The sequence below is a fragment of the Frisingicoccus caecimuris genome (genome assembly GCF_004340975.1).
In the GTDB taxonomy this organism is placed as follows: Bacteria; Bacillota; Clostridia; order Lachnospirales; family Lachnospiraceae; genus Frisingicoccus; species Frisingicoccus caecimuris.
Map to the genome: position 1 here is coordinate 1 of NZ_SLXA01000008.1, position 57,671 is coordinate 57,671.

The following is a 57,671-nucleotide window of genomic DNA, read 5'->3' on the forward strand; positions in this document are numbered from 1 at the left end:
TTCGTCCGTTCAGACTCATCAAGTGTTCACAGTCAAGAACTTTCGGGATTGTTTTATTGTTTAATTGTCAATGTCCATTTTTTGATGTTGCTCATTTCCGTCGTGCAACTTTTATAGGATAACACAGTTGCAAGTTTTTGTCAACATCTTTTTTTATTTTTTTTAGTTGTTTTTTCAACTTGTTTTGCTCTCTTGCGACAGCTTTGATAGAATACCACTATTTTTTTATCTTGTCAACACTATTTTTTAAAAAAATCAGATTTATTTTTCAGGTAGAATCATCTTTCGACATAATGCTCCGCCCGACTCAGAACAGAGACAATCGGCACGATCAGCATACCGCAAAAGAAGTTGCTTATCCCATGTATACAGTCCCACGGCAGGCCCGCTATGATCCATGCGGCTACCGCCTTCAGATTAAAACCAAACAAAACAATCTGTATGGGAGCGTATAACGTCCCAAATAAAAATCCATGGGCAGAGCATACCAGCATATACACGATTGGTCTTACTTTTTTTGGCATATTCTTTGGTAAAAGCATGACCATACCCCAGAGAATTGTCCATATATACAAGTAAGGTATCCACCATACAGAAAAACCGCTGAAGAATCCATTGAGAAATACATAGATATAGATTGGATACAGTGCTTTCTTCCGATAAACCAACGTAAATGCGACCACGAAGACGCCCAATAAATGTATATTGGGCAGCATCTCCATGATTACTTTTGAAACATACATAAGCGCTCCGAGCAGAGCAAATAACGTCATTTCTCTGGTTGACAGTTTCATTACTTTTCGACCTTAAAAGTATAATGGGCTCCCGCAGTAACTTCTGTCAAATCCACACTGTTCGCTGCGTACACATCATCTACATAAAAAGCCCAATATGTCTGATCGACATCATAATCCGCCGTGATCCCGTTTACACTCTGTACATATAAACCGTAAGGTCCCTCTTCGCCCGCTATCAGATTCAATTCCTCCAAAGCGTCTCCAACCGTTTTTTTGTCTGTATGAATCTCAAACTCTGTTTCATTTCCATCTTTGTCTACGACGCAAAAAGTAAATTCCGTCTGGCCGTCGCCCAAAACACTTCTTTCACCGGCAACGCTCTGTACCGACTCGGCTGTTGTCTGAGATTCTTGATTTTTTGTTCGGTTGCATCCTGTTGTACAAAATACTATAGCCACAATAAGCATCATACAAAGGAGCAAACAAAAACTCTTTTTGTTTCTTAATTTCATTTGCATTTTATTTTCTCCTTTATTTATATTTCCTCAAATACCGGCACTCGCAGTTTTTATAATGAGGCATATGTGTCTGGATATTCCGACTTGATACTTTACTGTTCAGCCTTCTCAGGGAATCCCAATGGCTCTGTCTCAAAATGTGGCCTTTGATAAGAACAGTCATTTATCCATATTTCACGGCGACGGGCTCGTACAGGATTTACACCTGTTTCCCCACACACATAATTTCTCTTAAATTATAACATCAAAATGTGAAATTTTCTCCTATAATTACAAAATTAAAAAGCTTTCACCGCACACATCTCCAGTGCATGAAGAATTTCTGCTTTTGTCCGCTCATCTGTATTTTCCTGCATTAACTGGCGTTTCAACGCTGCTTCCGCTTCTTTACCGCCAATCTTACCCAACGCCCAGGCAGCTGCACCCTGTACCCTTGGCTTACATGTTTCCAGAGCCTGCATAAGCGCCGGAACATGAGCCTGATCGCCGGTATTTCCTAAAGCGATCGCCGCATTTCTCTGAAAAAGCTCCAGCTTATGGATATAATTATAAGCAATTGGATAAATAACTTTTTCGTAATAATCCGGGGTTAAAAGCAATACCTTTTCCAGATCAAAATCTTCTGCCAACAGTTCCAGAAAATGATCGCGACGATTTGCCTGCGCCGCAACTTTTTTATTCCGCGGGCAAACTGCCTGACAAATATCACAGCCATGGATACTCGTTCCCGCCTTGTCCCGCACTTCCATATTGTAAGTTCCCCGCATCTGATTATAAAGCAGGCATTTTTCAGGTTTCAGTTTGCCCGGTGCATAAAGCGCTCCTGTCGGGCAGCTGTCAATGCAGAGATGACAATTCGGAGGGCAGCCGCATTCTACGGTAGGTTTATCATAAACTAATTCCTGATCGACCAGAAATGCTCTCAATATGATGTAGGAACCACATCCTTCCGCATAGGCAAAGTTATTTTTTCCATAATTTGTAATTCCTGCACGGGCGCAGGCGTTTCGCTCAGGCATATGAAGGCCCGGTGCTATATGGAGGCCAAGACTTTCCATATAATCCGTAAAAACCCTGAGGCGGGCTCCGTGTTCAGAATTCTCCTTCGGAAGATAGGTCCGGCTCAAATACGCTCTGCCAAAACTCTGAACCAGTTTCTCCGGATAGATTGTCTTGGAATAATCCCATACCAGCGCCACGATGGACTTTCCCTCCGGCATGACCGTTTTTGGCCTTGATCCTTTCAACGGGTCAATGGCATCGCCAACCAGAAACTGATAATCATCTATCCTGCTTCGAAATTCTTCTTCATATTCGCTGAAATCGTCTGCCGGAGCGATTCCTACCCTGGCAAAACCCAATTCATAGGCTTTATACTTGATTTTTAAAGTCAATTCCTGCTTATTCATGTTTTCCCTCCTTATCGCCCTTTCAGACCGCCGCTTATCTTTGCTTTAGCTCCTGGAGCCGAATTAACGTATCCACAAATTTTTCCGCTTCCTGTTCTCCGCCCAAAAGCTCGATCATCTCCTGCTGCATTTTTCTCCAAATCGGAAAGGCTTCCGCCATCTTCTGCTGCCCTTTTTCCGTCAGACTGAGAAGAACCTCTCTGCGGTTCTGTCCCCGCTCCGAATAAATATATCCCGCCTCAACCAGAGGCGCCAATGTCCGGGTCAATGTACTCTTATCCAGCTTGACTACCCGGGTCAAATCCGTAATATTGGTCGTCCCGGCAGACTTAATATTAATCATCAACGAAAATTGGGTCACTGTAATTTTCAGCGGACCAAACATTTTATCATAATACGCCGTCAATGCATTAGCCGCCCTCCGGGCGCTCATACACACACAGGGCAGAAATTTTTTATCCATTTGCCACACCTTCTATCCCCCCTTAATCCTTCAGCTCATCGCCGTTCCAATTGTTGTATATACAATAATTGTATCTACAACCAAATTACATAATAAAATGCGGCCTGTCAAGCCGCATTTCATTAAAAAAGCATTTTTCCCATATTCGTTAATGCAGACAACAAAAAGTTATGACCATAAAGAAAGCTCAACAGCGGATTTGCATTAATCTGAGCGCTGATCCATTGACCCGGTCCGGTCCATGCAAATACGGTAATAACAATACACAAAATCCATAAAATAATCATACCGTGGATCATCCCGCACACCACACCGCCAAGCACATTGATTCCGTGAAGCACCGGAAGCTTGCTGATCAAGTCCAATCCGGCCTCTATCACTTTCAATAGGATAAATGCCAGAAGAAAAACAATCAAAAAAGAGACGGCATTTAACACAAGACAGGCCATATAAGAAGCCACATATTGATTAAACTGGCTCACACCAAGTGCTTCATAAATCTGATTATTATTATTTTCAATCAATGCATCTTTCAGGTACTGAGGCAGTGGATACTGATTGATCTCTTCAATCTGCTGAGAAACTTTTTCTGCCTGAGTTTCACTGTATGTGTCCAGTTTTTCCTCAATCTGTCCGGAAATCATCGTATACATCGGTGTATGCTGAAGCACTTTTCCGAGATAAGGTCCGGTCTGAACAGCCACAAAAAGTGCGATTGCCACAGAAAATGCTGCAAAAAAAGTTTTAATAAAGCCCCGGATACCTCCGGCAATGATGGCGATTAAAAGAATAGCCGCCGCCACGATCAGAACATAATTTATACTCGTCAATTCCAATACCGCCCTTTCTATTTCAGTCGAATCGTCTGTACGTTTTGAACGTCAATCAAAATATATTCTTCGGATTTAATGCCAGGGAGAATACTTTCGATATTATGCTCAAAAGCATATTGGAATTTTTTATGTCCCCGATATGTATACATCTCACATTCCTGATCGTTATAAAATATAATATCCTTATCCGAAGCAGATACGGACTTATAATCAAAATCAAATGTAAATGATGCAGCTCTTCCTCCGGAAAAACGATAAACATTTACCTCATATTTATCTACTGTTTTCCCTTCTTTTGCTTCTTCCGTATTCTTTGTAATAACGCCTACATTCTTATCCGTAATAAAAATACTCTTTGCTTCTGCTTTAAACGCACAACTGAACTTTTCTGACACTGTATCTTTAAAGTGATATGTATAGAACCCATTTGCACCGCAGGCCAGCACTGTATCCGTCCCGACAAATTCCAGCCTTGGGAAAAGTTCATCATAGTCAAAGCTCCCCGCCGGTTCGCTGCTTGTTTCCTGGTTGGAGAAATTATAAAAAACCAGACTGGAACTGATCTTTCCTCCATTAAAGATAACATAGCTGACCACCAACCGTGTGCCGTCCTCCGATAAAGCCAATGTCAACGGATAACCCTTTGTGTTGATCGATGCCTTCACACTGGCCAGTATTTCGCCTTGTTTGCTGTAGAGATTAATCTGATTTGCATCATTGTCCGCAAGGACGACAGCGATAACCCCCTGCTGGCTTACCCTGATATCCTGCACTGGTTTTTCCAGTGCAATCCGCCCCTCCAGCCCGGTACCGTTAAAGATGTATACACTGTTGGCACCCACATCACCAATAGCCATATAGTCACCACAGGTACTCATCTTTGGCGCTGCCATGCCAAACACCTGATTCCATATCACTTGGCCATTATTATCTGTAAAGGAAATACCATCTTTACTATAACAGACCACACCATCTTCCCGAAAATAATAATTTGCAGACGTATCAGTCTTTCGTTCCATGGAATCCACCACTTCATAATTATGATACGTCCGCAAGAAAAACCAGAACGCGCAGCCAAACAGCAGCACGGCTGCCGCTACACCTATGGCAAAGGATTTTTTATGTTCTTTGATCCAGCATTGCGCCTGACGGAGCCGGTGTCTGATTCCCTTTGGGGTCTCTTGTGATTCATATTCTTCTGACAGATGGGCTTCGTCCGGCTCTGCACGATGAAGTACTCTATTCCATAGATTTTTCCAATAAGTACGTATTTTTTCCATTCTGAATTACTTTTTAACCTCCGTAAGAGACAGTATAACGCATTTTTTAAAAAATAGCACTACTTTTTTTATGGCAGTTCTAAAACCATTCCCTCATAAATTACATCCGGATCTTCAATATCATTGATTTCGCAAATGGTATCCACGTAATCCCGATCATTGTAAAGACTTAAGGAAATATTCGCCAGAGTGTCACCCTTTCGAACCGTATACCGTTTAGAGGTGGTCACATTTGTTGTCTTTGCCGATTCGGATGTCGTGCCGTTTTCACCCGTATCATCCTCCGTCACCACTTCATTCACAGGGTTCTGTTCCGCCCCTCCTGCAAAAGTTTCGGAAGTACTTTCTTCTGTCATTCCTGCACTGTTATTCGCTGTAACTGCACCTTCCACAACCTGAACATTCACTGTCTCATCGGTTACACTGCCGTTCACTGTTTTTGCCCGATTCGGCATATAAAACCGATTTACTAATGTCACTCCGAGAACTACAACGGCCGCGGCCGCTGCCATCGTCGCCGCCACATTCCTTCCCCGATGTTTATTTTCAACCGGCTTTACCTTTTCCGAACGCCGGCGGATATTTGTGGTTTTTTTCAGATTGGCCGCTTCCAGAAGCTCCTCGCTGCCGTGCCCTTTTCTATTTTCCACCATGTAATTCTGCATGTCTTCATTGCGTTCATAATAAATATAATATCCGTGCTGGCGCACCAGCTTTCCGCCTTCATAAAGAAAGAAAGCATCCTCCCGGTCCAGAGGGTCCATTAAAAATAATGTTTTTTCTCTCCCCGGAAATTGGTCGACATGAATTTTCGTTATTTTTTCATTGATACCCAAAGATTTTCCCGGACGCGTCAGAAACCATCCCACAATTTCGCAATCATGGAAATATTTCCGCATCGTTCCGTAAATATCTTCCCAGAGGTCCGTACAAAAAGATACCTGATCCTCTTCCACCTTCGCCGCCGGAATCCCTATGGCGCCATGGATAAAGGTCAGACGTATATCATCCTGCTTTGTGTGGAACCCTAAAAGCACCGCCGCACTCTGACGGTTTGGGTATTCCGATGCCAACTGATTCATATAGGTTACCACATAATCTTCCACGTAAATCTTTTTTTTCTCTTCTGGTAGACCAATCTGTCGGATATTCTTCGGTAATTTGAGTTTTTCCTGACTGTTTGACTGACTCATTACTTCAACCATTACCTCACCTTCCCTGAATCGCTCTTCGGAACATAGACAGAGTATCATATTCCTTCCGATTTATCTGGCGAAAGCTGTCACTTCAAATTTACAAATTGTCTTCCCTTTTCGCCCCAAAACATCAGGAAATTTCCTCCTGTCAAAAAACTGCATTCCATGTTTTACATACAAACGGAATAAAATGGCATATATTTGTACAGACTCAGGGAAAAAAGGAGTTTTCATCATGTATTGGATTCACCCGGATTTTCCGGATGCTTCTCAGTCTTTTTCAAATTGTCTGGCTTCCATGCTCCGGCAATATAATAAAAAAAATCGTCCCCTTGTGTTTGTTTGTATTGGCACCCCGTCCATTCTTGGTGACTGTCTCGGTCCGGTCATCGGTTCAATATTGTCTGTTGTCCCCGCTTCCGGCAACTCCGTTCCGGCGGACATCTACGGCACTCTGGACGCTCCCGTCCATGCCCTGAATTTTCAGGATACATGCCGTGAAATTAAAAAACGGCATCAAAAGCCATTTATTATAGCCATTGATGCCGCTCTGGGCAATTCCACCCAGTCCGGTTATGTTCTTTTGAAAAAAGGGCCCCTTCATCCTGGAAAAGGTGTCGGCAAAAAGCTGCCCCCAATCGGTCATCTGCAGATTACTGGTGTCTTTCAGGATATTTTTGCTCCGGCAGCCGGCCATCAAATGGCCCGTTTCAGCCGCTGCATCAGTCAGGGCATCTTAAAGCTCTACCCTGCCCTCCAATGCCCGAAGCAAAGTGACCTCATCGATGTATTCCAAATCCCCGCCAACGGGAACACCGCTGGCAATCCGGCTGACCTTGATTCCGGTCGGTTTGATTAATTTACTGATGTACATGGCTGTCGTCTCCCCTTCCAGACTGGAATTTGTGGCAATGATCACCTCATCCACATCCCCCTGGAGGCGGAGCATCAGCTCCTTAAGGCGGATATCATTGGGTCCGATGCCGAGCATCGGCGAGATAGCTCCATGCAGCACATGATAAACCCCTTCATATTTCCCGGTTTTCTCATAGGCTGCCAGGTCTCTCGGTGTCTCCACCACCATGATCACCTTTTTATTCCGCTTTTCATTGCGACAGATTGGACACAACTTACTGTCAGTCAGATTAAAACACTGACTGCAGTAACGGATATTTTCTCTGGCATCCACAATCGCCGAAGCCAGACCAGCTGCCTGATCTTTTGGCATGTTGATAATATGGAACGCCAGCCTCTGAGCTGATTTTGAACCAATTCCCGGCAATTTTGATAATTCTTCAATCAGACGTGTAATCTGACTGCTGTAATATGCCATTAAAATCCAAAGCCTCCAAATCCTCCAAGGCCTCCGGTAACTTTCGCCATGGACGCCTGAGATATTTCATCAATTTTGCGCAGTGCTTCGTTGGTAGCAGCAACAATCAAATCCTCCAACATCTCGATGTCATCCGGATCAACAACTTCTTCCTGGATTTTTACGGACAAAATCTCTTTTTTACCCGAAACCTTCACTGTCACCGCGCCGCCGCCGGCTGTAGCTTCTGCTTCTGTTTCTTCAAGAGCTTTGGACGCTTCCTCCATCTGTTTCTGCATCTTCTGTGCCTGTTTCATTAAATTATTCATATTTCCCGGCATCCCGCCCGGAAATCCACCTCTTTTTGCCATTTTATGCTCCTCCTTCAATTATTTTAAAATTGATCTTCATCAATAAATTCTACATGCTCTAAATGAATTTTATTCGGATTTATGAACAAAGCTTCTCCTGCTCTGCCCTTCTCTAAAAGTCTGGACACAATATGAACTTCCTTGCCAATATGCTCGCTGACCGCCTTTTCCACAGCTTCCCGGTGCGTCTCTGCATCAAAATAGCCTTTCTTCATATCATCATGAAAGCCTAAAATAATCTGATTATCCGGCCCCGCACTCACCATGGCAGATTTCAGCATCATCATTGTGCTTGTCTCAAGACCGCTGATAATTTTCCCCCACTGGGCCACCACAGCCTCTACATCCTTCGCCTGGGCCGGCGGCAGACTTTCTTCGACCGGTTCCGTCACCTTTTCATCCATCTCCACCGCGATTGCTCTCACAGGGGCCGCAGCCACGCCCCGCTCCACCATGTCTTCCAGTACAGCCAGCCGATTCAGGATGGATTCATAATTATTTTCCATCTGAGGCCTGCACAATTTCACTATGGCAAGTTCAACCAAAACTCTTTTTTGAGTTGAATAGCGGAGCTGATTCGTCAAATCAGAAAAAATGCGGATATAACGCATCAGTACGGCCTGCTTTATCTGCACCGCCTCTTCTTTTAAAGCTGCCAGATTTTCTGACGACATATCTAAGACATCCTCAAGCTGGTCTGAGCTCTGGACCAGCATGAGATTTCTCAGATACCATGTAAAATCTGTAACAAACTGATTCAGTTCCCGGCCCTGAATAACGACCTCTTCCACCAATTTCAGCGCTCCGGCCACATCCTGACCCATCACGCAGCGCAAAAGCCGGCTGAAAACACTGGTATCCACCGCCCCGAGAATCTCCAGAACATGATCGTAAGTCAGACGCTCATTCAGATAAAAAGCCACACATTGATCTAACAGGCTCAGGGCATCTCGCATGGAGCCATCCGCTGCCCTGGCAATATAACGCAGCGCTTTATCCTCCACATCCATTGCTTCTTTATCGGCCAGTTCTCTCAGACGGTCTGCGATGGTATCGATCGTAATTCTGTGAAAATCATAGCGCTGACAGCGTGAAAGGATGGTTACCGGAATTTTATGCGCTTCCGTCGTTGCCAGAATAAAAATAACATATTCCGGCGGTTCTTCCAGAGTTTTTAACAAAGCGTTAAAAGCACCGATGGAAAGCATGTGCACCTCATCAATGATGTACACTTTGAATCTTCCCTCTGTCGGAGAGTACTCCACCTCGTCCCGAATCTCACGGATATTATCCACACCGTTGTTGGAAGCTGCATCAATCTCGATGACATTCATTGACGCCTGACTCTGAATTGCCCGGCACATGGCACACTCGCCACAGGGGCTCCCGTCCACCGGATGCTCACAGTTCACCGCCCTGGCAAATATCTTAGCCACCGTCGTCTTTCCTGTTCCCCGGGTACCACAGAACAGATAGGCATGTCCGATGCGCCCGAGACGTATTTGATTTTTTAATGTTGTAACGATATGCTCCTGTCCTTTAACATCCTCAAAATTCTGGGGACGCCACTTTCGATAGAGCGCCTGATAGGACATGTTTTCCACTCCCTGTTCTATTTTCTATTCATCACCGAAACAGATGCCCATATCCTTAGCTTCCTGGATAGCGGCTCCCTTCGGGTCCACATATTTTAGTTTTCCGGCTACGCTGTTAAGCGATACATTCACGACCTCAAAGCCATCAAAGGCAACCATACGGCCATATTTACGTTCTACGACCAGACGCCCCGCCGCCGCGCCAAGTCGTGATGAAATAAACCGGTCATAGGGGTCCGGTCCGCCGCCGCGCTGCGTATGTCCCGGGACGGTGATCCGCACTTCCCGTCCGATAGCCTCTTCGATCTTTGCTCCAAGCTCATAAGAAATGGACGGATACGGACTACTGGCAATCTTTTTATTATATTCTTTTTTGCTGAGCTGTGCATCTTCTTTGGAGATTGCCCCTTCGGCAACCGCCAGAATCGAGAAACGTTTTCCTGCCTTATGACGGCGTTCAATAGCCGCCAACACACAGTCCAGATCATAAGGAATCTCCGGAAGAAGGATGATATCCGCACCACCCGCAATACCTGCATGGAGTGTCAGCCAACCGACTTTATGACCCATGACTTCCACAATAAACACCCGTCCATGGGAAGCAGCAGTGGTATGAATACAGTCAATCGCATTCGTCGCAATATCTGCCGCACTCTGGAAACCAAAGGTCATATCCGTACCGTAAATATCATTATCGATGGTCTTTGGCAGTGAAACCACATTCATTCCCTCTTCCATCAGAAGATTGGCTGTTTTCTGTGAGCCATTACCGCCTAAAATAACCAGGCATTCCAATCCCAGTTCCCGGTAGGTTTTCTTCATAGCCGCTACCTTGTCCAAACCATCTGCTTCAATGACACGCATTTTTTTAAAAGGCTGACGCGAAGAACCTAAGATCGTTCCTCCCATCGTCAATATCCCTGAAAAATCTGAGGGCCTCATCACCCGGTAGTCATTATGCATTAATCCACGATATCCATCCATGAAACCCAGAATTTCCACATCATCCAGTTTATTATAAAGAACCTTTGCAACACCGCGCATCGTCGCATTTAACGCCTGACAGTCGCCGCCGCTTGTCAACATACCAATTCTTCTCATAGCTTTTTCGCTTCCTTTCTGTTAAGCCCGGTTCTCCACTCTCCGGCAAAACACACTTCTTATCATAAATGAAAGAAGAAATAAATGCAATATCCTTCCGAAAAAAGAAAAGCTCCCGTCATAAAACGAGAACTTTTTTAATTCATTTAAAATCCGTGCATCCTGCTTCGAATCACTCCCACAGACGTTACCTGTACAGTTAACTCAGCCCAGGCACCCTCGCGGCACACAAAAGATCCCGCTTAGTGCTGCTCCATTCCTGACCTGACACGGTTCACGGGTTTCTGTTGCGCAAGACCCAGGCTTCAACGCCACTTATACAGGGCAGCTCCACAGGATATGACCCTCAGACAGGACATCACCCCTGCTGTAGCGGATTGCAGGTACAAGGCACCGCTATCTCCCCGGCTGCACGGAAAGGTTATAACATTGTCGCATCACCCAGTATATCTTGTTTTTATTTTTCTGTCAAGGACTGGTCTGCCTGCTTTTTTCGAGCTTTTTTGAGTTTCCGCAGTTCCCTGAAAAAACTACTGAGCATCTCTGAACATTCCATACCCAGTACCCCCGTCTCCAGTTCCACCTGATGATTAAAGCCTTCTGTTTGCAAAACATTTAAAACCGAACCCGCACATCCTGCTTTCGGGTTCATTGACCCTATGACAACCCGCGGAATCCGGGCCTGCACAATGGCCCCGGCACACATCGGACAGGGTTCCAATGTCACATACATCGTACAGCCTTCCAGCCGCCAGTCCCCGATAACTTTACTGGCCTTATTCATGGCGATAATCTCCGCATGAGCCAGGGTATTTTTCTTCAAATTCCGTTTGTTATAGCCTCTGGCGATAATCTTATCTTCGCAAACAATCACACAGCCAATAGGGACTTCCTCGATGGCAGCCGCCTTCTTCGCCTGCTTTATGGCTTCTTTCATATATTTCTCGTCCTGTGTCATGAATTATTCCCCATTCTTCTGCGCATTATCTAACAAATACTTTCCTTCATAGATTTTAGAACGCAAACGTCCCGAATGAATCCCCCAGGCAATCCCCAGGCCAACACCGATCAAAACAGCAGACAACACCTGGGACACCCGGACTCCCGGAATCAGATACAAACTGTCTGTCCGCAATCCTTCAATGAAACACCGTATGGCGCCATAGCCAACCAGGTAAAGCACGGTCATCCACCCATCCTTTTTGACTCGCCGTGCCACGATCATCATAATGATAAAAAGGACCAGATTTGCTGCACTTTCATAAAAAAATGTAGCCTGATGCCATTCCTGAAGATCATCAATAAATACACCATACGGGAAAAACTGCAAGTCCGGATTCGTGATCAGATTTCCAAAAGCCTCCTGGTTGGTAAAATTTCCCCATCTGCCGATAATCTGTCCCAGCAGCAGACTTGGCATAGCAAAGTCCATCAGCTTTAAAAACGGAAACTTCTGAATTTTACAAAACACGATTGCCGTGACCACACCGCCAATAACGCCGCCGTAAATGGCCAGACCGCCTTCGCGAATGGCAAAAATCCGGCTTAAATCCTGACTGTAATATTCCCACTCAAAAGTCACATAATATATACGTGCACAAATAATGGCGATCGGCACAGCAAATAATACAAAATCAATGATCAAATCAGATTTATATCCGGCTTTCTGAGCACGCCAGGCTGCGATGCAGGTTGCCAGAACCATGCCGAATCCGATAATAACGCCATACCAGGCAATATTAAATCCTTCAATGCCAAACAGGTTGTGTATGATAAAACGATCCATTGTTTCGACCTCCGTCCTACAAAACTTACTTAGTGAGTATATTACTACACTTTTTTCAATAATTCAAATTTAATTTCATTGTACCCACTTTCGTTTTATGCTAGAATAAAAAGAAAACAAATGATTTAAAATTTGAAGAGGGTATACGCATGGAAATCAAAGGACTTGCAAAAACAACTTTATTAGACTATCCCGGACATGTGGCCGCCACATTATTTGTCGGCAATTGCCAGTTTAAATGTCCTTTCTGTCATAATGGCTCTCTCGTCACCAAGGCGTCTCAGCTTCCGAATATTCCTTTGGAAGAGGTTTACGCCTTTCTTGAGAAACGCCGCGGTGTATTGGACGGCGTATGTGTCACCGGCGGTGAACCGACGTTTCAGCCGGACTTAAGGGAATTACTTTATGATATAAAAAGTATGGGATATCTTGTCAAGCTGGACACCAACGGCTATGACCCGATTCAGCTTGACCATTTATTTAAAGAAGGCCTTGTCGATTATATCGCCATGGATATTAAAAACAGTCAGGAAAAATATGCAAAAACCGTCGGACGGACGGATTTCGACCTGACCCGGATCAAACTGTCTGTAGATTTAATTCGTGACAGCGGCCTGGACTATGAATTCCGTACAACCGTTGTCCGTGAACTTCATTCCATTGACGATATGTACGAAATCGCCCGCTGGCTGGAAGGCTCCATGGCTTACTATATTCAATCTTATGTTGCTTCTGAAGATGTCATTATGCCGATTTTCTCCAGCTATTCGAAGGATGAACTGATGGCTATACAGGCACTCATGAAAGAATATATTCCCCGTGTCTTTCTCCGGGGCGTCGATTAAAAAAGCTGCCAGAAACATACTAAAACGTGTTTCTGGCAGCCTTATTTTACACCCATGCGAAGCATCTGACATACGGTATGCCCGGATGGGTATGTATTCCGGGTCACTGTGAATTACATAGCCTGACGGATTATCTACGGTCTCCCATATAGAACAGTGCAATGGTCCCCGGTCCGGAATGGGCGCCGATCGTCGGGCTTACCGGACTGATCAGAAAGTTTTCAATACCGAATCGTTCTTTAACCAGACCGGCTACATATTCTGCCTCTTCCGGCGCATCCCCATGACTGATAAATACGATGTCATTCTTATCCCGATAGCTGCCGATGGTCCGCTCCATATTATCTACAAGGGCATTCAGTGACTTCTTTCGCCCACGCACTTTTCCGATTGGAATCAATCGGCCTTCATCACTGACATGAAGAATTGGTTTTACATGAATCAATGTTCCGGCCACAGCCGTCAGCTTTGAAACTCTTCCGCCCCGATACAAATGATTGAGGTCATCTACCGTAAACTGATGGCAGAAATGCAGCTTATTTTCTTCAACCCAGGCTGCCGTCTCTTCAATGGTTTTGCCTTCTTTGCGAAGCTGCACAGCTTTATGAACGACCAGTCCCTGACCCAGTGATGCCGACAACGTATCTATGACGATCACTTTATTTTCTGTATACTGTTCATTTAATTCACTGGCAACGACCGCCGCGTTATTATAGCTGCTGCTCAATTCCGAAGAAAAGGCCAAATGCAGGATATCCTTTCCTTCCTTCAAATATTTTTCAAACATTTCATGCAGTTCTTCCGGATTGGCCGCCATAGTCGTCGGCATCTCCCCGCCCCGCATCATGTCATAAAATTCTTTAACTTCCAGTTCTATCTCCTTGCCGTAAGCAACGCCTTTCATATTGTAATATAATGTAACTACATCAAGCCCATGCTCTTGAATGTAACTTTTTGGCAAGTCACAGCATGTATCTGTAGTGATCATAAAACTCAAATCGCTCATTGTCTCTCCCTCCATATCTGATTTCTTATAGTCAGGCCCATTTTAACACAAGCATTCCAGCTCCGCAACACCCTGTTCCGTTCAAAACGCCCATCCCGGTCACTGCTGCAGACTGTAAAATACCATATCAACCGTACAAATCAGCATCTCTTTATCATCCCGGATTTCCACCAAAAAAGTCCGAATTTTTTTCCCCAGCTTTTTCGGCACAGCTTCCGCAATCAGATATTTCGGCCAGAAGGCCGCATTTAAAAACTGGATATTACTGTTGACCGTTGTACAAATGCCTCCCAGAGAAGAAGCCGCGATGCCACAGACTGCATCCGCCAGTGTGAACAGGCAACCGCCATGCACTGTTCCGATCGGATTCATATGCTCCGGGCGAATATCCAACCGGGCTTTACATGTTCCTTCGCCCCGTTCCAGAAAATGCACGCCGACAAATTTTCCAAAATCATGATCGTTCAGCAATACTCCCGTAACACAGGCTATCGGCATGTTGGTTTTTTCCGGAATAAAATTCAGGCTGACAAATTCCTTTTTATCGATCTCAATAACAATCCCACTTCCTGCCTCACAAGAGCATTCCTCACCATTCCATTCCATCCGGAATCCGGTATCAAATCCTAAAAATGCCATCACGCAAGCGCCCATCGCTTCCCCCACACGCATTTTCTTCTCTTTATCAAGTATCATCTTTCGAATAAAACCTCGGACACCACCGGCCATAAACATATTAAAAACCCGGCCAGTTCCGGTTAATTCCAGACTTTCCTGCTCCTCACAGGAAAAAGTCTGTCCAATCTCAAACGTCTGTTTTCCGGATTCGCAATTCACTGCCTCTGCCCGACCGTCGAGCATAATATGGCAACTTGATACACGATCACTTCCGAAATAAAGTTTTTTATTTTCATCCAGCTGACTTACTGAAAGACCGATCCTGAAATCAACATTCTCTAAAACGGTATGTTCCGGATAGGAGAAAAAAAGTCTTTCTCCCACATCTTTTAATAAAACTTTTGTTATTTTCATTTCTATCACATCCCACATCATTATATCGGTTAATTGGCAAAAAAACAATGGTGGGACTGTTCATTTTGTTTTTTTGTGTTATACTAATTAATGACATTTTTCCGAAAGGCAGGTGGTTTTTATGAAACATCATATAGAAAATTTTCTTGACGTTCCCGGGCCCGAGCCCTCTGATTTTGTAAAAACTACATACCGAAAAGGAGAATGGCGATGTTTAATAAGATTAATGAATTATTAGAAAACAAGCTGTACATTGAAGCTCGCCGGGAAATTGCCGAGATGAATCCGGTAGATATTGCCGTACTGATTGAGGAATTTCCAAAAGACGAGCGAAATAAAATTTTTCGACTACTGCCAAAATCTCTGGCAGCCGACGTATTTTCCTATCTCCCCATTGAACTTGAACAGGACATCATCGTTGCCCTGTCTGACAAGGAAGCCGGCCATATTCTGGATAATTTGAACGCCGATGATGCGGCAGCTCTGATTGACGAAATGCCGGCCAATGTGGTGAAAAAACTTTTAGCCAATGCCGACCCGGAAACGCGCCGGGATATCAACCATCTTCTCCAATACCCGGATGACTCTGCCGGAAGTATTATGACTGTGGAGTTCATGGATTTGAAGGAATCCTATACCGTGGAACAGTCTCTCCGCAAAATCCGTATGGAAGGAATTGATAAAGAGACGATCAATACATGTTATATCCTGAATCCGCACCGCCGTTTGCTCGGCGCTATTTCCCTGCGCCGTCTGCTTTTGAGTGACCCGGTAGAAAAGATGAGTAATATCATGGAAGACCATGTCATCTCCGTAAACACTCAGACAGACCAGGAAGAAGTTGCCCAACTTTTTCAGAAATACGACTTTACGTCAATCCCCGTAGTCGACAGCGAAGGTCGCCTTGTCGGTATTATCACGGTCGATGATATCGTAGATATCTTACAGCAGGAAGCCACTGAGGATATTGAAAAGATGGCAGCCATTACACCAACAGATAAGCCTTACATGAAGACCGGCGTGCTGGAAACATGGAAAAAACGTATCCCCTGGCTTTTGATTTTGATGATATCCGCCACATTTACCGGACGGATCATCTCCCACTATGAGGCAGCATTAGCTTCTTATGTGGTTTTGACCGCTTTTATTCCGATGCTTATGGACACAGGCGGCAATGCCGGAAGCCAGGCTTCCGTATCCATTATCCGCGGTCTTTCCCTGAATGAGATCGACTATTCGGATACGCTGAAAATTTTACTTAAAGAATTATTGGTCGGCATTTTGATTGGCGCTACTCTGGCCGTTGCCAACTTTGTAAAACTGCTCGTCATTGACCGGGTGACCGTCACTATTGCTGCTGTTGTCTGCCTGACACTGATCGTTACCGTTGTATTTGCCAAACTGGTCGGCTGTTCTCTGCCGGTCTTAGCCAAACGTCTCGGTTTTGACCCGGCGGTCATGGCCAGTCCTTTTATCACGACCATTGTTGACGCATTATCCCTGATGATGTATTTCAAAATTGCCGGTGCAATTCTTCATATTTAACGAAAGAAGGTCTGTTATGTCCATCATTATCGACACTACCGTTTACGACGGGGCTCCAGCCGATACCGAAGGACGCCAGGAGCGTGAACTCCGCACTTACCGCCTGCTGGAACAATTAAATATCCCTTTCCGGCGGCTTGACCACGGAGCCGCTATGACGATGGAAGATTGTGACGGCATCGACGCCCTCTTAGATATCGACCACTGTAAAAACCTGTTTTTACGCAATACACAGAAAACCAAATTTTATCTGCTTCTTCTTCCCCACCACAAAAAGTTCCGCACAGCCGTCCTTTCCAGACAGATCGGCACGGCGCGGCTCTCCTTCGCAGAGGAAGAATTCATGGTCAGATATCTGGATATCCATCCCGGCTCTGTCAGCATTCTTGGACTGATGAATGACACAGAGCACAACGTCCGTCTGCTCATTGACACCGAAGCTCTGAACCGTGAGTATATGGGATGCCATCCTTGTGTCAACACCTCCAGCCTGCAGATCAGGACTTCGGATATCTATGACAAATTTTTAAAATATACCGGGCACGAACCAACTTTCGTGACATTATAACAAAACAATCCCTTAGTCACCGGAATACCTATCCATGACTGAGGGATTGTTCTATAGCTCATTTAAAACATCTTCGTATTTTTCTTCTATTTTCACCTTTAAATCAATAAATGCCGGAATATATCTGTCCAATATCATTCGTGCAAGTTCTTTTGCCTGATTACCATTATAAATATGACTGGTATCATTTCTATCCCGAAGCATCGAAAGCCAGACATCTTCATCCAAGAAGCCAAAATATGCGTAAGACGCTTTTAAAATCTCCCTCGGAGAACCCGTCTTTGCTCTGCTTTCACCTTCATACACCAAAAGTTCTTTTAACACTTTCCAGCCCAATTCAAATTGAAGAGAAAATTTATCAATAATACCACTGATAATAAATTCATTATCCATGTCTTCATCATAGGCTTTCTTCAAAACATTTAACTGTCTTACATAATTATCAAATTTTTTCATATAAGATAACTCCATCTCTATTGATTTCATCAAGTAATTCCTCTGAAATACTTTCTCTGTTCATATCCACCATATCAAAACGAAGCAGTGTCCATACCTTTTCTTCTACTTCTGCCTGAAAATCGAAAAACTTTTCACATCCATATACAGCCAGATCGATATCGCTTTTTTCCTGATTTGTCCCTCTGGCTCTTGACCCAAAAAGCACAATCTTTTCTACTCCAAACTGCTTTCCAATATGAGCAATCTGACGATATATTTCATTTATTTTGTCCTTCTGATACATTTTTCACATCCTCCGGGTTCATACCTATCACTTTTTTCAGTATATCATATCCTCTGAATAATAAAAAGCAGGAAAATATGTTGACAGACGATATATATCGTGATGCGATATATTTAAAGATGATATATCGTCAATCGACATATATACACTACAGGAGGATGAACATGTCCAGAAAAAATGAACCTCTCACTGAAAGTTATTTTTATATTCTTCTCTGCCTTTACCATACCCCCATGCACGGCTATGGCATTATGCAGAAAACCGCAGAACTTTCACAGGGAAATGTAAAAATCGGTTCCGGTACCATGTACGGTGCGACGGAAAATATGATGAAGAAGGGATGGATTCGTGAAACCTTCAGCGATAATCCCGAAGATAAACGCAAGCGGCTCTATGAATTAACCGATTCAGGCCGGGATATTCTGGAACAGGAAATCCGGCGTCTGAAACACCTGGTAGAAATTTCAGAAAAAGTAATTAAGGAGGGCAACTAACATGAAAGACACTATCACCAGTCATAAATTTTATGCCGTATGGGAATATAAACGTGAAGAGAATGATCTGAATGAAGCTTCAAAAAACGGTCTGCAGCTGGTCAAAGGCGGATGTTTTCATTCTGTTTTTCGTAAAGACAACTCTATTCGCTACATTTACCAATTAGACTATTGTCCTAAGATATCCGACAAAAGCCGTTACATTGAATGTTTTCAGGATGCGGGTTGGGAATATGTAAACTCTACTTTTAACGGCTGGCACTATTTCCGCCGCCCATATGTCCAGGGACTTTCAGAGGAAGATACAAAAATATATACGGACCTCGACTCTCTCTATGCTATGGAAAACCGCTGGTGCCGACTGCTTCGCTTTCTTTCCATATTCGCCCTGCTCATGGCTCTTATAAATATCGGCATGCTCCTGTGTCGTTTCGATGCCACAAATAAACACACCCTTATCTATGTGCTGGAAACGGCAGCCATGTTCATTTTTTCAGCGACTTCTTTTATGGCTCTGCAAAATATCAATCGGATGCGTCGGGGGGAAAAAGCCGGATTTGTACCGCCTTTTCAGATTGTCTACCCACTGGTTTTGTTTCTGGTTATTTTCTGTATGATACTTATCTTCTTTATCTGATCAGGCAGATATTGCATCCAGCTTTTCACTATGCCCGGCAACAATCCTTTTGAGCAGCTCAACATCCTGCCCGACCGATTCCACCTGGTTTGTTGCCGACGCGTACCGCTGGGCGGCCGGCAGATAATTCTGCGAAAGGATTCGGATATTGGGTTTCACATCCTGCTCAATATGAAATTTTACCGCTTGAATATCCTTTTTTAAAGGAGCCAGTTTTATGTCAATTATATTTGATATTTCTAACAAAAATTCATGTTCTGTCATCTGCCTCATCCCCCTTTCTTTTTGTACTATTATATCCCCCGGCGAAACTAAAATCCCTCTTTTTCGTTCGACAAAAGCCACAATCTGGCGCATAAGTTCTGGTTCTTGCCCACGGCAATTCTTGCAAGTTTCTTAATTCCTTCCCTCGCTCCTTGGTTTTCCCCGGTTCCCATGATAAAATGAAAGCACTTGGCAAAAATAAAGCAGGTGAATATATGTATACGATAGCTATTGTAGATGATGATTGTTATATAGGAAATATGTTGGAAGAAGTTCTGACCCGGGCCGGATATTCAGTCATCCGCGCCTATTCGGGAACGGAAGCTCTTATGTTATTTGAACAGACTCAGCCGGACCTGATTCTGCTCGACCTGATGCTTCCGGGCTGTTCCGGAGAAAAGGTTCTGACAAAAATCCAAAAGGTTCCTGTCATCGTCATCAGCGCCAAAGTAGATATCCAAAATAAAGTCAACGTTTTACTCGGTGGTGCCGTCGATTATCTCACCAAGCCTTTTGAGATGGAGGAACTCCTCGCACGGATCACTGTTCAATTGCGCCGCCGCCCCGGCCTTCACCCCGGAGAGATGCTGACCTTTGATGAGATTCTTCTGGACCCGGACAGTCACAGGGTTTCAGTCTCTTCTAATAATGTCCATCTGACCAAAACAGAATTTGCCATTCTAAAGCTTTTGATGCAAAATCCGTCTCAGGTGATCACAAAATCGGTCATGCTGGACAAGATTGCCATGGACACGCCGGACTGCATGGAAAGCTCCTTAAAAGTTCATATCAGCAACCTTCGAAAAAAGCTTCGGAGCATTAACGGCAAAGACTATATTGAAGCCGTCTGGGGTATCGGTTTTAAATTAAGGGAAGATGACCTTTAATCTTTATTTACTTTTTATTTACGTTTTTCTTTACCGCTCTCTTAACGTTTCTCACTTAAAATGGTCCTATCAAATAAAAGGAGGCTATCCCATGGAATATGTACTGACAACTCAGGCCCTCTCAAAACATTATGGCCATTTTAAAGCCCTGGACCATCTCAATATGAAGGTTCCAAAGGGCGCTATCTATGGATTCGTCGGAAAAAACGGTGCCGGTAAAACAACCCTGATTCGTCTCATCTGCGGACTTCAATCGCCCTCCGAGGGGGAATATACACTTTATGGAAAGAAAAATACTTCGAAAAGCCTGCATGATGCCAGACGCCGTATGGGTGCTGTTGTCGAAACCCCATCCATTTATCTTAATATGACCGCCGAAGAAAATCTGAAACACCAATATATCATTTTAGGCAAACCTTCTTTTGAAGGCATTGACGAACTTCTCAATCTTGTCGGTCTCGGCCATGCCGGACGAAAAAAAGCAAAAAACTTTTCCCTTGGAATGCGCCAACGTCTCGGTATTGCCATTGCGCTGGCAGGAGACCCGGATTTTCTTGTTCTGGATGAACCCATCAACGGTCTGGACCCACAGGGAATCATTGAAATCCGTGAATTAATTTTAAAACTAAATCAGGAGCATCAGATAACTTTCCTGATTTCCAGCCATATACTGGATGAACTATCCAGGCTGGCTACTCATTATGGTTTTATCGAAAAAGGACATATTGTCCGGGAAATCAGCGCTGAAGAACTGGAAGCCGCCTGCCGTAAGTGTATGCATATTGAAGTTTCCGATATACGGGCTTTGATTCGATTTCTGGATAAAGAAAAACTGGACTACAAAATCATCTCGGATACACAGGCAGATATTTACGGTCACACAGATATTACGGATATGACCGTGAAGCTTGCCGAAGAAGACTGTAAAATTATTACCATTAATGAAAAAGACGAGAGTCTGGAAAGCTATTATATCCGTCTTGTAGGAGGTGAGGATTATGAGTAAATTACTGGTTTCCAACTTTATCCGCATAAGATGTTCCCTCTCCTTTTGCCTCAGTCTGGCCTTCATCCTTGTATGGAATGCCTTCATGCTGTTTTCCAGTTATGAAGTTATGACAAAATATAATGAAAAACTCGCCCTGGACGGCATGCTGTTTTCCTTCCTTATCATTATCGGGATTATTCTTTCTGTTATCATCAGTCTCTTTATCGGAACCGATTATAACGACGGAACGATACGGAATAAAATTCTGGTGGGACACAGCCGGCAGCATATTTATCTGTCTAATTTTATTACCTGCGCGCTGGTTGGTGTTATTCTCTCTGTTTGGGGAATCATCGTAAACCTTGCTATCGGTGTCCCCCTGTTTGGAACGCCGGAAATGGCCTTAAATGGCATGACCCTATTGATTGCAGATACCCTTCTGGTATGCATTGCCTATGCCTCTGTCTATAACATGATCGGCATGTTATGCTCCAGCAAATCCCATACAGTCATGATCTGTATACTGATCTCGGTCGTCCTGTTCTTTGCAAGCGTCTATCTCTATTCCTCGCTGTCTCAGCCGGAAATCATCGACGCCGCTGTCTCCGTTAATGGAAACTTTTCTTTTGAACAGATGCCGAATCCAATGTATCTCACCGGAATCAAACGCCAGATTTATCAGTTTTTCATGGATTTTCTCCCGAGCGGCCAGTGCGCCCAGATTGCAAATCTTGAGGTTCTTCATCCTTACCGACTTGGAGTTTATTCCATCATTATCATTGCTGTGACTAATTTGTTCGGACTTTTTGTTTTCAATAAAAAGGATATCAAATAATCAAGAGGCATTTTTATGATTCTAAATTTCTTTATAATACTATGTATCCTGTTGGGTATTGGACTGACCATATGTCTTATCAAAATACGCTCTATACACCACGGAGCAGACGAATTGCGGACCGAATTTGCCGCACGTCTCAGAAACGATACCAATGTAGGTATTGATATTTCCACTTCCGACAAAAAAATGCGGGCTTTAGCTGCCGATATGGACCGGCAGCTAAAACTGCTCCGTAAAGAACACATACGCTATGCTCTGGGGGATTCTGAATTAAAAAGCGCCGTATCCAGTATTTCTCACGATTTGCGCACGCCTCTGACTGCTATCTGCGGTTATATGGATTTGCTGGCAAGAGAAGAAACTTCAGATACCGTCCGTGAATATCTCTCCGTGATCAGTGGAAGAGTCCGGGCTCTGAAAGAACTGGCCGAAGAATTGTTTCGCTATTCCGTGATCATGTCTGTGGATAACTATGCGGCGAGAGAAAATATCTCCCTCAAACGTGCTCTGGAAGAAAGCCTTGCCGCCTATTATGGCGCTTTTAAAAATGCCGGGATTGAGCCCCAAATTCATCTTCCCGAATCAGACGTCATATGCCGGCTGAATGCTTCCGCTCTGTCCCGAATCCTTTCAAATATTCTCAGCAATGCTGTGAAATACAGTGATGGCGGCTTCTGTATTTCTCTGGACACTGATGGTGTCCTCCAATTTAAAAATGAGGCGGCCGGTCTGGATTCGATTCAGGTCGGACACCTGTTTGACCGTTTTTATACCGTCTCCAGCGGAAGCCAGGCCACTGGTCTGGGGCTTTCCATTGCCAAAGCCCTGACCGAAGAAATGCACGGCCGTATCGACGCCGGTTATCACGATGGCTGCCTCATCATCCGTCTCATTTTTCCTCTGACTGAATTTTCCCATTAACCAGGCAAATATCGGGAAGAACCTGCAAAAAACGCCTGCTGTAAAAAGCGTTTCAGGCTTTTGACAGCAGGCATTTTTATTATAATGTTACCTGAACTTTTTTCAGATGCCAGATATCTCTGACATATTCCTCAATCGTTCTGTCCGATGTAAACTTGCCGGAATTGGCTGTATTGAGCATTGCCATCTTCGCCCAACGCGCTTTATCCTGGTAAGCTTTATTTACCCGTTCCCGGGCTTCCGCATAAGAACGGAAATCTTTCAGTATAAAATACTGGTCTGCCCGACCATAAGAAGGCGCAAGGAAGGAATTGTAAATCTCCCGGAACATTTCCCGGTCACCGTGACTGAAGGTGCCATCCACCAACTGGTCGAGTATTCTGTGGATATCCGGGTCATTCCGGTAAATCTCTTCCGGATGATAACCGCCGTTCGCCTCATAAGCCATAACTTCCTCGGAGGACATGCCGAAAATGAAAGCATTTTCTGCACCGACTTCTTCAACGATTTCCACATTGGCACCATCCATTGTTCCCAACGTCACTGCACCATTTAACATGAACTTCATGTTGCCCGTACCGGAAGCTTCCTTACTTGCAGTAGAAATCTGCTCAGACACATCACTGGCAGCAAAGATAATTTCCGCATTGGAAACCCGATAATTTTCGATGAACACGACCTTAATCCGTCCGCGGATATCCGGATCGTTATTTACCACATCCGCTACGGAGTTGATCAGCTTAATGGTTTCTTTAGCCCGCTTATATCCGGCTGCTGCTTTTGCACCAAAAATAAATGTGGTCGGATAGAAATCCATCTGCGGATTCGCTTTCATCTGATTATACAAATACATAACATGCAAAATATTCAGTAACTGACGTTTATATTCATGCAGACGTTTTACCTGAACATCGTAAATAGAATTCGGGTCCACATCGATATGATTATGCTCTTTAATATATTTAGCCAGACGAAGTTTATTTTTATATTTAATATCCATAAATTCCTGCTGTGCTTTTGTGTCGTCCGCATAAGCTTCCAGACCTTTGATCAACGGTAAATCCGTAATCCACTTATCGGTTCCGATTTTTTCTGTCACCCAGGAGGCCAGCAGCGGATTGCCATGAAGCAGGAAACGTCTCTGAGTAATACCATTTGTTTTGTTATTGAATTTTTCAGGCATCATCTCATAGAAATCTCTCAGTTCACGCTTTTCAAGAATCTCTGTATGCAGGCGGGCTACACCATTGACAGAAAAGCCTGCCACGATCGCCATATTCGCCATGCGGACCTGGCCCTCATAAAGAATCGCCATGCTTCGAATCTTATTATACTGATTCGGATAACGTTCCTCTACCTCGATGAGGAAGCGACGATTGATCTCCTGCACGATCTGATAAATTCTTGGAAGGAGACGCATAAATAAATCTACCGGCCATTTTTCCAGAGCTTCTGCCATGATCGTATGGTTTGTATAAGCGCAGCATTTTGTTGTAATATCCCATGCTTCATCCCATTCCATACCTTCCTCATCAAGAAGGATACGCATTAATTCCGGCACGGTGACCGTCGGATGGGTATCGTTCAACTGGAAACATACTTTTTCCGGCAGTTTATGCAGGTCTGAATGGGTTTCTTTATATTTTCTGATGGCCTGCTGAACACTGGCAGATACGAAGAAATACTGCTGTTTCAATCGAAGTTCTTTGCCACTGTAATGGTTATCGTTTGGATAAAGCACGTCAACAATGTTTTTCGCCAGATTCTCCTGCTCTACCGCCTGAAGATAATCGCCTTTATCAAAGGATGCCAGGTTAAATTCCTGAATGGGCTGTGCATCCCAGATTCGCAGTACATTGACCACATTATTGCCGTAACCGACAACCGGAATATCGTATGGTACGGCATTGACTGCCTGATATCCGTCATGGATAAAACGGTTTCTCTGACGTTCCGCATCCCACTCAATCCGGACATAACCGCCGAATTTAACCGTCTGAGTATATTCCGGACGCTTAATCTCAAATGGATTTCCGTTTTCCAGCCAGTTATCCGGCACTTCCACCTGATATCCGTCATGAATTTCCTGCTTGAACATGCCGTATTTATAACGGATACCACAGCCGTACACCGGATAGTTCAATGTGGATAAGGACTCGATGAAACAGGCCGCCAGACGTCCCAGGCCGCCATTGCCCAGAGCGGCGTCCGGCTCCTGGTCCTCGATAACATTGATATCCAGTCCAAGTTCCTCAAGGACCTCTGCCACTTCATCATAGCAGCACAGATTGATGAGATTGTTGCCAAGGGCCCGGCCCATCAAAAACTCCATGGACAAGTAATACACATATTTTGCATCCTGTTCCTTATAGGCTTTCTGCGTTGCAAGCCACCGGTCAATGATCAGGTCCTTTACTTCAAAAGCCACTGCCTGAAAAATTTCCTGTTGACTTGCTGTCTCCATCGTCTTACGGAACAGAGATTTTAAATTATCTAACACATTTTTCTTAAAAACTTCTTTGTCAAAACCAATTGCTGTCGGGTTCTTTACTACTGTTTCTGTATTCGTTTCCAATAAGATTCCCTCCATTATCCTGTATTTTCAGGCTTTCTTAACACCCAGTGTTACTGTCTCACCATTAATATTCCATTCTTTTACATAACCATCTGTGCTTCCGAAAGCGACTGCTTCAGCAAGGACATCTTTCTTCACGCTGTCCGCATTCTTTTCTGTAATAGCTTTCAGCTTTTCATTACCTTCCATAGAAAGAACAATGTGGTCTGTGACCTCGAAATCAGCTTCTTTACGCATTGTCTGAACCTTGGAGATAATCTCACGCACGAAACCTTCTTCAATCAGTTCCTCCGTCAGCTGAGTGTCCAGAACAACCGTAACATTTTTGTCTGTTACAGATACATAGCCTTCCGTCTGAGCAGAGTCAATTAACAAATCCTCTTCCAGAAGTACAACACTCTCCCCATTGACCTCAAAGGTAAGCTGTCCGTTTTCTTTCAGTTCTGCCATCGCCTTATTGCCGTCCACACTGCTCAGATACTGTTTGATGCCGCCAAGAAGTTTTCCATATTTCGGACCAACGGTACGAAGCTGAGGCTTAAATGTATAAGATGTAAAAGCGCTCACATCCTGGGCAAAAGCCATCTTCTTTACATTCAGCTCATCTTCCACGATTTCCTGATAGAATTCCGGAAGCTCAAAATCCGCTTTGACATACATCTGACCGATTGGCTGACGGTTTTTAATGTTGGCTGTGTTACGGCAGGCACGGCCAGCCACAACAATCTGAAGTACCAGATCCATATTGGCTTCCAGTTCGTGATCGATAAAATCTTCGTTTTCTTGCGGGAAATCACACAAATGAATACTTTCGGGAGCTGTCTTATCCACACTGCGAACCAGGTTCTGATAAATATCTTCAGACATAAACGGAATCATCGGTGCAGCCACCTTAACCACCGTAACAAGTGCTGTATACAATGTCATGTAGGCATTGATCTTATCCTGCGGCATACCCTTTGCCCAGAACCGCTCACGGCTCCGGCGAACATACCAGTTACTCATATCATCCACAAATTCCTGAAGTGCACGTCCTGCATCCGGAATCCGGTAATTTCCAAGATCATCATCCACTTCTTTAATCAGTGTATTCAGTTTGGACAGAAGCCATTTATCCATAACAGATAATTTTTCATAGTCCAATGTATATTCTGTAGCATCAAACTTATCAATATTCGCATACAGGACAAAAAATGCGTAAGTATTCCACAATGTACCCATGAATTTACGCTGTCCTTCCACAACCGCTTTTCCATGGAAACGGTTTGGCAGCCATGGTGCGGAATTTACATAGAAATACCAGCGAATCGCATCAGCCCCATAGGTCTCCAATGCTTCGAACGGATCTACCGCATTTCCCTTGGACTTACTCATCTTCTGGCCATTTTCATCCTGAACATGTCCGAGAACGATAACATTTTTATACGGCGCTTCATTGAAAAGCAACGTCGAGATCGCCAGCAGAGAATAAAACCATCCACGGGTCTGGTCTACCGCTTCGGAAATGAAATCCGCCGGGAACTGGGCCTTGAACACATCCTCATTTTCAAATGGATAGTGATGCTGTGCAAATGGCATGGAACCGGAATCAAACCAGCAGTCGATCACTTCCGGTACACGTTTCATCGGTTTTCCGCACTTTGGACAGGTAATGGTAATCTCATCGATATACGGACGGTGGAATTCTACGGTTTTCGCTGCTTCATTGCCACTCATCTCGAAAAGTTCCTGACGACTTCCAATGGAATGTTGATGGCCGCATTCACATTCCCAGATATTTAATGGAGTTCCCCAGTAACGGTTACGACTGATCCCCCAGTCCTGAACATTTTCAAGCCAGTCACCGAAACGGCCTTTGCCGATACTCTGCGGAATCCAGTTGATCGTATTATTATTGCGGATCAAATCATCTTTCACTGCCGTCATCTTGATAAACCAGGATTCTCTTGCATAATAGATCAGCGGAGTATCACAGCGCCAGCAATGCGGATAGCTGTGTTCAAACTTCGGTGCGTCGAAAAGAAGTCCACGGCTTTTCAGATCTTCAAGTACCAGTGGGTCTGCTTTCTTTACAAATTTTCCTGCAAATGGCGTATCCTCTGTCATGTTACCTTTGGCATCAACAAGCTGTACAAACGGCATGTCATACTTACGGCCAACACGGGCGTCATCTTCACCGAAAGCCGGAGCCTGATGCACAACACCTGTACCGTCGGTCAATGTAACGTATTCATCACACAGTACATAGAAGGCTTTTTTATGCTGTTTTTCAGCAATTTTTGCCGCTGCCTCATAAAGCGGTTCATATTCTTTATATTCGAGAGCTTTACCTTTGAAAGTTTCCAGAACTTCATAAGCCGGAGCATCTTCTGTTTTTAATTTGCCAAGCACTGTATCCAGCAGCGCTTCTGCCATATAATAAGTATAGCCGTCAGCAGCTTTGACCTTGGCATAGTCCTCATCCGCATTCACACAAAGAGCCACGTTGGAAGGCAATGTCCAAGGGGTTGTTGTCCATGCCAGAATATAGGCATCTTCACCGACAACTTTGAAACGCACGATTGCCGAACGTTCCTTAACGTCCTTATAGCCCTGAGCCACTTCCTGAGCAGACAACGGAGTCCCACAGCGCGGGCAGTAAGGAACAACCTTAAAGCCCTTGTACAGCAGGCCTTTTTCCCATATCTGTTTCAGTGCCCACCATTCAGATTCGATGTAATCGTCATGATAGGTAACATAAGGGTGCTCCATGTCGGCCCAGAAACCTACAGTGCCGGAAAAGTCCTCCCACATGCCTTTGTATTTCCACACGCTTTCTTTGCATTTATCGATAAATGGAATCAGACCATATTCCTCAATCTGCTCTTTTCCATCCAGACCGAGCATCTTTTCAACTTCCAGTTCCACAGGCAGACCATGGGTATCCCATCCGGCCTTTCTTGGCACCTGATAGCCCTTCATCGTCTTATAACGCGGAATCATATCTTTAATGACACGGGTCAGCACGTGACCAATATGGGGTTTTCCATTAGCCGTCGGCGGTCCATCGTAAAACGTATATTCCGGAGCATTCTTCCGGGATTCGATACTCTTTTTGAAAATGTCATTTTCCTGCCAGAATTTTTCTACTTTCTTTTCTCTTTCCACAAAATTCATATTCGTAGAAACTTTTTCGTACACCATAATTCCTCCTTTTATATTCCTTCAGTTCGCAAGTACTCATAGCAAAGGGCTTCCATCCGCAAAGGATGAAAGCCCTGAAAAAACTATCATTATACCACCTGTGCAACATACCCTTCATATGTCCTCCCGATAACGGCGGGATACCGTCTCCCCTACAGGCCTTTGAGACTTTCAGTTTGCAACTCCGGAGTGATCTTCGACTTTATACTACTGATATCCGGCTTCCACCATCCCGGACTCTCTGGGAAACTTCCTATAAAGTTACTGTCTCCATCTTCGTTTTTTGCACTCTATATCATATTATATATTTTTTCTACTGTCAACTCTTCAATTTTAATTCCTTAGATTTTCTTTCGTAAATCTTAAATTTTCCCTTTTAGCAGTATTTTCCACTGATGCTGTGGGATTTATGGTATAATGGTTATATTGTATACACTTTTTATTGGAGGAAAAAACATGACTAAAAAGAAAAAGATTATCTTTGTTTCGGCCGGTGCAGCAATTGTTCTGGTTCTTCTCATCGGCATCTGGTTTTTGGTTTTCAGGAAATCTTCATCCCCTGCCGACGGTGTGGTTGCTTATACGACTCCGGTGTCCATGCTGACCAACACATCCATCGGTACGGTAAACCGCTATGCCGGTGTTGTTGAGCCTCAGAAGACCATCAAAATCCAAAAGGCCTCTGATAAAAATGTTAAGGAGGTTTTCGTGAAGGAGGGCGATACGGTAACCAAAGGCGCACCGCTTTTTTCTTACGATACGGATGAAATTCAAATGAAGTTAAGCGAAGCCGAACTGGAGCTGGAACGAATCACCACAGAAATTTCCACCCTCTATAACCAGATTGAAACGCTTCAGAATGAAAAGGCCAAAGCCCCGGAAAGTGAAGCATTTTCCTATACGACTCAGATCCTGACTGCCCAAAACGATGTGAAACGAGCCGAGTATAATCAGAAGAGCAAAGGTGTTGAAATTGAGCAGATTCGCAAATCCCTGGAAAATTCCACGATCACCAGCGAAATTGACGGAGTTGTAAAATCTATCAACGACGGTTCTCAGGCATCCTACGGATATGACAATGATACTTCCTATATGACCATTCTTTCGAATAATGAATATCGCATTAAAGGAACGATCAATGAACAGAATATGTATGCCATCTCCACAGGACAGGAAATGCTCGTTCATTCAAGAATCGATGAAAATCTCACCTGGCGGGGCACAGTGACTGAGATAGACACGGAAAATCCGGTCAGCAGCCAGAACAATATGTATTCATCCGGCAGTGACACGAACACGTCCTCCTCTTCCTATAATTTTTATGTGGAACTGAACGACGAGGCAGCCCTCATGCTCGGACAGCATGTGTTTATGGAGCCGGACTTTGGGCAGGCCGGGGCCAAAGAAGATCTGTGGCTTCCGGCTTACTACCTGATCATTGACGGAAACGACGCCTATGTATGGGTCTGCGGAAAGAATGACAAACTGGAAAAACGTCAGATAACTACTGGCGAACATGACGAAGAGATGGACGAATACGAAATCACTTCAGGGCTCACACCGGAAGATGCCATCGCTTTTCCAGAAGATACACTGACTGAAGGTATGCCATGTGTCAATGCCGGCTCTCAGGAAGACTCCGATATGGGTATTTCCGACAATATGGAGGGAATGGTTGAATGATACTTGAATTAGAACATGTTTATAAGGATTATATACAGGGTAAGATGTCCGTCCATATTCTGAAAGATATTTCCCTTTCTGTTGAAGAAGGTGAATATCTGGCGATCATGGGTCCTTCTGGTTCCGGCAAGACAACTCTGATGAATATCATTGGCTGTCTGGACAAGCCAACATCCGGTTCTTATCATCTGAACGGAAAAGATGTGCTGACCTATTCGGATAATGAACTCTCCGACACCCGGCTATACAATATCGGCTTTGTATTCCAGAGTTTCCATCTGCTTCCGAAACAGACAGCTCTGGAAAATGTCTACCTGCCGCTGATTTATGCCGGTATCTCCAAGAAGGAACGCATTGAACGGGCTACTGAGGCCCTGGAAAGAGTCGGTCTTGGCGACCGCCTTCATTTTAAACCGACACAGCTTTCCGGCGGACAACAGCAACGTGTGGCTATCGCCAGAGCCATCGTCAATCATCCGACGATTCTCCTCGCCGACGAGCCCACAGGTGCACTGGACAGCAGCTCCGGTGAACAGGTCATGGAGCTCTTCCAGAAGCTCAATGATGAAGGTATTACGATCATTATGATCACTCACGATGCGGAGATTGCCTCCCATGCCAAACGCCAGGCAATCATCCGTGATGGTATTCTCACAGGGAGGGAGGCTCTGGCTTATGAAAAAACCACTGATTCTGACAATTAGTCTGGCCGCTGCTGTCGCTGTCATCAGTATCAACATCGGAGGCTATCGTATTTATAAGAATGCGAATACTCGGGTAGAAGTTTCTCCGGTCTCAGCCGTTTCCGTTCCAATGTGGGAAGATAATTCCTCTTACGGCATAGTGACCACGGACCTGACCCAGGATGTTTATATCACAGAAAATCAGGTCATTCAGGAAATTCTCGTCAACGAAGGTGATACGGTTTCCGTCGGAACACCGCTGATGATCATGGATAACACGTTGGCAACTCTGGATTTGGAAATGCAGGCTCTTGCCATTGATAATATCGACCTGCAGATACAGGCTGCAAACCGGGACATCCATTTTCTTGAAACAGCCGCCATCGGCTACGGCACCCCTGGAAATTCGAATGGGGAGGGGCTTCCGGAGATTTCAAAAAAAGCTGATGAACATCAGCTGCTTTCATCCCCGGGTACGATTCCCGCAGACCCGGATGCGATCGTTTATCGGCTGGACCGCCAGACGATTTTATTTTTAAAAGATGATACCCAGAATATCTATACCGTAAAATGCGCACCGGAAACCATTATTACTCCCGATTTTCTATACCGGATCAAAGGTCTGGATATGGACACCGGCCGTAAGATCGGTGAACCTCTGGTTGTATTTTTGCAGATCCCATCCATCGGAAAACGTATTTATCTGGACGGCTATAATTTTGATATCCCGGAAGATTTTTATGAAATGACTCTGGAAGAATTTATGTATAACTACAACACTCAAATTTCCGATATCACTTCCGCTGGCGAAAGTGAAGTGAATCCATATGATGGAATTACCGCTGAAGAGCGTGACCGCCAATTGACAAAAAAGAAACATGAATTGACCACCTTAAATATTGACCGGAAAGAAGCCGTTCTCAAATATGAAAAGATGCGCAAAGAAATCGCGGAGGGAACGATTCTGAGTACCGTCAACGGACAGATTAAATCGGTTGGCGATCCGAACACAGGCGTTGATGCCAACACTCCGTTTATTTCAGTATCCAGTCAGGACGGATTCTATCTAAAGGGTACAGTCAATGAATTAAAACGGGAAGAAATCGCCGTAGGACAGCGTATTTCTGTCACTAATATGGAAACGGGCATGATGGCCGAAGCTGAGATTACGTCTATCTCCGACTATCCTGTATCCGATAATGCATCCTCCTACGGCACCAATCCGAATACGTCAAATTATCCCTTTACCGCTTTCTTAAGTGAAACCAGCGGATTTAAAAATAACCAGTCGGTCAGCATTAATATTTCTTCTGACGGAAGCGGCACTGATTCCAAGTTATATATTCCAAAAGCCTACGTCCGGGAAGATAACGGCGAGCACTATGTTTTTATTGCAGATGAAAAGGGGCGGCTGAAAAAACAGGTGATTGAAGCAGGAGCTGTCATGTACGGTTACTATCAGGAAATCAAAAGTGGTCTCACCACGGAAGATTTAATTGCATTTCCATATGGAAAAAATGTAAAAGAGGGAGTTAAAACTGAAGAAGTTGAATCTCCTTCCTATTATTAAAGGAGGATTCCCATATGCTTGAAAATATAAGACTTTCCATCCAGGGAATCTGGTCTCACAAGATGCGTTCCTTCCTTACGATGCTTGGTATTATCATCGGTATTGCAGCCATTATTTCCATTGTCTCCACGATCAAGGGAACCAACGAGCAGATTAAACAGAATCTGGTCGGCGCCGGAAATAATACAGTAGAAATAAAATTATATCAGAATGATTGGGAATATGAGGCCGCCTACAATGGACTGCCTCAGGGGGTTCCCATCATCACTGATGAAATCCGTGAAAGTATTCTGGAAATTGACGGTGTGGAAAAGGCATCTCTTTACTTGAACAGAAATTACGCCGAGGGCATTTACTATCATAATACCTCTTTAAACGGCGGCAAAATCTACGGTATCGACGAGCAGTACTTTTCTACCTGTGGATACCAGATACAGAAAGGGCGCGGCTTTGTCGATAAAGACTACAAAAGCTTCCGAAAAGTAGCTATTTTAGATTCGGCGGCTTATAATTCCCTATTTGGCGGCAATGAGCCAATTGACCAGACCATTGAAATTCAGGGGGAACCTTTTACAGTTATCGGTGTCTGTGAAAAGTCCAACACCTTTAAGCCGGTCATCAATTCGATGGAAGATTATTATAACTATATGGCCGCAGGCAGCGACGGCGGCATCATCTTTATTCCAGATGCATCCTGGTCAATTCCTTACAGTTACGATGAACCGCAGAACCTTATCATCCGGGCTGCCAGCACGGATGAAATGAGCAGCGCAGGACGCAAATGTGCCGATCTGCTGAACAGTTATGTCACCTCCTCGGATATCAAATATAAGGCTTCCGACCTTTTGGAACAGGCAAAAAGCCTCCAGGAATTAAGCGCAGCTACAAATCAACAGTTAATATGGATTGCCAGTATCTCTCTTCTTGTCGGCGGTATCGGCGTTATGAACATCATGCTTGTATCCGTTACTGAACGCACAAGAGAAATTGGTTTAAAGAAAGCGATTGGTGCAAGAAAGCGCCGGATTCTCGCCCAGTTTTTGACCGAAGCTGCCGTATTGACCAGCCTTGGCGGTATTATCGGTGTCGCGGCCGGTATTGTCATGGCTCAGGTAATTTCCAGAATTTCACAAACCCCATCCGCGATCAGCGTGCCGGCTATTATATTCTCTGTGCTTTTCTCCATGGCCATTGGTATTCTCTTCGGTCTGCTGCCTTCCATTAAAGCAGCAAACCTTAATCCGATTGATGCCTTGAGACACGAGTAAAAGGCGCCGCTGATATGTTCCTCAAAAGCTTGAAACGCTTTTTCTGAACATATCAGCGGCTTTTTTTGTGCAGCCGGAAGTTTACTGAAATATACTTTCTAAAGACCTGATGGCCTTTGGCATGTTCCTTTTAGCATTGCTGACTTTCATTTACATGATTTGTCACTAACGTTTTAGAATACAAGAAAACCACCCTCTAAACTTTTGACCAAGGAATGAGGATGGTATTCTTAACTTATTGACGAAGTCAACCACTTTTGTGGGCGGTTGTTCTCTTGTTTTTACTATAGCACGTCTGCCGACGCTTCGCAAGATATCTTTAATTCATATAGCTGGCAATGATCTGCCAGATTTCCGGGCCGCTTTCCCATCCGATGCTCCAGCTGGCAACACCGGCCAGATCATATTCCTGAATCATCTGCATGCGGGCTCTGAGGGATGTCTCATCCTCCAGCCAGATCTGATAGCGGCGCCCATCGACTTCCGATGTATATTCGCCGTAATTCTGTCCGGTGCTCTCATCATAGACTGGTGTCACGTCATGGCTCTCAAGATAGCCAGCCGCCTCTGTCATACCCGCATTAAAGGATTCCACAATGCCATTGACATCTGTTGCCCATACACGCGTATACAGAGGAATCGCATTGATAACCTTTTCCTTCGGCACCATAGCGATCATATCTTCAATCCCCTGGCGCACAAAGTCCATGGACGCAACAGATCCCGCCACCTCCGATCCGGAATGATGTTCATCATACCCCATAATGATGATATAATCGGCAAAAATTCCCTCTTCTTTATGATTATAATGCCGCCAGTACATCGGTGTATAATTATCAATAGAAAAAACAATATGCTTTTCACGACACAATTCGGAAAGTTCACGGACAAACTGAATATAATTATCCGCGCCCGACTCGCCGATCATCTCAAAATCAAGGTTGACACCATCCAGATCATATGCATCAATATAAGATGAAAGCTGTTCCAGTACATGCTGGCGTTTCGCTCTGGATGATAGAATCTCATCTGTCATCTCCCCATCAAAGTTCGTAAATTCATTGGTAAACATCGCCCAAACTTCAATTCCGGCTCCATGGGCTGTATGCACATAATCTGCACTTCCAAGTGTCGTCAGATCGCCGTCCGTATTCTGGAAATAGAACCAACGAGGGCTGATCGTATTAATTCCAGGCACCTCTGTCAAAATCTGTTCCAGTTCTTCATTAGCAGATTCACTGTACACCCCATGCCACGCCAGATTAATTTTATAGTTTTTAGAAATGCCGGTAAACACCGGTTCCGTAAATTCCGGTTCGGTCAGGGCTGCCATAGATGGTGTATCCAGATCTTCATTCCTAACCCATCCGTTATAACCATCCTCAGTAATCACCTGGGCCCATTCATCACCGGCGCCATCATCCAGCACGTACAGTCTTTCTCCCCGTTCCAAATCTCTGAAAACCGGGCTTTTTATACCTCCCTGATAGCGGATGACCGCTTTCTTTCCAGTCACCGTCGTCATATAAGCTTCGCCCCATTCCGTTCGGGTAACTACCCGATTCGGTTCCGTAAAGACCGCACTGTCCATCTTCGTATTCTCTTTCACAAAATCAAGAGAAATATAGAGCATTCCGTTTCGATTAATGACTACAGGAATATCGCTCGTTGTGGTCTTTGTTCCCACTATATAAGACGTAGAATCCGGTGTGTACTGAGCCATGCCTTCCGGTGTTGCATACAAAACGCAATTTTCATCTTCCTCCCAGTAAATTCTGGAGTTATAGTACTGATTTGCCGTATTTACATCCATATAGACATTCCCGGCGCCGTCATCGATCGCCTTTGCCTCCAGCATAGAATTATTCAATGTAAGTGTATACTCCCCATCCGAAACACCATATGTGGCATTATAGTCTACCAGGTCTTTCTCTGATCGAAATTCGTCAATTATGCCGCATCCGCCAAGAATACCGAGGAGGCATACAGAAATCAACAACATTCCCATAATTCTTCTTATCTTATTCATGTGCTTCAACCTAACCTTCCTTTTTGGTTTTTAAGTCTCGTGGATAAACAATCTGCCTGCCACAAAACAACCGAGCATGATTAAAAATCCAATGGCATAATAAAGGATATCTGCTTCCCGGTATGTATCGTAAGTCAAAAGAACTCTATCAGAAATATTATAGGTCTCAATATACGTTTCTGTCGTCATACTTTCACTCTCCGCTGCTTTTTCAAGCACCGACATGTCGTCCGATACCCGGGCCACAAATTCCATATCTGTTAAGTCCGGCATCGCCTGAGAAAGGCCGGCGTCATCTGTCTCTGCCGGAATTTCTACAAACCATGACTGTTCTCCAATAGACCCGATATAATAGTATCCGCTGATTTCATTTTTTGTATCCACCGTATAAAAACCTGTAAATCTCAAATCCATATGATTCACCCGAACGTACGCCTTCGTTTCCTCCGGCTGCCAGGATACCGATTCTTCCGAAGCATCCACGGACGATATCATAAATGGATTTCTCCAAAAAAGTAATCCGCAAATGATGGCGATCCCTGTCAGAATCCCCACGCCGTAAAATATCCGTCCCACGATCGAATGCTGTTTTTGCAGATAACCCTTTATCTCTTGTTTTTCCATAATGATAGACTCCTATGCAGATTATATTTACGATTATACTACATTGGAGCCTATCAGGCAAATGTAAATGGAAATCTTACCCACTTTTAAGGAGATGCAGGCCCAAAATATGTAATGATATCCCACATTTGACATATAATAAGACTAGCTAAGTATAATAATGCCAGGCATTTTTAATTGTAAAGGTTCACATAATGGGAAAGTAAAGATTTTTGAAATGAATTGGGAAGTCAGGCACATTACCTTAGAAATCTTATATACTTTATTATATCAAATGAAAAATTAAGCAGCAATCACATTGCTTCGACAAAAATTTTATAAAATTTAATACTTTAATCTCTTTACAGTTTCCGCTGCTGTAGGTATACTGTAGGTAACCTCAATCCTACATTAAAGGAGTGATTTCTATGAAGATTGAGAGACTTAATGAAAATCAGATTCGCTGTACGTTGAGCAAAGAAGATTTAGTAAATCGTGAGATTAAGCTGAGCGAGCTTGCTTACGGTTCTGATAAAGCCAAGCGGTTATTCCGCGATATGATGATTCAGGCTTCCACAGAGGTCGGATTTGAAGCGAACGATATTCCGCTTGTCATTGAAGCCATTCCTGTCTCCAGTGAATGTATTATATTAATCGTAACAAAGGTGGAGGACCCAGAAGAGCTGGATACTCGATTTTCAAAGTTCTCACCAACGAATATATCTCTGGATGATGAGGATTCGGAAGATGAATCTTCCGACAGTCCGACCGGTTACCGCAGTGCGGCAGACATTTTGGATTTATTCAAAAAGATCAGTGAGGAATTGATCGTCAAAGAGATTTCCTCCGACGAATCCCAGATTCCTCTGCCTTCCGGTTCCAAGCCGCAAAACCTCCGATCCCTTGGGAATCTGAATATGACAAAGATTTTCTGTTTCCATCGATTGGACGATGTATGCCGCTATGCTGACGCTATCTATTCCAGATATCACAGCTCGAACACCTTATATAAAGATCCGAAAACCGGCGAGTTTTACCTGATCCTCACAAAAGGCAAGGCATCTCCGCAGCTATTCAATAAAGTCTGCAATATCGCCATTGAATACGGCGATTATGTACCGGCCACCGACGCATCTGTGGCTTACTATAATGAACATTATAAAGTGATTTTAAAAAACAGGGCTATCCAAAAACTGGCGAATCTGTAAACAGTAAAAACAGCGGGAAGTATCTCTCCCCGCTGTTTTTCTACGTCTATTGAATTGAATCCTATTTATTATTCTTTTCAAGGAAGTTATTAATTTCTGCAACTAACGCTGCCGGATCAATACCATGGACCATTGCTGCTTCAGCGATGGTTTCACCCTGAGAAGATGGACATCCCAGACAATGCATCCCAATGCTCATTAAAATAGGCGCTACACCTGCATCGATTCTTAATAAATCGCCAATCATAGTATCTTTTGTTACCTGTGCCATTTCAAAGTCCTCCTTCTGAAATTTTAATCATTGCTTATTATAATACATTATCTCCAGGTTTGCAAGTCCTCAATCACCCCTGCCTATTTTCCAGATATTCTCAATTATTTAGCTAAATGATAAATTATATCATTCATCTATCATGTTATGCTTGTCTAACCGATGCCTTTTGTATTACAATAAGGTCGTACAATTTAAAAGTACTAATTGATTTATCATACTTATAAGGAGGTAACTATCATGGCATATGTAATTTCTTCTGATTGTGTTTCCTGTGGTGCTTGTGCTGGCGAATGTCCAGTAGGCGCTATCGTTGAAGGCGATGGAAAATACGAAATCAAAGCTGATGACTGCATCGATTGCGGTACTTGCGCAGGAACATGCCCTACAGGCGCTATTTCTCAGGCTGATTAATTCTAAAAGAATAAAAAGTAAGGTGCTTCGGTTTTTCCGTAAGCACCTTATTTTTTTAGGACGCTCTTCCGGTCATCTACCACCTCACGAGCGCCCTCTCCCTGTATTTTTAAAATTATTTTTTCATCTGCGGAACAGACTAAAATGCCTCTTATGCATTTTGGTCGGCGTATATGGCGGAAGTTTCGCCGCAGCCGCTTCCTGATATCCCCGCTGTCTTCCCCGAATGGCTTCATCCAGCTTTCTGAAACGCATTTCCTCCCTTTGCTCCCGTTCCTGTTCCATAACATCCATCTCCCGCATCAACCGTTCGGTCACCTGCCGTGCAATTGACTCTTCCAATTTCAGGTTATTCGCCTGAAGCGCCTGAGACACGATACCATCCATTATGTATTTAAAATGACTCATCTTCTCCGCCGGACTTACCGTAACAGCGACAGGTTTTTCTGTTTCTTCTACCTTTGCCAATTCCGTCACCTTTTCTTTTGCGGTTTTTTCCTCCGAATTCTGCACCTTTTCTTCAGTCTTTTGAACCTTCTCCTCTGTTCTCTGAGTCTTTTCTTCAACTTTCTTAGATTTTCCTTCCGACTCTCCAAAATTTTGCCGTACATTATTCAGTGAGATAATCTTCGTCTCTTTTTCTTCCTCAAACATGATCTCAAGAACATCTTTTATCGCTTTCAACTGAAATCCTCTGTCCTTTAACGCCCGTATTTGGCAAAATACATCGATTTCCCGCTGTGTATAATAACGATGGCCCATTTCATTCCTTGGTATGTCCAGTGACAGTTCGTCCTCCCAGTACCGAAGTACATGAGATTCAACCTTCACCATTTTTGCCGCATCCGATATTGTGTATCGCATCTCTTCCATAGAATACCTCCACTTAACCTTCTCGTTATCTAACAATCAAATTATAGCAAACCCCCAAAATATTTCAATTTTATGCCCTAACAACTTATCGACACCGGTCTTTCGAAAAACAAAAAAACCGGTCACATTATTCGTGACCGGCTTAATATACGCCGAAATATGCGCTATTTTATTTTTTTGATTTATTAGCAAACTTCGTGTAATTCGGAAGCCATACCAGTTCTACCGTTCCAATCGGTCCGTTACGCTGTTTTGCAATAATAATCTCGGAAATATTTTTCTTATCCGTATCTTTATTATAGTAATCATCCCTGTAGATGAACATTACCACATCCGCATCCTGCTCTATGGCCCCGGATTCACGTAAATCGGACAAAATAGGCCGATGGTCAGGCCGTGTCTCACAGGCTCGTGAGAGCTGAGACAATGCAATAACCGGTGCGTTAATCTCTCTGGCTAAAGCTTTTAATGAACGGGAAATTTCGGATATCTCCTGCTGCCTTGAATCCGTCCGTTTACTGCCGCCGCTCATGAGCTGAAGATAATCGATAATGACCAGTCCCAGATCATTCTCGAGCTTAAACTTCCGACACTTGGAACGCAGCTCAGAAATGGAAATTCCAGGAGTGTCATCTATGATCAGAGGCGCCTTACTTATATCGCCTGCGCTTTCAATAAGCTTTTCCCAATCATTAGCGCTCAGATTACCTGTACGAATCAACTGAGAATCCACTTTTGACTCCATAGAAAGCAAACGGTTGACGAGCTGGTCCTTCGACATTTCCAAACTGAATATGGCCGTCGGTACTTTATTTTTCACAGCAATGTACTGAGCCAGATTCAGAACAAACGCTGTTTTTCCCATAGATGGTCTGGCTGCCACCAGAATTAAATCCGACGGTTGAAAACCGGATGTCTTATAGTCCAGATCATAAAATCCGGTAGCCAGTCCGGTGACTGTTCCTTTGTGTTTCGCCGCCAGTTCAATCTTGTCAATAACACTTAAGACCACATCCCGGATGGGTACAAAATCATCGGAACTTTTTTTCTGGAGTAAATCAAAAATCTTTTTTTCCGTTTCCTCCAGGATCTGGTCTACAGGCTCTTTTCCGAGATAACAAGTATTGGCAATCTCCTCATTCGCCCGTATCATTCGGCGAAGAAGGGCCTTTTCCGCCACAGTTTCCGCATAGTGCTTTATATTAGCTGAGGTCGGCACATCGTTTAAAATGCCGCTGATAAACTCCACACTGGTCAGTTCCGGCGGCACATCCTTATTTTTCAGCCGCTCCTGCAGTGTGACCAGATCTACCGGCTTATCTTCCCCGTACAGCTCCGTCATCACGTCAAAGAGAATTCCATACTGTCTCTGGTAAAAATCATCACTGGTGATCATCTCCGAAGCCGTCACAATAGCATCCGCATCCATCAGCATGGAACCGATAACAGCCCGTTCCGCCTCATCACTGTGCGGTAATATTCTCTTGATCAACGCTTCTTCCATCGCCATATCAGGCCTCCACAACCTTCACTTTCAATTCTCCTGTTACCTTCGGATGTACCTTATAAGGCACAATGACCGTGCCCACCATACGAATCGGCTCCTGCAGATTCAACTTTTTCTTGTCAATATCCAGATTGAGCTGAGCCTTGGCCGCAGCGGCAATCTCCTTCGTAGAAACCGAACCAAATACCCGTCCGCCTTCGCCGGTCTTTATGGATACCGTAACGACTTTTTCTTTTAATTCCTCAGCAAATACTTTCGCTGCTTCAAGCTGCTCTTTGGCAATTTTCTCTTCATTTGCCTTTTTCAGTTTCAGATCATTCATATTCCTGGCCGTTGCTTCCAAGCCAAGTTTTTTCTTCAGAATAAAGTTTCTTGCGTAACCTTCATTCACTTCCACAAGTTCACCTTTCTTTCCAAGGCTCTTTACATCTTCTAATAAAATAACTTTCATCTATATCGCTCCTTCTTTCTGCATCTCCGCTATCGTCCGTTTCACAAGGTCCATTCCCTGAGCTTCTGTCATATTCTGAAGCTGAGCTCCGGCAATCGTACTATGACCGCCGCCGCCGATGCGTTCCATGACAAGCTGGACGTTAATTCCATCCTGACCCTCCATCGAACGTGCACTGACATAAATCGTTTCTTTTACCTGGGTAAATACAAAGGATGCTTTGATTCCTGTAATATTTAAAAGTTCATTGGCCACCTGTGCACCGACGATGGTCGGACTTTCCAGTCCCTCCGCAGGACAGGATGCATAAGCCATATTATTTTCCATTTGCGCATGGCGCACGGCTTCCGCCCGGGCCCGGTAAATTTCCATGCTGTCTCTGAAAGCCAGATGGACGCGGGTAATATCCGCGCCACTCTTTTTCAGGAAAGCGGCAGCTTCAAAGGTACGCGCCCCTGTCTTACTGGAGAAATTGTTCGTATCGATCATCAATCCGGCAAACATGGCATCCGCCTCAATCGGTCGCAGTTTTACGCCATCCGTAATATACTGTAAAATCTCGGCAACCATCTCGCAGGCCGATGACGCATAGGGTTCAATATAGGACAATACCGGACTTTCAATAGACTCGCTGCTCTGACGGTGATGATCCAGAATGACCACAGTTTTCGTTCGATTCAAAAGCTCCGGTCCTTCCGTGTAGGATGGACGATTCACATCCACCACGATCAGCGCCGTCTCCATATTCATGATCGCGGCCGCTTCGCTGCTTCTCAGGAACATATCCGGTTCATAATCCGGATTATTTTTAAAATTATTAATAATCGGACGCACGGATGTCGTAATTTCATTAATAACAATATGCGCCGGTTTATTCAGGGATTTCGCTGCCCGATACACACCAATGGCCGAGCCAAAGGAATCTACATCGCCAATCTTATGTCCCATGATGATAACCTGGTCTTTTCCGAGGATAATCTGTTTCAGAGCATGGGCCTTCACACGGGCTTTCACACGAGTTCCTTTTTCCACCTGCTTCGTCTTGCCGCCATAGTAGGAAATTTTATCTCCGGCTTTAACAACCGCCTGATCACCGCCGCGGCCAAGAGCCAGATCAATGGCATTCTGCGCCCACGTATAGGACTGTCCATAGGAAATAGCATTCATCCCCACACCGATACACAATGTGACAGACATTTCATTACCTATGTTAATCTCCCGAACTTCATCCAAAATGGAAAAACGGCTGGATTGGATGGCTGACATATGTTTATGATTTACCACAAATGTATATCTGTCTTTTTCCACTTTAGTGATAATCGCATCATAAGACTGCATATATTTTGTAATCTTTCGCTCGATCAGAGCTGCCAGCAGAGACCGCCGGACCTCTTCCGTACTGTTCATGGCCTCTTCAAAATTGTCAATAAAAATAATACCGGCAACCAGTTTCTGCTCCTGATTTTCCCGAATATATCGCCGTATATCCGTCTCATCGAACATAAACATGGCAATCAGAAGATTTTCCGGATGATCGAAGCCAACAAGATCATTATGCTCGGCAAAATCCTCCACATGCATCCGACAAAACTCTGTCCGATATACCCGATTCTCATGGACGATTTCTAAATAGCACTTCTCCTCCATCTCCAAAACTTTCTGCAGATCCAGTGCAGGAAATACACTCAGAATATTTTTCCGTACAGCCGTGTTTCCAATAAGCTTTGACAGAGCCTCGTTCTCCCACATCAACTTTCCTGTCGCATCAAGAACTCCGTAAGGTACTTCCAGTTCATGAAGCAACTTTTTTTGTACCTGACCAAACTGAAGACCAAAGTTAATCAATTCCTCCATAATAGCTGGCTTGGAATAAAAGGATACAACGACGGAAAATATCAGATGGACAAGAAAAAAAACGCCCATCAGAGCGCCTGCCTTATGGTCGATCACCGTAACGCCCAACGTCATAACCCCTACAATGATATTCAATATAATCGGCCATCGCAGGTACCATTTCAAACGCCCTTTGATTTCCATATCATTTCTCATTATATTACCTCTTTTTTCTGAATTATATCAATACAGGTAAAAGCAACTTATCCTATATTATAGCATTTTACGAAGTTCTGGTAAACACTTTTCTCTATTTCAAAATCAACGAATCTATAGTATAATAGGAACAATTACAAATATGATTGAAAGAAGGTGCCACCACATGAGTCGAGTTTGCATTTTTTTCGCACCGGGTCTTGAGGAAATTGAAGGTTTAACTGTTGTAGACCTGATGCGCCGTGCCGACATACCGGTCCGTATCGTTTCCATCAGCGATACACTGGAAGTCACCGGTGCCCATGGTATTCATATCACAGCGGATACCTGTTTTACCGACACGGATTTTTCAGATACGGAGATGCTGGTTCTGCCGGGGGGAGCCCCAGGGACCTGCAACCTGAATGCTTGCGAACCTCTCAAAGCTTTATTAAAGGAATTTTATGATAAGGGTAAATATATCGGAGCCATATGTGCCGCGCCTATGGTCCTCGGACATCTTGGCTTTCTTAAAGGCCGGAAAGCGACCTGCTATCCGGGCTTCGAAAATGACTTGATCGGCGCTGTCCATGTAACTGATGATGCGGTTATTGACGGACATATCATCACAAGCCGCGGTCTGGGCACCGCCATCGAATTTGCCGCTGCACTGATCGGCCTGCTGACTGACGCGTCCATCGCGGAAGATATAAAAAAATCTGTAATGTATTCAAAGGAGAAATAACTATGTCAGACAGAATCACCAAAGCTCTTGAAAATCACGATAAAAATTATAATTGCTGTCAATCTGTTGCCTGCGCTTTCTGCGATCTGGTCGGCATTGACGAAGAAACCATGTTTAAAGCCGGAGAAGCCTTTGGTCTGGGCATGGGCGGTATGCACGGCACCTGCGGCGCTATCACCGGAGCCGTCCTTCTGGCCGGTTTTAAAAACAGTTCAGCCAACCTGGAACAGCCAAATTCAAAAGGGGCAACCTACAAGCTTTCCGCGGCTATCGTTAATGAATTCCTGAAAAAAAACGGAGCTATTGCCTGCTGTGACCTAAAGGGTGTTGAAACAGGAAAAGTTCTCCGTTCCTGCCCGGGTTGCATCGAGGATGCCGCACGGATTGCTGAAGAAATCCTCGGATTAAAATAGTAAAGGATATGTCTCTTGTTATATAAAGAAGGTCTCCGAAGCATCACTTCGGAGACCTTTTTATGTATCTTCCTTATGCGATCGGATTAAATCCGGAAAGAATCAAACCGCCAAGAATCAAAATAGTTAATGCGGCGTAGATCAGACAAGGAACCACGTTGGAACGCATCAGACGACCTTCGGCACCGATCGTACCACAAGTTGCACATGCAGAAACGATATTGTTTACACATACCATGTTACCCATAGCACCACCCATAACCTGCATAGCCAGGATCAGCATTGGAGCCAGTCCAAGACGAGTTGCTGCTGCGTACTGAAGTGTGGAGAACAGTGTACAGGAAACAGTTGCTGAACCGGAAATGAAAGCTCCGATAACACCGATGATAGGCGCTACGACAATATAAGCTGTACCAAAGAGATCTGCAAGACCGTTAGCCATAACAATCAGCATACTGTCCATGCCGCTGTTATTGAACTGTGCACCGGACATCTTGAACAACTGAACCATGGCAATACCAAAAAGTAATGCGATGGCAGCGCCGCCAACCATGGAGAAGGTCTGTTTCCAGGCAGCTTTCACACGTTCACCGTTCATCTTATGCAACGGAATGATCAGCAAGGCAACAAGAATGAATGGAAGTACGCCCGGGTTCCAAGCCCATTTCCATGCAAAACCAACTTCAACACCGAAGATGGAGTTGATCGCGATGGCAAATGGTGGTGTTGTAACATTAAGAATCCCTTTGATACCAATCTGAGGAATACGTGTGATTACAAGGATGATAGCAATGATACCATATGGTACCCATGCCATAACAGGGGACATAGTTGTTTCCACTTTCATGGATTCATCTTCCTGAACATCGGATGTAGATTTCCAGTGTTCGGCCCACTGAGAATGTTCCGGGAATTCAAACTTGCTCTTAGGAACAAAGATACCCTTTTTAGCTGTAACAACACAGATAACCAATGCGATCAAAGCACCGATCAACGACGGGAACTCTGGTCCAAGGAAAGCTGCGCAGATCAAATATGGTACAACGAAGGCTACCGCTGACAATAAAATGTATGGGATAACTTCAATTGCATATTTTGTTGATTTGTCTTTACCGAACATCTTAACCATCATAAATACAACGATAAAGATAATGATCGGACAAATAATCGCACTCGGGATAGCTACCCATTTTGTCAATCCTAATTTCCATGCTTCAGTATTCGTGACACCTGCAGCACCCAGCTCACTGGAAACCATGTTGAATGCGGTGTTTGTCGGTGTACCAACAGCGCCGTAGGCAACCGGCGTGCTGTTCATGATCAGGGCGCACATCGCTGCACAAAGCGGCGGGAATCCCAAACCAATCAACAACGGAGCAGCCAGAGCAGCTGGTGTACCAAAACCGGCAGCACCTTCAATAAATGCACCGAACATAAAACCGATAATAATAACCTGAATACGCGGGTCATCACTCACGCTTGTGAACATACGGTTGATAACGCCCATACCACCGGACTGTTTCAATGTGTTCATGATCAAAATCGCGCCAAAGATGATAACGATGGTATCAATGGAATTCAGGAAACCGGCGATCGTCTGAGCAGCGATCGTGATGATGTCCATTTTCCATGCGGCAAAACAAACCACTGCTGTGATAAGCCATGCCAGCGGAAGGGCGATTTTTGCCGGCCAGTTAAATCCGGCCATAACAATAATTGTGACAATGATTGGAATAAAAGCTATAATTGCATACATGTTTTTTCCTCCCTCTCTTAAACCCTGTCAGCCTTTATTTTATCGTCCGAATCCTGCTAGATTCAGGATTCTTCTAATATTGTTAATAATATTACAATATTCAAGATTAGTCAACACTTTTTAGACAATCCGCACATTAAATTGGCGCTTTTTTATCTTCATTTTGTTAAATATGTATCATTTTATTTTTTTAATTTATTTTTTTTGAATATTTTTTAAATTTGAATATGTTTTCTTTCTAATTTATTGTACATTTTGTACATATAAAAATACAATGTGGACGACTATTTGGAAATTGGTTAAACCATTCAAAACTTGATTCAAAATTGGTCAAACCATTAAACACACTTTTTTGCTTTTTGTTTGTTATTTTCTTAACATTTTATTGTTAAAAAAACCCCAGTCTGTTTTTCAGTCTGGGGCCTTATTCTTTCATACCCATCCGGGCATACTTATTTATTTTCTGATGTTCTTATCTTTTGTTGCTTTATGCGCCGCATCCCGGATACTGATGTTCTGGCCACCTTTTATTTTAGAAGCGCTGGTCAGTTTCGGCTGTTTTTTTCCATGTCCGGATGCATTCATGTTATTTTTACTTTTCTTTTTACCACTCTTTATCTGTGCATTTCTTTCTTCTTCCGCTTTTTTCTCCATGCGCTTCTTAAAATCCAGATAAAGACAGTACAAAACGATGGCCGCGCTGAAAAGAGTCATATAAAACCGGCTTGTACCCTGCAAATAACCAAAATAAACCATCACGCCCGCTCCCGCGGCAACCAGAATATACATAATGATAAACATCTCAAGTTCCCCTGCCTATCTCATAAAACTAAGGGCCATCGCAGCGCGACGGCCCTCTTATAGTATAATTTACTCTTTTCCTGTCGTCAATCTTTTTTTAATCCCCATCATCAGAGTACAGATACTAATCCCAGATTCATAACAATGAGGGATACGACAACGACAACAATACAGAATGCAATACATGGAACAAAGTTTGTACGGATGATCTTACCTTCGTTACCCATCGTACCTGTAGTTGCACAAGCCGAAACAACGTTGTTTACACAAACCATGTTACCGATTGCACCACCGTTGTTCTGGAGTGCAACGATAATAACCTGCGGCAAGCCAACCATGGTTGCCGTCTCAAACTGCAGACCGGAAAACAGTGTATTCGATACCGTATTGGAACCGGACATGAACGCGCCAAGAACACCGATCAGCGGCGCGATGATAATATATGCACCTCTGAAAATAGAACCAAGGCCGTCAGCCATCATGGTCAACATAGAACCAAGACCTTTAGATGCTCCATCCATCATATATGTAACGGTCACGCTATCATTTGCAGAATTACGGAAGATGTAAACCATCGCAACACCAAACAAAAGTGCGATCGCAGCGCCTTTAACCTGATTCAGAGAACCAGCCCAGGCCGTTTTAACAGCCTTGCCATCCATCTTATGCAAAGCAATCGTAATAAGCGCAACAATGATGAAAATAACACCCGGATTCCACAGAATCGCCCAGCTCCAGTTGATTACCGGAAGTGTGATCTTAAAGCTCTTCATAGCACCTGCCCAACTGTCCGGCTGTAAAGTGGACCACACACGAGTGATAACCAGTGCACCGCCGATAATGAAATATGGAAGCCATGCTTTCATCAGAGGCATATCCGACTGAGCCGGTTCGGAAACTTCAGATACGGACAGCCAGCTCTTATCCCAATTTTCCTTCGCATCGAAAGTCCATTCGTTCTTTGGCATGAGGAAGCCGCTCTTAGAAGTTGCAAGAACAACAAACAATGTAACAACGGCTGCTACAAGAGACACAAGCTCCGGACCGATAAATCTTGCAATTATAAGATAAACAACGTCAAATACAACAGCTACAAATACGATAAATGGAAAAACTTCAAAAGCTTTGGAAACTTTTCTGTGTTCCGCATCTTTACCAAACATCGTAACAAGAATGATAATGCCGAGAGTAATGATAACAAAAGCGCCCACGGCCATGTTTACAGCTGAGAAAAAAGTCAGCTCTGAAAGAAAACCTTCCGCACTGTGCCCAAGATTTGTAACAGACTCAGAAACAACAGCAAATGCGGAGTTTGTCGGTGTACCCACCGCACCATAACATACCGGTACGGAGTTGTAGATCAGAGCAACAATAGCGGCCGCCAATGGTGGGAAGCCCACGCTGATCAGCAGCGGCGCTGCAAGCGCTGCAGGTGTACCGAACCCGGCGGCACCTTCAATAAACGCGCCAAAAATGAAACCGATAATAATTGCCTGAATACGTGCATCTGAAGAAATGCCTGTAAACATGCGATTAATTGCAGCCATAGCGCCTGATGCAGATAAAGTGTTCATGATCAGGATAGCACCAAAAATGATAACCAGCACGGCGAACGCCTCAAGGAAACCGATGACCGTTTGTGTCACAGCGGCCGCAATACTCATCTTCCATACCGCAACACCAATCACAAACGCCAATGCCCACGCCAACGGAAGTGCTCTCTTCGCCGGCCAGTTAAAACCGACCATCAATACAACCGTAACAATGATAGGAATAAAAGCAATTATAGCATACATAAATAAAACCCCTCCTTTTGAATCCCTTTTCGAATCCCTTTTGCTTTTTTATTTGCAAGTTCCCTTTCATAATGTTAATAATATTACAATCCGTTTTATTCGTCAATACCTTTTTGGATATTTTGCATATTTTTTTTACTGTTTGTCCAATATTTTTGTTAATTATGTATCATGTTTTTGTTTTTTAATATTTTTTTCACAATTTTAAGAAAATAGTATATAGTTATTTTGTCTATTTTTTATTTTATTTTTTGTGCTTTTTGTCTTTTTTGTGTGGTTCACCAGTCAAAAAGCACCAAGTGGTTAGACCACTTAAAACACTTTTTCAGGATTGGTTGAACCATTTCAAACACTTTTTTGATATTTCATTAACAATCATTCCCGTTTTCAGCAAACCAAAAAGAGAGCATCCTTTCGGACACTCTCTTCAACTTCCCATTATATGCGCCTTAATTAATCTACGATATAAGGCATAAGTGCGATATGTCTTGCTCTCTTGATAGCAACTGTAAGAGCTCTCTGATGTTTTGCACAGTTTCCTGTGATTCTTCGAGGAAGAATCTTACCTCTTTCAGAGATATATCTTTTTAATTTGTTTACATCCTTGTAATCAATTACAGCGTTTTTATCTGCACAATATACGCAGACTTTTTTTCTTCTGCGTCCGCCACGTCTCTTCATTGGAGAGTCGCTTCTTTTTTCTCTATCGAATGCCATACTATTAACCTCCTAATCCAAATTCTAATTTCCGGAATCTAACATTTAGCTGAAAGGTAATTCCTCATCCAAACCGTCCGGAATATTCATAAAACCATCACCTACAGGAGCACTCGGTGCTGCTGCCGCGGCCGGCCGACTGCCATAGGCTGCTGCGGACTGGTCACTGGCCGCTTTGCTCTCGGCAAATTCCTGATCTTCCACAATGACGTCTGTCGTATAAACTTTAACACCGTCACGGTTTGTATAACTGCCGGTCTGGATTCTTCCGGACACAACAATACGGATACCCTGTCTGAAATACTTTTCCGCAAATTCTGCACTGCGTCCAAATGTCACACAGTTGATGAAATCTGCATCCGGCTCTCCGGCTCTTTTAAATGTCCGATTGACCGCCAATGTATATCTGGCAACTGCTACCGGGCGTTCCCCCTGAGAATACCGTACTTCAGGATCTCTTGTTAATCTTCCCATCAAAATAACTTTATTCATTTAGACTTACACCTCTTTCTGAAAATGAAAATTAAGCGTCCTGTCTAATGCATAAATACCGAATTACATTTTCCATGATGCGAACTCGCTGTTCAACTTCATTTGGACAATTAGAATCAGATTCGAAAGTAATGAAATAATAGAAGCCTTCTTTCATCTTCTGAATTTCGTAAGCTAACTTTCTCTTACCCCATTCATCCACGTTTGTCACATTGCCACCGAAACGAGTAATGATGTCTTTAACCTTTTCTACGGTTGCGGCTCTTTCCTCATCTTCGATTTTAGTTGTGACAACAACGCATAATTCATACTTCTTCATGCTGCTGCACCTCCTTCTGGTCTTCTGGCCCTCTGTCATACGCAGAGAGCAAGGAATAATAAAAAACATATCACGATTAATCATGATAACATAAAAAAAGACTTGTTACAAGTCTCTTTTTAAATTTCTGATATTTTTTTCCACCAGTTTCCTGGAAATCATAACAGGATGCCCGCAGCCGACACACTTCAAACGAAAATCCGCACCAATTCGCAGGACTTCCCATTCAAAACTTCCACAGGGATGCTTTTTTTTCAATTTTATAATATCCCCTACCTGAATATCCATAATAGCCTCGCATCAAAACATTTTCTATAAATTCCCGCTTCCGATGCTGCGCATAGGCGCATCCCGTCACGCCATGCGGGGTATGGTAAAAAAAAGCGAGCTACTGAGGGGATTCGAACCCCTGACCTACGCATTACGAGTGCGTCGCTCTACCGACTGAGCCACAGTAGCCTGCTTTTCCATTATACCAAATTAATTGATTTTGTCCAGCCCTAAATATTAATATTTATTATGAACGACCTCTACCGCACAAAGAAAATCTTTAATATCCAGCACTTTTCCGTCATCCAGGACGGCTTTCCCGGTAAATCGGCCAAATACCTGATGCTGGTCTGTCATAATAATCTTCATGTCGGTTTTGGCACTTCGGTCAAATATCGGAATAAAATCCCCTTCCAGACGCTCGTCGGAGGAAAGAATCTGCCAGCGCTCAGTATACAGTTCATTACCATCCATATCCTGAGGGATGCACAGCGTCACATCGGATAACTTATGGATCTTTCCGTCATAAAAAATCACATTTTCGCTGGCGGAGGTACGGTCGCTGAAACCATAACCGACATTAATTCCGAACGGCACCCCGTCGATCCGGCCACTTCCGGTCCCCCAGTACCATATATTGTCATAAGTCCATACGCCCCGTCCCCAGTCCAGAACGCCCATGGCATCCTCCGGCTTAAACCGCCACTGTTCTTCGCCCAGACGGATACAACCGCTGGCCGGCAGACAATTGATTTTCTGATTATAATAAAAGGCCTTCGGCTTATCTGGCCACGGTGTTGCAATGCACATACTCTCCGCTGGTTTCTGCAGCAGCCATATTTCCGCATTCAAGTCCTGTCCATCCTTAAAGCTCTTAAAATGGCACTGAATCTTCCTGCGGTCAAAAACCATAGAGTATTTCAAATGTACCCGACGATTTTGGAAATTGGCATTCCCATAATCCGAATGGCTCCCGAGGCGGAGCCGTCCCATTGTAAGCGGGACCAGCACGGTTTCCGTATGATGCCAGGTATTGTCAAAATCCAGCACGGAAACACTGATCATCCCCAGATAACCTAAATCCGAAATGGTAAAAGCCGCTCCAAAATGGTCATTGGTGATCAGATAATAATCCCATTCCTTAATCCGATATTTTGGCGCCTTAATTTTTTTTCTGTCATACTGCCATACGAGGCTCCGCGCCCAGCCAGGCTCATTCACACACCCTTTTCCATCCAGCAATGGCTGTATCTGCGTCACTTCATGCTGTTTCATAAAACCACCCCTTTCATCGGTTTTACAACGTCTTATAAATCAATTGCTTTTCAGGAACCGGCTCAGCACTCATTTCAAAAGCAGTGTATAATCGTTCCAGCCACTCTCCCTCTAGTGGGCCACGATGATGCACCCAGGCCAGAATATCGCCCGGTTTTACAAAATCTCCGGTTTTTTTGCCAAGAACAATGCCTGTTTCCGGGTGGATCACATCTTCCTTTGTTTCCCGTCCGGCTCCAATCTCCATGGCAAGCCGTCCAAGTTCCAGAGCTCTCGCCCTTCGGATATAGCCCCGTTCTTTCGAAAATACAGGTGTCACAAAATCTGCTTTTGGAAGCAGTTCCGGATGCTCGATCTGATCTGCATCTCCCCCCTGAGCTCTGACCATTTGCTTTAACTTCTTCAATGCACTGCCATCGGCAATAACAGCCTCCATTTTCCGGCGTCCCTCCGTTTTGTCTGCCGTCAGCCCGGCTTCCGCCAGAATATTAGCCCCGCTGCTCAAAACCAACTCTGTAAAATCTGCCGGTCCCTGTCCCCGGAGTGTATCCACTGCTTCCTTCACTTCCAGCGCATTTCCGATAGCCCTCCCCAAAGGTTCATTCATATCCGTGATCATCGCCCGAACCTTCCGTCCGCAGGCTTCACCCAGATAAATCATCATTCTCGCCAGTTCTACTGCTTCTTTCGCCGTTTTCATAAAAGCTCCGTCGCCGTACTTCACGTCCAGCTCAATCACTTCCGCTCCCGCTGCCAGTTTTTTTGAGATAATGCTGGAAGCAATAAGTGGAATCGATGCCACCGTTCCGGTCACATCCCGAAGAGCATACAGCTTTTTATCCGCCGGCACAAGGCTTTCCGTCTGTCCAATGACCGCAATTCCGATATCCTGTACCTGCCGAATGAATGTCTCTTTGTCCAAATAACAATTAAACCCTCGAATAGATTCCAGCTTGTCCAGTGTTCCTCCGGTAGAGCCGAGCCCCCTGCCTGACATCTTTGCCACCTTTGCACCGCAGGCCGCCAGCATCGGTCCCAGGGCCAGCGTCGTCTTATCTCCCACGCCGCCTGTGGAATGCTTATCTACTTTGATACCCTCAATCCGGCTCAGATCAATCGTCTCACCACTCTCCATCATTGCCATTGTCAAGGCCGATGTTTCGCGGGCCGTCATCCCATTCAAGCAAATTGCCATCAACAGAGCACTCACCTGATAATCCGGAATCTCACCGGCCACATAGCGTAGAATCCACCAACGGATCTCTTCCTCTGTAAGCTCTTCTTTCCATCGTTTTTTTTCAATGATATCCACAAAACGCATCCGTATCACCTCCATTATCCACAAACGCCCTTTATTTTCCGATAAGTATCACAGAAAATCTCTGCCATTACCGCATAACCTTCTCTTGTTGGATGAACGCCATCCTGAAAAGCCCGGCTTATTCCCTTTCCTGCAAGATATTCAGGGAATTTTTTCTGAAAATCCACATACGGGATCTTCCTACATTCGCAGTAATTCAAAAGCCACTCTCTGTAACCAGAAAACAGAGCCATTGTCTCATCAATACCTAAAAAACTATACCAGCAGTCTTTCAACATTGCGCCGTCCACCTGAAGCGGAATGCCGACCATTGGTTCAATCCCCGCTGTCAGGGCCTTTCCAATAATCATATCCATACTTTCTCTTGTATGGGCCTGTGGAATCCCCATAAGAATATCGTTGGCTCCCGCCATGACAAATACATCTTTTGGATGGTTCCAAACGACATCTTTCATAAAGCGAACGTTCATACCATCTGCCGTATCCCCATTCTCCCCTTTATTTAATATATTAATCCCCAATGTCTTCGATGCCAGATAAGGCCAGGCATACCGGGGACTTACGCCATATCCATAAACAATGCTATCCCCCAGGCACACTAAATCGACTCTTTCCATGTAAATCCCCCGCTTGTCCTTTTATTTAATCTCAGTATAGCATCAAAAAAGGACATTGTGAATGTCAAAGTCCACAATGTCCCTTTTACTAATAATACATGATAACCGGCGTACCTATTTCAACATTCCAGAACATTGACTCGACCGCATCATACGGTGTATTAATGCAGCCGTGAGAACCGGAAGTCAGGTATTCCGTGCCGCCATAAGTGGAACGCCACAGTGAATCATGAATTCCCACACCACCAACAATCTTCATCCAAAAATTTACCGGCTGTCTGTAATCATCACCGACGAGAACAATATTCTGAAGACGATTATGAATATAATAGACTCCGGAAGGCGTGCCATGTCCAGTACTCATCGTGCCGGATGTAATCGGTGTCGAAATAAAAAGCGCACCATCTTTATAGTACCACATATACTGGCCGGACAAATCAATCTCTATATAGGTAGATCCAATATCATCGGGTGAATTCGGATCCAGATAATCATATGGTGTCATATAATAAATTGGTTCCCGGCTTGTAACCCGCTTGTTCTTGATATCGTCCATCAGCAACTCAATCTCGCTGTCAACATCTGTTCCCCAGCCGTAGCTTCCAGGATTCAACGTAATCCAATATCCCCGGGAAGAGTAAAAATCCCGGTAAGAATTAATGGTGTCGTATTTATTTGAAATCTCACACAGATAATCGTACGCGGCACTTTCTGAAACATAGAAATCTCCGTTTTCACCCCGGCGAATCCATTTTCTGATCTGCTCCTTACCAATCTTTTCTTCATTTCCATGGAAATCATAGGTTATTTCTGCCTGGCACAATTCATCGACCTTTTTCAGCTCATCCTGAATCTCCGGAGACTCGGTCGTAATCTTTGGCAATTCATAGCATCCGGCCTCTTCCAATGAAATCTCCGACTTTCCACTGCCCATAGCCTTGGCGATTTCTTCTTTTACAGTCTCTTTTTTCAGCGTATTGCCCTTATTCTCTTTCACCAGATTTACGCCATTATCATCAACATTTAAAGACGCATTGACCGGGGCTGTCATTTCCTGAGTCATACACTGAAGCTCGTCAATCTTTTTATTTAATTTTTCTTCATTCCATTCATAGACAGCTTTAATTTCATAATCCGTCTGTGAAAAGAATTTTACCGGCCAGAGCCAGCCCATCTCTTTTATCTTTAACTCATCAACTTCATCAAAATTGTAATCGAAATCGAAGTCTTTTCCGGAAAGGACTTCCGTTGTGCCTTCAATCGTCAGCACTTTCATTTCATAAGCCATCATCGACTGCTCCAATGTTTCTTTGACCGATTCCGGAGACTCATTGGACACATCTGTTCCATTGATGGAAGTATTTGGATAGAATACCTGAATAAAATAAATAGATACGCCAACATAACATGCCGCCAAAACACCAGCGGCACATCCTGAAACAATTAACACTTTTTTCTTATTGCTCATTTTCTCTGTCTTTCTATATTAAGTCCAAAACATGTCAGATTTAATATTCCCTTTTCTGAATAGAATTAAAACTATGTTGCATACTATTTCGTGTAAACCCTTCCAAGGATTTATAAATCAATTATCAAACATTTGAAAGGAGTCTATAACATGAGTAAAAATGCTTGTATCCAGTGTTCTATCAAAGAATGCAAACACCACTGCGGAACAGAAGATTATTGTACTTTAAACCAGATTAAAGTCGGTACTCACGAAAATCATCCGACAAAAATCGAATGTACTGACTGCGAATCCTTCGTATTCAGAGCATAATCTCCCGCAAAGAGAAGGAAGTGGACAGCTATAAACTGTCCACTTTTCTCTTTTTAAGAAAATTCCATAAAATAGGCAGCTTCAAATATTTCATTCGGCTGGAGACATTGTATCCAGTCCTTTTCAATCAGATCACCAGAGAAACCTTCTCTGTCACATCGCCCATACCAGGGTTCGATGCATACAAAAGGCGCCTGCTTTCCAGGCGGTGACCAGACGCCAAACAACGGCGCCGCAAAAGTCACGGTAACATATGGCCGTTTATCCGGGCGTATCAGATAAACCCGAGTCGTCTGATTTTCAAAGATCAGCGTATCCTTTGTGAACGTTTCTCTGTCAAATCTGTAGAGTCCCTGCTCCAGCGGGAGCTCATATTCCTGTGGCTCATAAAGCCCTCTCCGGCTGATTGAATGATATTTGGGATTTCCACGCCCCTCCATATCAAAACCTATATAATAATCTGTCTGTGCCTGGTTCTTTTCCAACGGACAGCGAAACGCCGGATGTCCACCAATTGAAAATAACATCGGCTCAGAATCCCGGTTTGTCACCACCCATTTCACCTCAAGAACACGTCCCCTGAGGCGGTAACGTACTGCCAGATGGAAATCAAAAGGATAACTCTTTTTTGTCACATCATTGGAGTCCAGAACAAACCATATCTGGTCGTCCGTCTCAGCACTCTTGCTGAAAATCATATCCCGGGCGAATCCATGACGCGGCATACGGTATTCACGACCATTATGCCGGTATGTCTGTCCATTCAGTTCTCCGACTACCGGAAACAGTAAGGGCGAACGTCGATTCCAATAATCCGGATCTCCATTCCACATATATTCTGTCTTATTTTTTGCGTCCTTAACGGACATAAGTTCAGCGCCCTGATTATTTATGTAAACAACCAACTCATCATTTCTCAGAAAATAGAAACGGGACACCTGTTTTCGTTTAAAAAGTCCCATATTCACTGCACCCCCGACACATAGCTATGTCAACCTGATACTAATTTTATCACAATCGCTCCAATATAACAATGCGGTTTTGCCCAATTTCTGTGTAAAATTCACTCCACATCTTATAACCTATAGTTATTATTTCAATAAATAATATGTATTTTACAATCTTTATCTACATGACTATAATGTAATCAAGGTTATATTATTAGCGGGAAATCACCACCGGCAGATGGTACTTTCAGGTGTATCATCTGTCCGGGATACCGGCTTCCTGAGTTGCCATTTTGGAGATATATACCTAAGCCCTCAATACAAAAAGAAGCATCACTCAGTCTCGTCCTTGCAAAGTGATACTTCTTTTTTTCTGTATACGAATTAAAACTGCCTTTTTCAACGAACTGGTTAAAAATTCATCTCTCCCCAGTTTCGTGACTGACGCATCATTAGAGCATACCACATCAAACATTCCATTTGACAGAATCCCAATTCCTATTACGGATGCAGAAGCAAACGTATCTTTTTTACATCACCATAAAAGATACAGCAAAATACAAATCATTGCTTTCAAAACTAAATTAACAGAAATATGGTCAGAGCACAGTCCCCTCCTGTTCCATTCATATTTCATTTCAATACAAAACCTTCCGGATTGGAACACCGGAAGGTTTTCTTTTAGTACATCTCTTTTTAATTTTTTTT

Annotated in this window: 58 protein-coding genes, 1 tRNA gene, 1 other RNA gene, 1 pseudogene and 1 riboswitch (1 of these 62 running past the window's edge); of the genes and pseudogenes, 19 read left to right on the forward strand and 42 right to left on the reverse strand. The window is 43.9% G+C overall.

Going from position 1 to position 57,671, the window contains the following annotated elements:
* Nucleotides 1-278: 278 nt before the first annotated feature.
* From EV212_RS08640 to EV212_RS08670, 7 genes are all read right to left on the reverse strand, one after another.
* Nucleotides 279-794 carry a hypothetical protein gene (locus EV212_RS08640; protein WP_132091877.1) on the reverse strand — a complete coding sequence of 172 codons (516 nt, stop codon included), beginning with the start codon at nt 792-794 and terminating at the stop codon, nt 279-281.
* On the reverse strand, nt 794-1,255 hold the full coding sequence (locus tag EV212_RS08645; RefSeq protein ID WP_132091880.1) for a DUF4430 domain-containing protein: 462 nt from the start codon (nt 1,253-1,255) through the stop codon (nt 794-796). The genes EV212_RS08640 and EV212_RS08645 overlap by 1 nt, the downstream gene beginning before the upstream one ends.
* 51 nt (nt 1,256-1,306) lie before the next feature.
* Nucleotides 1,307-1,516: riboswitch (cobalamin riboswitch) on the reverse strand.
* A 17-nt stretch (nt 1,517-1,533) separates the two neighbouring features.
* On the reverse strand, nt 1,534-2,664 hold the full coding sequence (locus EV212_RS08650; protein ID WP_132091883.1) for an epoxyqueuosine reductase: 1,131 nt from the start codon (nt 2,662-2,664) through the stop codon (nt 1,534-1,536).
* A gap of 34 nt (nt 2,665-2,698) precedes the next feature.
* On the reverse strand, nt 2,699-3,127 hold the full coding sequence (locus tag EV212_RS08655; protein WP_132091886.1) for a MarR family winged helix-turn-helix transcriptional regulator: 429 nt from the start codon (nt 3,125-3,127) through the stop codon (nt 2,699-2,701).
* Between the two features lie 122 nt (nt 3,128-3,249).
* Nucleotides 3,250-3,957, reverse strand: coding sequence for a CvpA family protein (locus tag EV212_RS08660; RefSeq protein ID WP_132091889.1), 708 nt, complete (start codon nt 3,955-3,957; stop codon nt 3,250-3,252).
* A 17-nt stretch (nt 3,958-3,974) separates the two neighbouring features.
* Entirely contained in the window at nt 3,975-5,240 is a 1,266-nt protein-coding gene (locus EV212_RS08665) for a DUF5711 family protein (RefSeq protein WP_132091892.1), read from the reverse strand.
* Between the two features lie 68 nt (nt 5,241-5,308).
* The gene (locus EV212_RS08670) at nt 5,309-6,445 is read right to left on the reverse strand and encodes a LysM peptidoglycan-binding domain-containing protein (protein WP_165873342.1); all 1,137 of its coding nucleotides are present in this window, start codon (nt 6,443-6,445) and stop codon (nt 5,309-5,311) included.
* A 226-nt stretch (nt 6,446-6,671) separates the two neighbouring features.
* On the opposite strand from EV212_RS08670, the pseudogene yyaC reads away from it, so the two are divergent.
* Nucleotides 6,672-7,094 (forward strand): annotated as a pseudogene (yyaC, locus tag EV212_RS13730) (spore protease YyaC); the annotation flags it as partial.
* Between the two features lie 78 nt (nt 7,095-7,172).
* Here the strand turns inward: yyaC and recR are convergent.
* The 7 genes from recR to lgt all read right to left on the reverse strand — a co-directional run bounded on the left by recR (nt 7,173) and on the right by lgt (nt 12,601).
* Nucleotides 7,173-7,769: a recombination mediator RecR gene (gene recR / locus EV212_RS08680; protein ID WP_132091901.1), complete on the reverse strand. Its 597-nt coding sequence runs from the start codon at nt 7,767-7,769 to the stop codon at nt 7,173-7,175.
* Nucleotides 7,769-8,119, reverse strand: coding sequence for a YbaB/EbfC family nucleoid-associated protein (locus EV212_RS08685; protein WP_132091904.1), 351 nt, complete (start codon nt 8,117-8,119; stop codon nt 7,769-7,771). Before EV212_RS08685 ends, recR begins: the two co-directional genes overlap by 1 nt.
* 23 nt (nt 8,120-8,142) lie before the next feature.
* On the reverse strand, nt 8,143-9,714 hold the full coding sequence (dnaX, locus tag EV212_RS08690) for a DNA polymerase III subunit gamma/tau (RefSeq protein WP_132091907.1): 1,572 nt from the start codon (nt 9,712-9,714) through the stop codon (nt 8,143-8,145).
* Nucleotides 9,715-9,738: 24 nt separating this feature from the next.
* Nucleotides 9,739-10,815 (reverse strand): 6-phosphofructokinase, encoded by a 1,077-nt coding sequence (locus EV212_RS08695; RefSeq protein WP_132091910.1) that lies wholly within the window; start codon nt 10,813-10,815, stop codon nt 9,739-9,741.
* 153 nt (nt 10,816-10,968) lie between these two features.
* An RNA gene (gene ffs, locus EV212_RS08700) (signal recognition particle sRNA large type) lies at nt 10,969-11,231 on the reverse strand.
* Nucleotides 11,232-11,272: 41 nt separating this feature from the next.
* A complete protein-coding gene (gene tadA / locus EV212_RS08705) occupies nt 11,273-11,773 on the reverse strand; it encodes a tRNA adenosine(34) deaminase TadA (RefSeq protein WP_132091913.1) in 501 nt (166 codons plus the stop codon).
* Nucleotides 11,774-11,776: 3 nt separating this feature from the next.
* Entirely contained in the window at nt 11,777-12,601 is an 825-nt protein-coding gene (gene lgt / locus EV212_RS08710; RefSeq protein ID WP_132091916.1) for a prolipoprotein diacylglyceryl transferase, read from the reverse strand.
* Nucleotides 12,602-12,750: 149 nt separating this feature from the next.
* Between lgt and EV212_RS08715 the strand changes: the two genes are divergently transcribed.
* Nucleotides 12,751-13,446, forward strand: coding sequence for an anaerobic ribonucleoside-triphosphate reductase activating protein (locus tag EV212_RS08715; RefSeq protein ID WP_132091919.1), 696 nt, complete (start codon nt 12,751-12,753; stop codon nt 13,444-13,446).
* A gap of 130 nt (nt 13,447-13,576) precedes the next feature.
* Here the strand turns inward: EV212_RS08715 and EV212_RS08720 are convergent, their stop codons facing one another.
* Nucleotides 13,577-14,452, reverse strand: coding sequence for a DegV family protein (locus EV212_RS08720; RefSeq protein WP_132091922.1), 876 nt, complete (start codon nt 14,450-14,452; stop codon nt 13,577-13,579).
* Between the two features lie 99 nt (nt 14,453-14,551).
* On the reverse strand, nt 14,552-15,484 hold the full coding sequence (locus EV212_RS08725; RefSeq protein ID WP_165873343.1) for a PaaI family thioesterase: 933 nt from the start codon (nt 15,482-15,484) through the stop codon (nt 14,552-14,554).
* A gap of 210 nt (nt 15,485-15,694) precedes the next feature.
* On the opposite strand from EV212_RS08725, the gene mgtE reads away from it, so the two are divergent.
* Nucleotides 15,695-17,029: a magnesium transporter gene (gene mgtE, locus EV212_RS08730; RefSeq protein ID WP_207669088.1), complete on the forward strand. Its 1,335-nt coding sequence runs from the start codon at nt 15,695-15,697 to the stop codon at nt 17,027-17,029.
* A 16-nt stretch (nt 17,030-17,045) separates the two neighbouring features.
* Nucleotides 17,046-17,597: a prolyl-tRNA synthetase associated domain-containing protein gene (locus tag EV212_RS08735; protein WP_132091931.1), complete on the forward strand. Its 552-nt coding sequence runs from the start codon at nt 17,046-17,048 to the stop codon at nt 17,595-17,597.
* Nucleotides 17,598-17,648: 51 nt separating this feature from the next.
* Here EV212_RS08735 and EV212_RS08740 read toward each other — a convergent pair whose 3' ends face one another.
* Both EV212_RS08740 and EV212_RS08745 read right to left on the reverse strand, forming a co-directional pair.
* Nucleotides 17,649-18,053: an HI0074 family nucleotidyltransferase substrate-binding subunit gene (locus EV212_RS08740; protein WP_132091934.1), complete on the reverse strand. Its 405-nt coding sequence runs from the start codon at nt 18,051-18,053 to the stop codon at nt 17,649-17,651.
* Nucleotides 18,040-18,339: a nucleotidyltransferase family protein gene (locus tag EV212_RS08745; protein WP_207669089.1), complete on the reverse strand. Its 300-nt coding sequence runs from the start codon at nt 18,337-18,339 to the stop codon at nt 18,040-18,042. Before EV212_RS08745 ends, EV212_RS08740 begins: the two co-directional genes overlap by 14 nt.
* A gap of 164 nt (nt 18,340-18,503) precedes the next feature.
* Between EV212_RS08745 and EV212_RS08750 the strand changes: the two genes are divergently transcribed.
* The gene (locus tag EV212_RS08750) at nt 18,504-18,833 is read left to right on the forward strand and encodes a PadR family transcriptional regulator (protein WP_132091937.1); all 330 of its coding nucleotides are present in this window, start codon (nt 18,504-18,506) and stop codon (nt 18,831-18,833) included.
* Between the two features lies 1 nt (nt 18,834).
* Nucleotides 18,835-19,470 carry a DUF2812 domain-containing protein gene (locus EV212_RS08755; protein ID WP_132091941.1) on the forward strand — a complete coding sequence of 212 codons (636 nt, stop codon included), beginning with the start codon at nt 18,835-18,837 and terminating at the stop codon, nt 19,468-19,470.
* Here EV212_RS08755 and EV212_RS08760 read toward each other — a convergent pair whose 3' ends face one another.
* Nucleotides 19,471-19,734 (reverse strand): hypothetical protein, encoded by a 264-nt coding sequence (locus tag EV212_RS08760; protein WP_132091944.1) that lies wholly within the window; start codon nt 19,732-19,734, stop codon nt 19,471-19,473.
* A gap of 215 nt (nt 19,735-19,949) precedes the next feature.
* Here EV212_RS08760 and EV212_RS08765 point away from each other — a divergent pair, with 215 nt between their 5' ends.
* The 4 genes from EV212_RS08765 to EV212_RS08780 all read left to right on the forward strand — a co-directional run bounded on the left by EV212_RS08765 (nt 19,950) and on the right by EV212_RS08780 (nt 23,368).
* Nucleotides 19,950-20,621 carry a response regulator transcription factor gene (locus EV212_RS08765; RefSeq protein ID WP_132091947.1) on the forward strand — a complete coding sequence of 224 codons (672 nt, stop codon included), beginning with the start codon at nt 19,950-19,952 and terminating at the stop codon, nt 20,619-20,621.
* Between the two features lie 91 nt (nt 20,622-20,712).
* Nucleotides 20,713-21,627: an ATP-binding cassette domain-containing protein gene (locus tag EV212_RS08770; RefSeq protein WP_132091950.1), complete on the forward strand. Its 915-nt coding sequence runs from the start codon at nt 20,713-20,715 to the stop codon at nt 21,625-21,627.
* Nucleotides 21,620-22,444 (forward strand): ABC transporter permease subunit, encoded by an 825-nt coding sequence (locus tag EV212_RS08775; RefSeq protein ID WP_132091953.1) that lies wholly within the window; start codon nt 21,620-21,622, stop codon nt 22,442-22,444. The genes EV212_RS08770 and EV212_RS08775 overlap by 8 nt, the downstream gene beginning before the upstream one ends.
* Before the next feature lie 15 nt (nt 22,445-22,459).
* Nucleotides 22,460-23,368, forward strand: coding sequence for a sensor histidine kinase (locus tag EV212_RS08780; protein WP_207669090.1), 909 nt, complete (start codon nt 22,460-22,462; stop codon nt 23,366-23,368).
* A 79-nt stretch (nt 23,369-23,447) separates the two neighbouring features.
* Here the strand turns inward: EV212_RS08780 and EV212_RS08785 are convergent, their stop codons facing one another.
* Together EV212_RS08785 and ileS are read right to left on the reverse strand one after the other, a co-directional pair.
* Nucleotides 23,448-25,958: a glycogen/starch/alpha-glucan phosphorylase gene (locus EV212_RS08785; protein ID WP_132091956.1), complete on the reverse strand. Its 2,511-nt coding sequence runs from the start codon at nt 25,956-25,958 to the stop codon at nt 23,448-23,450.
* Nucleotides 25,959-25,970: 12 nt separating this feature from the next.
* The gene (gene ileS, locus EV212_RS08790; RefSeq protein ID WP_132092175.1) at nt 25,971-29,123 is read right to left on the reverse strand and encodes an isoleucine--tRNA ligase; all 3,153 of its coding nucleotides are present in this window, start codon (nt 29,121-29,123) and stop codon (nt 25,971-25,973) included.
* 459 nt (nt 29,124-29,582) lie between these two features.
* Here ileS and EV212_RS08795 point away from each other — a divergent pair, with 459 nt between their 5' ends.
* From EV212_RS08795 to EV212_RS08810, 4 genes are read left to right on the forward strand one after another with little or no spacing between them, the layout of a single operon-like run.
* Nucleotides 29,583-30,809: an efflux RND transporter periplasmic adaptor subunit gene (locus tag EV212_RS08795; protein ID WP_165873344.1), complete on the forward strand. Its 1,227-nt coding sequence runs from the start codon at nt 29,583-29,585 to the stop codon at nt 30,807-30,809.
* Nucleotides 30,806-31,513, forward strand: a complete 708-nt coding sequence (locus tag EV212_RS08800; RefSeq protein WP_132091962.1) for an ABC transporter ATP-binding protein — start codon at nt 30,806-30,808, stop codon at nt 31,511-31,513. Before EV212_RS08795 ends, EV212_RS08800 begins: the two co-directional genes overlap by 4 nt.
* Nucleotides 31,485-33,062 (forward strand): efflux RND transporter periplasmic adaptor subunit, encoded by a 1,578-nt coding sequence (locus tag EV212_RS08805; RefSeq protein WP_132091965.1) that lies wholly within the window; start codon nt 31,485-31,487, stop codon nt 33,060-33,062. Before EV212_RS08800 ends, EV212_RS08805 begins: the two co-directional genes overlap by 29 nt.
* 14 nt (nt 33,063-33,076) lie before the next feature.
* On the forward strand, nt 33,077-34,330 hold the full coding sequence (locus EV212_RS08810) for an ABC transporter permease (protein WP_132091969.1): 1,254 nt from the start codon (nt 33,077-33,079) through the stop codon (nt 34,328-34,330).
* A gap of 319 nt (nt 34,331-34,649) precedes the next feature.
* Here EV212_RS08810 and EV212_RS08815 read toward each other — a convergent pair whose 3' ends face one another.
* Both EV212_RS08815 and EV212_RS08820 read right to left on the reverse strand, forming a co-directional pair.
* Nucleotides 34,650-36,359, reverse strand: coding sequence for a glycosyl hydrolase family 18 protein (locus tag EV212_RS08815; protein ID WP_132091972.1), 1,710 nt, complete (start codon nt 36,357-36,359; stop codon nt 34,650-34,652).
* Between the two features lie 30 nt (nt 36,360-36,389).
* On the reverse strand, nt 36,390-36,983 hold the full coding sequence (locus EV212_RS08820) for a hypothetical protein (protein WP_132091975.1): 594 nt from the start codon (nt 36,981-36,983) through the stop codon (nt 36,390-36,392).
* Nucleotides 36,984-37,390: 407 nt separating this feature from the next.
* On the opposite strand from EV212_RS08820, the gene EV212_RS08825 reads away from it, so the two are divergent.
* Complete coding sequence (locus EV212_RS08825) at nt 37,391-38,170, forward strand: adaptor protein MecA (protein WP_132091978.1); 780 nt, start codon at nt 37,391-37,393, stop codon at nt 38,168-38,170.
* A 61-nt stretch (nt 38,171-38,231) separates the two neighbouring features.
* Here EV212_RS08825 and EV212_RS08830 read toward each other — a convergent pair whose 3' ends face one another.
* Nucleotides 38,232-38,441 carry a DUF1858 domain-containing protein gene (locus EV212_RS08830; protein WP_132091981.1) on the reverse strand — a complete coding sequence of 70 codons (210 nt, stop codon included), beginning with the start codon at nt 38,439-38,441 and terminating at the stop codon, nt 38,232-38,234.
* Between the two features lie 240 nt (nt 38,442-38,681).
* On the opposite strand from EV212_RS08830, the gene EV212_RS08835 reads away from it, so the two are divergent.
* Nucleotides 38,682-38,855, forward strand: coding sequence for a DUF362 domain-containing protein (locus EV212_RS08835; protein ID WP_132091984.1), 174 nt, complete (start codon nt 38,682-38,684; stop codon nt 38,853-38,855).
* A gap of 123 nt (nt 38,856-38,978) precedes the next feature.
* On the opposite strand, the gene EV212_RS08840 is transcribed toward EV212_RS08835, so the two are convergent.
* The 4 genes from EV212_RS08840 to EV212_RS08855 all read right to left on the reverse strand — a co-directional run bounded on the left by EV212_RS08840 (nt 38,979) and on the right by EV212_RS08855 (nt 43,735).
* Nucleotides 38,979-39,728, reverse strand: a complete 750-nt coding sequence (locus EV212_RS08840; protein WP_132091987.1) for a MerR family transcriptional regulator — start codon at nt 39,726-39,728, stop codon at nt 38,979-38,981.
* A 169-nt stretch (nt 39,729-39,897) separates the two neighbouring features.
* Nucleotides 39,898-41,232 (reverse strand): replicative DNA helicase, encoded by a 1,335-nt coding sequence (gene dnaB / locus EV212_RS08845; RefSeq protein ID WP_132092178.1) that lies wholly within the window; start codon nt 41,230-41,232, stop codon nt 39,898-39,900.
* Between the two features lie 7 nt (nt 41,233-41,239).
* The gene (gene rplI / locus EV212_RS08850; RefSeq protein ID WP_132091991.1) at nt 41,240-41,686 is read right to left on the reverse strand and encodes a 50S ribosomal protein L9; all 447 of its coding nucleotides are present in this window, start codon (nt 41,684-41,686) and stop codon (nt 41,240-41,242) included.
* Complete coding sequence (locus tag EV212_RS08855; RefSeq protein ID WP_132091994.1) at nt 41,687-43,735, reverse strand: DHH family phosphoesterase; 2,049 nt, start codon at nt 43,733-43,735, stop codon at nt 41,687-41,689.
* 166 nt (nt 43,736-43,901) lie between these two features.
* Here EV212_RS08855 and EV212_RS08860 point away from each other — a divergent pair, with 166 nt between their 5' ends.
* Both EV212_RS08860 and EV212_RS08865 read left to right on the forward strand, forming a co-directional pair.
* A complete protein-coding gene (locus EV212_RS08860) occupies nt 43,902-44,459 on the forward strand; it encodes a DJ-1 family glyoxalase III (RefSeq protein WP_132091997.1) in 558 nt (185 codons plus the stop codon).
* Between the two features lie 2 nt (nt 44,460-44,461).
* The gene (locus tag EV212_RS08865; RefSeq protein ID WP_132092000.1) at nt 44,462-44,872 is read left to right on the forward strand and encodes a C-GCAxxG-C-C family protein; all 411 of its coding nucleotides are present in this window, start codon (nt 44,462-44,464) and stop codon (nt 44,870-44,872) included.
* A 73-nt stretch (nt 44,873-44,945) separates the two neighbouring features.
* Here EV212_RS08865 and EV212_RS08870 read toward each other — a convergent pair whose 3' ends face one another.
* The 12 genes from EV212_RS08870 to EV212_RS08925 form a co-directional block, all read right to left on the reverse strand.
* On the reverse strand, nt 44,946-46,628 hold the full coding sequence (locus EV212_RS08870) for an L-lactate permease (RefSeq protein WP_132092003.1): 1,683 nt from the start codon (nt 46,626-46,628) through the stop codon (nt 44,946-44,948).
* 456 nt (nt 46,629-47,084) lie between these two features.
* Nucleotides 47,085-47,429, reverse strand: coding sequence for a hypothetical protein (locus tag EV212_RS08875; protein WP_132092006.1), 345 nt, complete (start codon nt 47,427-47,429; stop codon nt 47,085-47,087).
* Nucleotides 47,430-47,539: 110 nt separating this feature from the next.
* Nucleotides 47,540-49,225 carry an L-lactate permease gene (locus tag EV212_RS08880; RefSeq protein WP_132092008.1) on the reverse strand — a complete coding sequence of 562 codons (1,686 nt, stop codon included), beginning with the start codon at nt 49,223-49,225 and terminating at the stop codon, nt 47,540-47,542.
* Between the two features lie 453 nt (nt 49,226-49,678).
* Nucleotides 49,679-49,942: a 30S ribosomal protein S18 gene (rpsR, locus tag EV212_RS08885; RefSeq protein WP_132092011.1), complete on the reverse strand. Its 264-nt coding sequence runs from the start codon at nt 49,940-49,942 to the stop codon at nt 49,679-49,681.
* Between the two features lie 45 nt (nt 49,943-49,987).
* A complete protein-coding gene (locus tag EV212_RS08890) occupies nt 49,988-50,434 on the reverse strand; it encodes a single-stranded DNA-binding protein (RefSeq protein WP_132092014.1) in 447 nt (148 codons plus the stop codon).
* A gap of 31 nt (nt 50,435-50,465) precedes the next feature.
* Nucleotides 50,466-50,753: a 30S ribosomal protein S6 gene (gene rpsF, locus EV212_RS08895; protein ID WP_132092017.1), complete on the reverse strand. Its 288-nt coding sequence runs from the start codon at nt 50,751-50,753 to the stop codon at nt 50,466-50,468.
* Nucleotides 50,754-50,858: 105 nt separating this feature from the next.
* Entirely contained in the window at nt 50,859-51,041 is a 183-nt protein-coding gene (locus tag EV212_RS08900) for a DUF951 domain-containing protein (RefSeq protein WP_132092020.1), read from the reverse strand.
* A 98-nt stretch (nt 51,042-51,139) separates the two neighbouring features.
* Nucleotides 51,140-51,212 (reverse strand) — tRNA-Thr (locus EV212_RS08905).
* A 48-nt stretch (nt 51,213-51,260) separates the two neighbouring features.
* Entirely contained in the window at nt 51,261-52,298 is a 1,038-nt protein-coding gene (locus EV212_RS08910; protein WP_132092023.1) for a DUF2804 domain-containing protein, read from the reverse strand.
* A gap of 22 nt (nt 52,299-52,320) precedes the next feature.
* Nucleotides 52,321-53,619 carry a pyrimidine-nucleoside phosphorylase gene (locus tag EV212_RS08915; protein WP_132092026.1) on the reverse strand — a complete coding sequence of 433 codons (1,299 nt, stop codon included), beginning with the start codon at nt 53,617-53,619 and terminating at the stop codon, nt 52,321-52,323.
* Between the two features lie 14 nt (nt 53,620-53,633).
* On the reverse strand, nt 53,634-54,236 hold the full coding sequence (locus EV212_RS08920; protein WP_132092029.1) for a GDSL-type esterase/lipase family protein: 603 nt from the start codon (nt 54,234-54,236) through the stop codon (nt 53,634-53,636).
* An 88-nt stretch (nt 54,237-54,324) separates the two neighbouring features.
* Entirely contained in the window at nt 54,325-55,704 is a 1,380-nt protein-coding gene (locus tag EV212_RS08925) for a L,D-transpeptidase family protein (protein WP_132092034.1), read from the reverse strand.
* 150 nt (nt 55,705-55,854) lie between these two features.
* Between EV212_RS08925 and EV212_RS08930 the strand changes: the two genes are divergently transcribed.
* Nucleotides 55,855-56,016 carry a DUF1540 domain-containing protein gene (locus EV212_RS08930; RefSeq protein WP_132092037.1) on the forward strand — a complete coding sequence of 54 codons (162 nt, stop codon included), beginning with the start codon at nt 55,855-55,857 and terminating at the stop codon, nt 56,014-56,016.
* 53 nt (nt 56,017-56,069) lie between these two features.
* On the opposite strand, the gene EV212_RS08935 is transcribed toward EV212_RS08930, so the two are convergent.
* The gene (locus EV212_RS08935) at nt 56,070-56,978 is read right to left on the reverse strand and encodes an aldose 1-epimerase family protein (protein WP_243115516.1); all 909 of its coding nucleotides are present in this window, start codon (nt 56,976-56,978) and stop codon (nt 56,070-56,072) included.
* Nucleotides 56,979-57,659: 681 nt separating this feature from the next.
* Nucleotides 57,660-57,671 carry the final stretch of a LysR family transcriptional regulator gene (locus EV212_RS08940; RefSeq protein WP_132092040.1) on the reverse strand. 969 nt of this gene lie beyond the right edge of the window, so 12 of the gene's 981 nt are visible here — the last part of the coding sequence; the start codon falls outside the window, past its right edge — the gene reads right to left on this strand; it ends in the stop codon at nt 57,660-57,662.

Bases quoted from the DNA above. Each gene is read 5' to 3' on its own strand.
- EV212_RS08640 (WP_132091877.1), bottom strand. From the start codon at position 794: ATGAAACTGTCAACCAGAGAAATGACGTTATTTGCTCTGCTCGGAGCG.
- EV212_RS08645 (WP_132091880.1), bottom strand. From the start codon at position 1,255: ATGCAAATGAAATTAAGAAACAAAAAGAGTTTTTGTTTGCTCCTTTGT.
- EV212_RS08650 (WP_132091883.1), bottom strand. From the start codon at position 2,664: ATGAATAAGCAGGAATTGACTTTAAAAATCAAGTATAAAGCCTATGAA.
- EV212_RS08655 (WP_132091886.1), bottom strand. From the start codon at position 3,127: ATGGATAAAAAATTTCTGCCCTGTGTGTGTATGAGCGCCCGGAGGGCG.
- EV212_RS08665 (WP_132091892.1), bottom strand. From the start codon at position 5,240: ATGGAAAAAATACGTACTTATTGGAAAAATCTATGGAATAGAGTACTT.
- EV212_RS08670 (WP_165873342.1), bottom strand. From the start codon at position 6,445: ATGGTTGAAGTAATGAGTCAGTCAAACAGTCAGGAAAAACTCAAATTA.
- recR (WP_132091901.1), bottom strand. From the start codon at position 7,769: ATGGCATATTACAGCAGTCAGATTACACGTCTGATTGAAGAATTATCA.
- EV212_RS08685 (WP_132091904.1), bottom strand. From the start codon at position 8,119: ATGGCAAAAAGAGGTGGATTTCCGGGCGGGATGCCGGGAAATATGAAT.
- dnaX (WP_132091907.1), bottom strand. From the start codon at position 9,714: ATGTCCTATCAGGCGCTCTATCGAAAGTGGCGTCCCCAGAATTTTGAG.
- EV212_RS08695 (WP_132091910.1), bottom strand. From the start codon at position 10,815: ATGAGAAGAATTGGTATGTTGACAAGCGGCGGCGACTGTCAGGCGTTA.
- tadA (WP_132091913.1), bottom strand. From the start codon at position 11,773: ATGACACAGGACGAGAAATATATGAAAGAAGCCATAAAGCAGGCGAAG.
- lgt (WP_132091916.1), bottom strand. From the start codon at position 12,601: ATGGATCGTTTTATCATACACAACCTGTTTGGCATTGAAGGATTTAAT.
- EV212_RS08715 (WP_132091919.1), top strand. From the start codon at position 12,751: ATGGAAATCAAAGGACTTGCAAAAACAACTTTATTAGACTATCCCGGA.
- EV212_RS08720 (WP_132091922.1), bottom strand. From the start codon at position 14,452: ATGAGCGATTTGAGTTTTATGATCACTACAGATACATGCTGTGACTTG.
- EV212_RS08725 (WP_165873343.1), bottom strand. From the start codon at position 15,484: ATGAAAATAACAAAAGTTTTATTAAAAGATGTGGGAGAAAGACTTTTT.
- mgtE (WP_207669088.1), top strand. From the start codon at position 15,695: ATGTTTAATAAGATTAATGAATTATTAGAAAACAAGCTGTACATTGAA.
- EV212_RS08735 (WP_132091931.1), top strand. From the start codon at position 17,046: ATGTCCATCATTATCGACACTACCGTTTACGACGGGGCTCCAGCCGAT.
- EV212_RS08740 (WP_132091934.1), bottom strand. From the start codon at position 18,053: ATGAAAAAATTTGATAATTATGTAAGACAGTTAAATGTTTTGAAGAAA.
- EV212_RS08745 (WP_207669089.1), bottom strand. From the start codon at position 18,339: ATGTATCAGAAGGACAAAATAAATGAAATATATCGTCAGATTGCTCAT.
- EV212_RS08750 (WP_132091937.1), top strand. From the start codon at position 18,504: ATGTCCAGAAAAAATGAACCTCTCACTGAAAGTTATTTTTATATTCTT.
- EV212_RS08755 (WP_132091941.1), top strand. From the start codon at position 18,835: ATGAAAGACACTATCACCAGTCATAAATTTTATGCCGTATGGGAATAT.
- EV212_RS08760 (WP_132091944.1), bottom strand. From the start codon at position 19,734: ATGACAGAACATGAATTTTTGTTAGAAATATCAAATATAATTGACATA.
- EV212_RS08765 (WP_132091947.1), top strand. From the start codon at position 19,950: ATGTATACGATAGCTATTGTAGATGATGATTGTTATATAGGAAATATG.
- EV212_RS08770 (WP_132091950.1), top strand. From the start codon at position 20,713: ATGGAATATGTACTGACAACTCAGGCCCTCTCAAAACATTATGGCCAT.
- EV212_RS08775 (WP_132091953.1), top strand. From the start codon at position 21,620: ATGAGTAAATTACTGGTTTCCAACTTTATCCGCATAAGATGTTCCCTC.
- EV212_RS08780 (WP_207669090.1), top strand. From the start codon at position 22,460: ATGATTCTAAATTTCTTTATAATACTATGTATCCTGTTGGGTATTGGA.
- EV212_RS08785 (WP_132091956.1), bottom strand. From the start codon at position 25,958: ATGGAGGGAATCTTATTGGAAACGAATACAGAAACAGTAGTAAAGAAC.
- EV212_RS08795 (WP_165873344.1), top strand. From the start codon at position 29,583: ATGACTAAAAAGAAAAAGATTATCTTTGTTTCGGCCGGTGCAGCAATT.
- EV212_RS08800 (WP_132091962.1), top strand. From the start codon at position 30,806: ATGATACTTGAATTAGAACATGTTTATAAGGATTATATACAGGGTAAG.
- EV212_RS08805 (WP_132091965.1), top strand. From the start codon at position 31,485: ATGAAAAAACCACTGATTCTGACAATTAGTCTGGCCGCTGCTGTCGCT.
- EV212_RS08810 (WP_132091969.1), top strand. From the start codon at position 33,077: ATGCTTGAAAATATAAGACTTTCCATCCAGGGAATCTGGTCTCACAAG.
- EV212_RS08815 (WP_132091972.1), bottom strand. From the start codon at position 36,359: ATGAATAAGATAAGAAGAATTATGGGAATGTTGTTGATTTCTGTATGC.
- EV212_RS08820 (WP_132091975.1), bottom strand. From the start codon at position 36,983: ATGGAAAAACAAGAGATAAAGGGTTATCTGCAAAAACAGCATTCGATC.
- EV212_RS08825 (WP_132091978.1), top strand. From the start codon at position 37,391: ATGAAGATTGAGAGACTTAATGAAAATCAGATTCGCTGTACGTTGAGC.
- EV212_RS08830 (WP_132091981.1), bottom strand. From the start codon at position 38,441: ATGGCACAGGTAACAAAAGATACTATGATTGGCGATTTATTAAGAATC.
- EV212_RS08835 (WP_132091984.1), top strand. From the start codon at position 38,682: ATGGCATATGTAATTTCTTCTGATTGTGTTTCCTGTGGTGCTTGTGCT.
- EV212_RS08840 (WP_132091987.1), bottom strand. From the start codon at position 39,728: ATGGAAGAGATGCGATACACAATATCGGATGCGGCAAAAATGGTGAAG.
- dnaB (WP_132092178.1), bottom strand. From the start codon at position 41,232: ATGGAAGAAGCGTTGATCAAGAGAATATTACCGCACAGTGATGAGGCG.
- rplI (WP_132091991.1), bottom strand. From the start codon at position 41,686: ATGAAAGTTATTTTATTAGAAGATGTAAAGAGCCTTGGAAAGAAAGGT.
- EV212_RS08855 (WP_132091994.1), bottom strand. From the start codon at position 43,735: ATGAGAAATGATATGGAAATCAAAGGGCGTTTGAAATGGTACCTGCGA.
- EV212_RS08860 (WP_132091997.1), top strand. From the start codon at position 43,902: ATGAGTCGAGTTTGCATTTTTTTCGCACCGGGTCTTGAGGAAATTGAA.
- EV212_RS08865 (WP_132092000.1), top strand. From the start codon at position 44,462: ATGTCAGACAGAATCACCAAAGCTCTTGAAAATCACGATAAAAATTAT.
- EV212_RS08870 (WP_132092003.1), bottom strand. From the start codon at position 46,628: ATGTATGCAATTATAGCTTTTATTCCAATCATTGTCACAATTATTGTT.
- EV212_RS08875 (WP_132092006.1), bottom strand. From the start codon at position 47,429: ATGTTTATCATTATGTATATTCTGGTTGCCGCGGGAGCGGGCGTGATG.
- EV212_RS08880 (WP_132092008.1), bottom strand. From the start codon at position 49,225: ATGTATGCTATAATTGCTTTTATTCCTATCATTGTTACGGTTGTATTG.
- rpsR (WP_132092011.1), bottom strand. From the start codon at position 49,942: ATGGCATTCGATAGAGAAAAAAGAAGCGACTCTCCAATGAAGAGACGT.
- EV212_RS08890 (WP_132092014.1), bottom strand. From the start codon at position 50,434: ATGAATAAAGTTATTTTGATGGGAAGATTAACAAGAGATCCTGAAGTA.
- rpsF (WP_132092017.1), bottom strand. From the start codon at position 50,753: ATGAAGAAGTATGAATTATGCGTTGTTGTCACAACTAAAATCGAAGAT.
- EV212_RS08900 (WP_132092020.1), bottom strand. From the start codon at position 51,041: ATGGATATTCAGGTAGGGGATATTATAAAATTGAAAAAAAAGCATCCC.
- EV212_RS08910 (WP_132092023.1), bottom strand. From the start codon at position 52,298: ATGAAACAGCATGAAGTGACGCAGATACAGCCATTGCTGGATGGAAAA.
- EV212_RS08915 (WP_132092026.1), bottom strand. From the start codon at position 53,619: ATGCGTTTTGTGGATATCATTGAAAAAAAACGATGGAAAGAAGAGCTT.
- EV212_RS08920 (WP_132092029.1), bottom strand. From the start codon at position 54,236: ATGGAAAGAGTCGATTTAGTGTGCCTGGGGGATAGCATTGTTTATGGA.
- EV212_RS08925 (WP_132092034.1), bottom strand. From the start codon at position 55,704: ATGAGCAATAAGAAAAAAGTGTTAATTGTTTCAGGATGTGCCGCTGGT.
- EV212_RS08930 (WP_132092037.1), top strand. From the start codon at position 55,855: ATGAGTAAAAATGCTTGTATCCAGTGTTCTATCAAAGAATGCAAACAC.
- EV212_RS08935 (WP_243115516.1), bottom strand. From the start codon at position 56,978: ATGGGACTTTTTAAACGAAAACAGGTGTCCCGTTTCTATTTTCTGAGA.